This window comes from Amycolatopsis sp. NPDC043889 (assembly GCF_056435645.1).
Genome location: NZ_JBWKEC010000027.1, coordinates 1 through 56,389, shown reverse-complemented (window position 1 = coordinate 56,389; position 56,389 = coordinate 1). Strand labels below are relative to the sequence as shown.

Here is a 56,389-nt window from a genome sequence, read left to right as displayed (position 1 = left end):
CGGACCCGGCAGTGGATCAAACGGGCGCTGTGGCACACCCAAGAGGTCGTGATCGGCGGCTGGCGCCCCGGCGACGGACGGCGCTCGGGAACACTCGGCGCGCTGCTGCTGGGCGCGCACGACGACTCCGGCGGCCTTCGGTACATCGGCGACGTCGGGACCGGATTCAGCGACAAGGTCCTCGAAGACCTGCACGCCCGGCTCACCCCGCTGGAACGGAAGAAGCCACCGTTCGCTTCGGAGGTCCCCCGCGACCGGGCACGGCGGGTGCACTGGGTGGAGCCCGAACTCGTCGGTGAGGTAGTGCACCGGAACTGGACCCCGGACGGCCGTCTGCGGCACACGACCTGGCGAGGACTGCGGGCGGACAAGACGCCCGAGGACGTCAAGCTTCCCTCCGCTGGATGAAGCGCAGCATGGTGCCGGAGGGATCGAGGAAGGCACAGTCGCGGACTCCGCCGGGGCGGTCGATCGGTTCCTGCATCACTTCCGCGCCCGCGGCCTCGATGCGCTCGAAAGTGCCGTCGCAGTCGTCGGTCGCGAAGACGAGACGGCTCAGCAAGGCTTTGGACATCAGGTCTTCGATCGCGGACCGGTCCGCCGGTGAGACACCACGGTCGGCGCCGGGTGGTTCGAGGATGATCCGCACGTCCGGCTGCGAAGGCGGACCGACACTCACCGGCCCGTCGTTCCACACGGTGAAGCCGAGCACGTCACGGTAGAAGCCGAGCGCGCTGCCGAGATCGTGGACGACGAGTGTGCAGGAGGAGAACCGGAGGTCCATGCCGTCAGACTTCGCTGACTTTGGCGCTGAGAAAGGCGATGTCGAGGCCTCGGAGGCGCTCAGGGTCGGTGTCGATGTCGATCCGGGTGATCTTCCCGTTGCCGAAGCCGAACGTGAAGACGGCCTTCGCCTCGCCGCGATGTGACCAAACGGCCGACGGAACGCCGTCGACCAGGGCGAGCCGGGCCGCCTCGGCGCGTCCGGAGAAGAAGGCCGCCACCGCCTGGCCGCCGCGGACCTCGCCGACCACGGCGTCCGGGTCGAGCAGTTCGAGCAGGGCTTCGAAATCCCCGTTCCGGGCGGCGGCCAGGAATGCGGCGATGACCTCCCGCTTCGGGGATCGCGCGGCGTCGGTCTCGTCGGAGGCGGTCTGCACCCGGCGCCGCGCCCGGCTCGCGAGCTGCCGGGACGCGGCCGGGGAACGGCCCAGGACGGTGCCGATCTCGCCGAACGACACGGCGAACACGTCGTGCAGGACGAACGCGAGCCGCTCGGCGGGGGTCAGCTTGTCCAGCACCACCATCAGCGCGACACCGACCGAGTCGGCCAGCAACGCCTCGTCCTCCGGGTCTTCCTGGCCGGTGTCCGGCACAGCGGGCTCGGGCGGCAGCGCCCCGGCGGACTCCTCCCGCCTGGCGCGGCGGGATTCCAGCATGTTCAGACACACCCTGGCGACGACCGTGGTCAGCCAGCCCGCCGGATTCTCGATCTCGTCGGTGTCCGCGCGGCTGACCCGCAGCCACGCCTCCTGCACCGCGTCCTCGGCCTCCCCGGGTGAGCCGAGGATCCGGTAGGCCACCGCCCGCAAGCGGCTTTGGTGCTCGGCGAACCGCTCGCTCACCCAATCGTGCTCGGCCATCTGTCACATTCCTCCGTCCGGGTCTGTCACATCGAATGACCGGTGAACCCGTCTCGATGTGACATCGCCGGTCCGACCCCCTTTCGAGTCCACAGGAGAACATCATGAAAGCGCACGTCAGCTCGATCCTCCTCGGTGTCCAGGACCTGGCCAGGTCCAAGGCGTTCTACACGGAGGGACTCGGCTGGAAGATCAAGGACGACTACGGCGTCTCGGTGTTCTTCGAACCGGACGGCGGCTCGCGGGTCGGCTTCTACGGCCGCGAAGGACTGGCCGGTCAGGTGGGCACGAGCCCCGAAGGCAGCGGGTTCAGCGGGCTGGTCCTCACCTACGTCGTCCGCAGCGAAACCCGCGTCGACGAGGTCGTCGCGGAGGCGGAGAAGGCCGGCGCCACGATCCTGAAACCCGCGGGCGCCCTGCCGTGGGGCGGGTACGGCGGCACCTTCGCGGACCTGGACGGCTATATCTGGAGCATCGGCTACAGCGCGAAGGGCACGGATCAGCCGTACGCGGAGTGAACACCGCGTGAGCCTGGCCCCTCGTCCCGCGCGAGGGGCCAGGCTCACAGCGGCCGGATGGCGCCTGCCTGCTCGAGTCTGTCGCGGCGATCGAGGATCGCCTTGGTGACGGCCTCCGGGGTCAGCGCGCCCGGACCGTACTCGTGCGCGAGATCGATACCCAGTTGCACGGACGCCTGGTCGGCGGGATCGGTGGGATGGCCGTCCTTCCAATCGGCGGCGTTGGCGCCGGCGTGCAGGGTCCATTCGTCGATTCCGCCGACGGTGCCGACGTATCCGTAGTGAATGTTGGACCAGACGTCGTACCGGATCTGTCCCTGCAGCCCCGGCAGCGGGGTGAACGTGTTGTCCCCCGTGGTCATGTCCAGGATCCTGCCCTTGTGGTCCCACTGGGCGCCGGTGTTCACGAGGTCGTACCACTCCTTGAGTGCCTCGACCTTGTCACCGATCGAGGTGAAGGGATTCACCTTGTCCTGCAGGAGATCCCGGATGTTCCGGATATCCGTCGACTGCCCGTTGCGCACCATCTCGTCGGTGATGAACGCGAGAATGGCGTCGTATTCGGCGACCGGGTTCTCCGAAGGGTTCTGAGTGGTGACGCCCGAATCGAGACCGGTGACCGACGCGACGCCCACGGTGAGCAGGTCCCGGACCGCGTTGGCCACGACGAGGACGAAATCGCGCCGTTCCCCTTCGTCCCGCATGTTCGCGTAGGGCTGCTCCCGGTCGTCAACCGTCGCGCGGATGGCCTGCTTCACTTGCGCGACCAGCGACGCGAAACGGCTGACGTGGTCGAACAGCTGCTGACAGCTCGTCCTGACGTTGGTGGTCGTGCGTATCGTGCCCTCGACGCGCTGTGCGAACATCTCGCCGGCCATGTCCCGCCACGCGTCCCGAATGTCGTTCGGCTCGACCTGTACCGGCGTGAACGCCAGTGAGGCGTCACGCCAGGCGACCGCGAGCGCCTGGACCTTGTCCTCGTCGGTGTCGGGCCAGGCCATCGCGGGCTCCCGGCTCCCCCGGACCGCTTCGATCTCGGCTCTGACGGCCGCCCACAATCCGTGGGCGTTGTTCGGCGGCGGCACGACCATCCGGCCCTAATTCCCGAACCCGGAGGCGGCGTCCCGATCCGCCTGGGCGTAGGTCGCAGCGGAGATCTTCGCCCCGTAGCCGTCGGACTGCCACAGCGCCGGGAGCGGATCGGCGTGACTCAGCACCGAGATCTCCGACGGCCGGTATTCGTCGAGGAAAGCCGTGCCGAGCGGGTCGACGCCGATCCCGGCCCGCTCGGTTTCGACGGTCCGCCGGAACTTGCCCCACTCGCGTTCCATGTCGTCGCCGATCGCGACGAGTTGTGCCCCGATCCGGTTCACCGTGGTGATATCCATGTCGACGGACATCGGCCCTCCCTTCCCTTCGGGTGATTCTCCGGCCGCTCGACGAGGACCGGGCCGTCGTGACCGGTACCGGCCAGACCGTGTCCCCGGCGTGTCAGCGCCGTGGCGGTCCGGTGTCAGGCCGGTCGGTGATCGTTGCTTTCACCAAGAGAGATCACCACCACCGAGGAGTTCGAGATGTCTGTTTTCCCCACGCCGGAGCCGATCACCGCCACGCTGACCATCGCCGGTGCCCGGGTGCGCGTCGCCGCGAGCGAGCGCCCGGACACGGTGGTGCTGGTCGAGCCGATCGACGCCGCGAGCAAGTCGGACGTGAAGGTCGCCGCGAACACCAAGGTCGGCTTCGACGACGGGAAGCTGTCGATCGAGACGAAGAAGGCGGGCGGCAAGGAAGGCTCGGTCGCGATCACCGTCGAGGTGCCCACCGGTTCGCGGCTGGTGCTGAACACGGCTTGGTCGGACGTCAGCGCCGAAGGGCAGTTCGGCGACTGCTCGCTGGAAATGTCGTCGGGCCGGGTCCACATCGACCACGTCACGGCGGTGCGCGGCGACCTCGCGGCCGGCGAGGTCACGATCGGGCACGTCGCCGGGACCGCGGACGTCGAAGGCGGCTCGGCCGGGGTGCGGATCGGCGAGGCAGGCGGCGTCGTCAAGTACTCGGGTGCGACCGGCAAGGTCTGGATCGGGCACGCCCGGTCCGACGTCGACCTCTCCGGTTCGAGCGGGAGTTTCGACATCGACCGCGCCGACGGCGACGTCGTCGCACAGGCCGCCAGCTGCCCCATCCGCGTCGGACGGCTGTCGCGCGGTTCCGCCGAGCTGGCGAACGCGTCCGGCGGTATCGAGGTCGGCGTCGACGGGGACACCGCGTCGGTGGATGCCAAGAGCACCAAGGGTTCCGTGCGCAACTCCGTCGCCGAGGGCGGCGGCGTCAAGGTCCACGCGCGCACGCGACTCGACGACATCGTCATCCACCGCGCCGCGTGAGCCCGGTCCGAGGTGGTCGCAATTAGTCGGCTGATTGCGACCACCTTCCGCTTTGCGTTCGTTTAATGCACTTCTTCGCGTCTTCGCGCTTCTTCGCGACTTAAGCGTGCTTCGCTGCTTTAAGGTTGCTTCGCAGCTGTCGTCACCGGTCCATTCGGAACACTTTTCTCCGCTGGGCCGTTTGATCTAGCGCAGGTGTTCGATTCGGAGTAATGTCGGTGTCGTGGCCAGCAACGATGCACCTCCAGGGACGTCCACCGAGTGGTGGCGCGTCGACACCGCGACGCTGCATGCCCGCAAACAAGAACTGGAAGTTCTGAAGCGTCGGGCGGATGCGGAGCAGAACGCTATTTTGGCGGAAATCAATTCCCGTGGGGTGCGTGGGTGCAGTGGTCATTCGACGTTGGCGGCGTTGATTTTCGAGGACTTCCTGGTGACGGACAAGGAAGCCAGCGCCCGGGCCGACCGGGTCCTGGCGCTGCATCCCGGCCCGGCCATCGGCGGTGAGGCTGAGCCTCCGCTGGCGCCGTTGACCGCCCAGGCCGCCGCTGAGGGTGCGATCGGCGGTAGCCAGATCGACGCGATCATCCGGACCCTGGCCCGGATTCCGTCCAGCGTGCTGGAGGAGGATGTGCGGGCCGGAGAGGCGATCTTGGTGGAGTTGGCGCGGCGGGCGGGGCCGCGGCAGATCGCCCGCGCCGGACGGCGCCTGCTGGACAAACTGGATCCGGACGGGAAAGAGCCTCGCAGCGAGGACCCGAAGGACGCCCGGCCGGAGTTGCGGTTCGTCAAGCACCGCGACGGCACCCTCGGCTTGAAAGGAATCCTCGACCTGGAAACCTATGCGCGGTTGAAGTCCGATCTGGATCCGATGGCCAAGCCTCATAAGGCGATCGACGGGGTGCGGGATTCCCGCAGCCAGGACGAACGCTACGGAGATGCTTTCACCGACTATGTGCGGTTGAAGACCACCAGCCGCAACCTCCCCGGCCAAGCGGGCGAGACCACGCACATCCTCATCACCATGTCCTACGAGGACCTGATCAACGATCTCGGTGAGGCGCATTTGGATTTGGTCGGCCCGATCAGCGCCACCGACGCGAGGATCCTCGCGTGTGATGCGCGGGTGCGACCGGGTGTTCTCGGCACCGCCGGAGAACCCCTGGACATCGGCCGATCGAAACGCACCGTATCCCTCGCCCAGAAGTACGCGTTGACCCTCCGCGATGGTGGCTGCGCCTTCCCGGGCTGCGATATGCCGGTGCCGCGCTGTACTGCCCATCACATCGTCTTCTGGCGACACCACGGCGAAACGAAAATCGACAACCTCGTGCTCCTGTGCACCAAACACCACCGATTGATCCACCACAGCGAGTGGAAAGTCCAGATCGCCCAAGACGGCCTACCGGAGTTCACCCCACCCACCTACCTCGACCCCACCGGGACCCCGAGACGCAACATCATGCACCTCAGGACATAGGCCGACCCCAGCGAGAAACCGTCTAAGCTCGACGACAACTCACCTTGGAGTCGCGTGATGAAGCTGGCTTGGGATGGCTGCCTCAACGGCCGCGACGTAGGCGGACTGCCCTCGGCCGATGGCCGGCGGATCCGGTTCGGCGCGTTTTTCCGATCGGACAGCCACGACCGGTTGACGACCGACGGAATCGCCGCGGTCCGCGGCGCGGGAATCGGTCGCATACTGGACCTCCGGTGGGCACGGGAGACCGTGTCGGGCCCCAGCCCGTTCGCCGGCGATCCCGTGTACCGCAACACTCCCCTGATCGCCGAATTGGTCGAACAAGGCACCACCATGCCGGACGCCTACCGGACCATGCTCAACGAGAACCGGCGCCGGATCACCGGCGTCTTCGTTCAGCTGGGTGACGCACCGCCCGGCCCGCTCGCGGTGCATTGCAGCGCGGGTCGCGACCGGACGGGTGTGCTCGTGGCACTCGCGTTGAGCGTCGCAGACGTTCCACCCGCTTCGATCGCCGAGGATTACGCACGCACGGATGGTTGCAGCGGTGACACGATCCTCCGGATGCTGGCTCATCTGAACGACCGTCACGGAGGCGTGCACGCGTACTTGCTGAAGGGCGGAGCGACCCATGTCCAGCTCGCGCAGGTGCGGAACCGCCTGCTTTCCTCTTGAGAGGTAAGGCGAACGCGTCCCAGTACCCTCAGACCGCGAACCGCTCCAGCGCCGCCAGCTTCCACGCTCGTTTCACGTCGCTCGAGTGATGTCCCGAGTCGTCGTCGATCAGCAACTCCGCTCCTGGCCAGGCGCGGGCGAGTTCCCAGGCCGTGTCCACCGGGCAGCTCAGGTCCCGGCGGCCGTGGATCAGCACGCCGGGAATGTCCCGCAACAGACCGGCGTCGCGGATCAGCGCGCCGGGCTCCAGCCAGCCCGCGTGGGAGTAGTAGTGCGTGACGAGGCGCGCGAACGCGAGTTCCCACTCGCCGATCGGGCCATTGTGGACGGTCGCGCCGGGTTCCAGTGACAGCACGGTGTCCTCCCAGACGCACCAGGAGCGGGCGGCCTCGGTCCGCACCCGGGCGTCGGGATCTTCCATGAGCCGGGCATAGGCGGCGACCAGATCGCCGGTGAGATCACCGCGGAAGCGGGCCCATTCTTCGGGGAAGAACCGGCCGACGCCGTGATACAGCCAGTCGATCTCGGACGGCCGTGTCGTGCTGATCGAGCTGACGACGATCTCGGTGACCCGCTCCGGGAACCGTTCGGCGTAGGCGAGCGCGAGCGTCGTGCCCCACGAACCTCCGGTGACGAGCCAGCGTTCGATACCCAGATGCTTCCGCAGCCGTTCCATGTCGGCGACGAGATGATCCGTCGTGTTGTGCCGCAGGTCGGTCGCCAGGTCGCTCGCGTGCGGGGTGCTGCGGCCGCAACCGCGTTGATCGAACAGCACCGCGCGGTAGCGGGCCGGGTCGAACATCCGCCGCATGCTCGGCGTACAGCCCTGCCCAGGGCCGCCGTGCAGCATCACCGCCGGCTTCCCGGCCGGATTCCCGCAGGTCTCCCAATAGACGAGGTTGCCGTCACCTACATCGAGCAGTCCTTTGTCATACGGCTCGGCTGGGGGATACAGATCGATCATGAACCAAGGCTAGACCGTCAGTGAGACCCCGAAACACTTTCGCCGCAACGAAGTTCAGCACACCGGCCCTTTCCTCGCCGCGCCAGAGGAGGCAGATTCAGTGACACCGGCGAAACCACGGAACGGGGGACCATGTTCACCCTTGGTATGGAAGAAGAGTTCGTCCTGCTCGACCCGGTGGACGGCTCGGTCGCGTTGCGAGCCCCCGAACTACTCGCCGGCCTCGTCCCCGGGCCGGATGTCACCGGTGAGCTGATGCGGTTCCAGATCGAGACCGCGACCGGCGTCTGCCGCGGCCTGGACGAGGTGCGCTCGGAACTGACGCGGCTGCGGCAGATCGTCGCGACGGCGGCGCGGGCCGACGGTTGCCTGATGGTGGCGACGGGCATCCCGCCCTGCGGCCTGCGGGGAGACACGCTCACGCCCGAGCCCCGGTACCTGCGGATGGCACAGGCGTTCCCGGACCTGATCCGCGAGGCGGGGACCTGCGCCTGCCATGTGCACGTCGGTCTGCCGTCGCGGAATCTCGGCGCACGGGTTCTCGCCGGGCTGCGGCCGTGGCTCGCGCCGTTGCTGGCGCTCAGTGTCAACTCCCCGGTCGAAAACGGCATCGACTCCGGATGGTCGAGCAGGCGCTTCCCGCTCTGGGACCGGTGGCCGACGGCGCGACCACCCGACGAATGGTCCGGCGCGGCCGCGTACGACCGGAGCATCGGGGAGGCCGTGCGCCACGGCGCCGCCCTCGACGCGGCGGGGGTGTACTTCTACGCCCGCCTTTCCCCTCGGTATCCCACGGTCGAGGTGCGGATCGCCGACGTCTGCCTGTCCGTCGACGACGCGGTGCTGCTCGCCGCGCTGGTGCGCGGGCTGGTCGCGACCTGCGCGGCGACGACGAGACCGCCTCGCGCCCGCGATGCCCGGATCGGCGCGGCCTTGACGGCGGCCGCGCGCCGGGGACTGGACGGGCCCGGCGTCGACGTCTTCACCGGCGGGGAGGCCGATCAGCGCGATCTGCTCGGCGAACTCGTCGAATTCGTCCGGCCGGCGCTCAGGGCGGCGGGTGACGAGGAGGACGTCGAACGTGGGTTGGAGGCGCTGTCCGACCACGGCACCGGCGCGGCCCGGCAACGCCGGCTGCTCGCGGAAGCGGCCTCCACCGGCGAGTTCGCCGCGGAGCTCGCGCACGCCACGATGACCGTCCCGGCCAGGTGAGACGCCTCCGCGTCACAGCCAGCCGGACTCCCTGGCGATCCGCACCGCGTCGACCCGGTTGCGGGCGCTGAGCTTCGAAACGATCGTCGTCAGGTAGTTCCGCACGGTACCGGCGGACAGGAACAGCTCGGCGGCGATCTCGGTCGGGTCGGAGCCGACCGACGCCAGCCGGAGCACCTCGATCTCGCGGGTGGTGAGCGGGCATTCCTCGCTGTCCCAGGCGGCGAGCGCCAGGTCGCCGTCGACGACGCGCCGCCCGGCGGCGACCCCGCGGACCGCGTTGGCGAGCCGGTCGGCGGGCGCGTCCTTGCGCAGGAAGCCGTTGACCTTCGCGGCCAGCGCCCGCCGCAGGGTGCCGGGGCTGCCGAGCGAGGTGAGGATCAGCGTGCGGACCCCGGGAAGCTGCTCATGCAGCTCGGCGGCCGCGGTGAGGCCGTCCTTGCCCGGCAGGTCGATGTCGATGAGCGCGACGTCGGGGCGCGTGGACTGGGCGAGCGGGAGGATCTCGTCGCCGCTCGCGCATTCGGCGACGACCTCGATGTCGGCTTCCAAGCCGAGCAGCGCGACCAGTGCCCCCCGGACAATGTGCATGTCCTCGGCCACCAGGACCTTGATCATCGACCCCATCTGCCTTTCCGCCCGCGTCGCTCCCCCGAGCCGACGATACTATCCTCACACACCGTTCCGCGAAATGGAAACCGGCCCTTGACCACCGAGGGGTGCGTGGTCAAGAGCCGGTTCTGTGTTGTCGCGGGAATACGTTCTTCGCACCACGCCAACACGGTCGGGGTGGTTCCGACGTGAATGCGCTACCAGGAATTCTGCGGCCGCTCGGCGCCGGGATCCAGTGCGCGCACCATTGCCGGACCGTGGTTTTCGCATGGTCGAGCCGCGCGCCGGGCGACCGTGAAATTTTCACGTCGCCGCGCACATGAATTCATATCTGGCGATGAATCAAGCACTTCAGGAGTAGCGGCGGCGAACAGTAGTGTCGGAAACCGCAAACATCCCAGAAATCCTCGAGCGAAAGGACGGCACAATGGATGAGACTGTCCGGCGAGCCGTGGAGCGAGCCATTGGGGCCATGCACGAGAAACTGGGCGAAGAGCTCACTATCGACGACATCGCCCGCGCCGCGACCTTCAGCAAATTCCATTTCAGCAGGGTGTTCCAGCAGGCCACCGGCGTCTCTCCCGGTCGGTTCCTGTCCGCGCTGCGGCTCGACGAGGCCAAACGCCTGCTGCTGACGACCTCGATCTCGGTCGCCGACATCAGCCACCGCGTCGGCTACAACGGTGTCGGCACCTTCAGCACGCGGTTCAGCAACCGCGTGGGCCTCTCTCCCTCCGCGTACCGCCGGCAGGGTGGTTTCCAGCACCGACTGGCGGGCGAGCCCCTGCCCGGCGCGAAGCCGGCGATCGTCCGCGGTTTCGTGTCCGCGCCGCCGGAGATCTCACCTGGTCTCGTGTTCGTCGGCCTCTTCCCGACCCGTATCCCCGAGGGCGCGCCCGTGCGGCACACGGTCATCGACGTCCCCGGCCCCTATCAGCTGACCGACGTCCCCGAAGGCACCTGGCACCTCGTCGTGCACTGCGTGACCGGGCCGCTCACGCGCCGCGGCACCGGGTTCACCGGGCACCACGGGCCGATCACCGTCGAACCGGGCGTCACCGCGCGGCTGGCGGACCTGCGGGTGCGCCCCAAGCGCCTGTTCGACCCGCCGGTCCTGCTCGCGCTCCCCGATCTGCGGCACCGGCCGCAGCCGGTCAGTCAGGCGGCCTGAGCCTCACCCGCGCGCCGCGAAAGGGTCGTTCAAGACGCCGGACGTCTTGAACGACCCTTTCGTGACATCCAGGGGCCCTCAGGCGGCCAGGCGGCCCGCCGACGGGGCCAGACCGTCCCGGATGTTCTGCCGCCACAGCTCGTACGCGGGCGTCCCGTCCGCGGCGTCCTCGGTGACCTCGGTCGAGTCGGCCAGGTCGACGGCCTCCTCGATGCTCAGCCCGACGAGCGTGCGCACGGCGAGGCGGGTGTGCGGGGGGACGAACGACGAGAACGTCCTCGCCTTCACCGCGAAGACGACGCCGAGACCGAGTTCGTCCTGGTGTTCACCCGCCGCCTCGCGCAGCCTCTCCAGCCCGGCCTGGTCACAGCCGCCCGCGAAGGTCGAGGCCAGCCCGACACCGCTCCACAGGTCCGGGCGGCGTCCGGCGGGGAAGCGGTCCACCGCCTCGGCGACCTTCACCGGATCACCGCCGTTGATGAACCACAACGCCCGCCCGATGCCCTGGTCGCAGGCGCGGGGGAAGTACGCGGGGGCGCCCGCCCACGGGTACGGCTTGGGGACGAACTGCTCACCGACCCACTTGTCCGTGTCGAAGTAGGCACGGTCGAAGGCGTAGCCGTCGACGGCCAGCCAGCTCATCGTCGGGTGGAACGGGACGCCGTCGAGCTCCGGCAGCACCTTCTTCCACAGCGGCCGGGGCAGGCGGGCCATCGCGAACCCGATGCCGATGTAGGTCAGGAAGACGTGCGGGAGGCCGGGGCCGCTCATCAGTTCGGCCGTGCGGTCCTTCCGGCCGCCGGGCATCACGTCGAGGATGGTGAACGCCATCGCCGCGCCCTCGTAGGCGAACCCGCGCATCTCGGGCTCGACCATGTCCAGCCGCCGTTCGGCCTCCCACAGCGCCGGCGCGTCGATCCCCCATTCGAACCCGCACACCACCGACTGCGGGATCGACTCCAGGCGTGCGGTCGCCGGCGTCGGCGGTACTCCGAACCCGCGCCCCTCGAAGCCGACCGAAGCCAGCGAAGGCGCGAACATCAGCTTACGCAGAGCACCCAGCAATGAGCTCATCACATACGTCCTTTGTGGATAGTGGCGAATTCGCGCGCGAACCGGCTCGTGCCGAGGACACCACGACGCGGTCTCCCCCCACTCGACGACCGATCGAGATCGGCGCCGGTACCGCCGAACAGACCATCCCGGGCTCCCGGAAAGGGCGGGTTCACCCGTTCGCCGGACTAATTCACCGGAATACAAGTACTCAACAGAAAATGAAAACCACTCGGGACGCCATTTTTTGCCAACCTCTTACATGACGGTGAGTAATCGATCGGTCGCAGTTTCACCACCTTCGAAGCCACGCCATCGTCGCAGCTCACCAGGGAATCGATCTTGCCGATCTGCCACCGGAAAATGCGTAACCTTGTATCGTGCGAATCAGATTCACTCTTGCGGGTTTGCTGGGTACACTGAGAGTTACCGTGTTTCTGGGGAAGAGGAGGTCGGAGTGATCCGAGTCCTGTTGGCCGAGGACATGCACCTGGTCCGCGGCGCCTTGGTCGCCCTGCTGAACCTCGAACAAGACATCGAGGTCGTCGCGGAGGTGGGTTCCGGCGACAAGATCCTCCCGATGGCGGCGGAGTACCTGCCGGACGTCGCGATCATCGACATCGATCTGCCCGCCAAAGACGGGCTCACCGCCGCTTCCGAACTCTGCCAGCAACTTCCGGACGTCCGCACGCTGATCCTCACGTCGCTCGGCCGCCCAGGCACCGTACGCCGCGCGCTCGACGCGAAGGTCAACGGCTTCCTGCTCAAGGACGCGCCCGCCGACAAACTCGCCAACGCCGTCCGCTTGGTCGCCACCGGCCGCCGGGTCATCGACAGCGAACTCGCCTTGTCCGCGTGGGGAACCGAGGACTGCCCGCTGACCCCGCGGGAGGTCGAGATCCTCCGCCTCGCCGCGAACGGGCACACGGTCGCCGACATCGCGGCGGAACTGTTCCTGTCACCGGGAACCGTCCGGAACTACCTCGCCACCGTGGTGACGAAACTCAACGCCCGCAACCGGGTGGACGCCATCCGCATCGCCCGCGATTCGGACTGGCTCTGACCCGGTTCGCGTCTTCTCTTTTGCCACAACCGGTTCAGCGCTCCAATACGTGACGATCGCATACGGGGCAAAGAAAAAATCACGGTCCGTCGTGTGTTTCCGGCACTGTTCCGAAGGTTCCGCCTCTGTCACCGTCATTGAGGGGAGTCCGGAGGGCAGGGGATGTACGCGATGACGATCGAACCGGGTGACACGGTCGCCTCGACCGATGCGCCGCACGGCGTGCGCGCGCGGCTCCTCGGCCCGCTCGAACTGCACATCGATGCCACCGATCGCGCGCCGAGCACGCCGAAACTCCTGCAACTGCTGGCGATGCTGCTCATCCGACCCGGCAGGACGGTCCACGTCGACTCCCTCGTGCACGAACTGTGGAACGAAGCCCCGCCCCGCAGTGCCCGCCGGGCCCTGCACACCTACGTCCACCACCTCCGCCGTCACCTCGACCCCGGTGGTACCGGCGATCTGCTGGTCACCAGCCCGCCCGGCTACCGGCTCGAGATCGACGCGGATGTGGTCGACGTGGCGGAATTCCAGCGGCTCCACCGGGTCGGCCGTGAACTGCTCGAAGCAGGCGACGACGCGGCGGCCGCGCACGCCTTCCGTACCGCACTGGACCTGTGGTCCGGTCCCCCGCTGGCGAACATCCACTGTGGACCGACCCTCGCCGCCTACACCGTCTATCTGCTGGAGGAGCGGCGCGATGCCCGCGACCTGTGGATCGAGGCCGAGATCCGCGCCGGCAGGCACCGGGAGATGCTCGGCGTCCTGCGGTCGCTGACCACCGCGGACCCGTTCGACGAAACCCTGCACGCCCACCTGATCCGCGCACTGGGGCTCAGCGGACGACGCAGCGACGCACTGGCGTCCTACGAGTGGCTGCGCTCCAGGCTCGAGGACGAACTGGGGGTGAAACCCAGCGCCGAACTGCGAGAGCTGCACCGCGAACTGCTTTCCGAGGGACACCCGGTCCGCTGACCGAGCACCACCGCCACCACCAGATCCAGGAATATGAGGAGTCAAGCATGACCGCTCGCACCTATGGCCAGTTCTGCGGCCTCGCCCGCGCCCTCGAGATCATCGGGGAACGCTGGTCCCTGCTCGTGATCCGTGACCTGGTACTCGGCCCGAAACGGTTCGACGAGCTGCAACAGGGCTTGCCGAAGATCCCGATGAGCATCCTGTCGACCCGGCTCAACGAGCTGGAGCAGCACGGTGTCGTCCAGCGCCGGGTGCTCTCGCAGCTCGACGCCGGGGTGGTCTACGAGCTGACCGAGTACGGCAACGACCTCGACCAGATCCTGCTGCAGCTGGGCCTGTGGGGTGCCCGTTCGCTCGGCGACCAGACGGCGGACGACCTGTTCACCCTCGACTCGGCCGTCCTGTCGCTGTACACCACGTTCCAGCCGGACGCGGCCCGTGGCGTCCACTGCACGTTCGAAATGCACTACGGCGGCGAGATGGTCATCCACGCGGTGATCGAGGACGGCGCCCTGACCGCGGGCGAGGGCACGCACCCGGACCCGGACCTCGTCATCGAGCCGCGCGGCCCGTACATGCTGAAGCTGCTGAACGGCGAGATGGACGCGGCGAGCGCGCTCACCAGCGGCGCCGTGGCCGTCAAGGGCGATCCGGACAAGCTGGAGCTGTTCACCCGGATGTTCCACATCCCCTCCGCGCCGACGAAGACCGAAGGGCTCGTCACGCACTGAGGACCGTTCCAGCGGCGGGGCCGGGACGCCGGTCCCGCCGTTCCTATTCGAACCGTGCGGTGTCGCCGGCGCCCCGCCGCACGATCTCCGGTTCCCCCGACGAGAAATCGATGACGGTGGTGGGTTCGACCCCGCAGTCACCGGAGTCGATCACCGCGTCCACCACGTGCTCCAGATGTTCCTTGATGTCCCAGCCCTGGGTCATCGGCTCCTCCTGGCCGGGTAGCAGCAGCGTGCTCGACAGCAGCGGCTCGCCGAGTTCGCCCAGCAGTGCCTGGGTGACCACGTGGTCCGGGATGCGCACGCCGACGGTCTTCTTCTTGGCGTGCAGCAGCCGTCGCGGAACCTCCTTGGTGGCCGGAAGGATGAACGTGTAACTGCCGGGCGTGGACGCCTTGACCGCGCGGAAGACCGCGTTGTCCACGTGCACGAACTGGCCCAGCTGAGCGAAATCCTGGCACACCAGGGTGAAATGGTGGCGGTCGTCGAGTTTGCGGATGCTCCGGATACGGTCGATGCCCTGCTTGTTCCCCAGCTGGCAGCCGAGGGCGAAGCAGGAGTCCGTCGGATACGCGATGAGCCCGTCTTCGCGCAGGAAGTCGACGACCTGTCCGATCGCGCGCCGTTGCGGATTTTCCGGGTGTACGTCGAAATACCTGGCCATGCGCAGAGCTTAAGGCCACCGGCCCGCGCCCGCCGCGAGAGGCTGTCGCGGGCCGCGTACACAGTGGATCTCCGCGCCCGTTCCCGGCCGCCGCGTCTTCCATCGTGGTATGTTCCGCGATGAACGCGGTGGTGCGAACAGCCCACACCCGTGCGGGTGAACACCGGAGTTTTCCCGTCCCCAGCGGGGAAAGCGTCTCCCTGTTCGCCGTTCTTCCGTTATCCGGAGGGACCGACCCGGGTAACGAACATGGGCTATGATCCGAACCATAGCGATGGAGGGCCGTGTCACGGCCCGGGCCGTCGCGAGGGGGGACGCGACCAGATCGAGCCGTCTTTCTGTTACCACTGGGGTGCCTGTGCCGGACCAGCTCGCTGTGACCGCCGAACCTCTCGGAACCGCCGGCATCGACCGGCGTCCTCGCCGGGCGCTGTTCCTCGCCGGGCTGGTCATCACCGTCGTCTTCGTCAACGCCTGCCTCTTCGGTCTGCTCGGCGTCCTGCTTCAGCCTGGGATGGACCTTCAGCACGGCTTGCTGGCCGTGCTGTACGTCGGGCCCGTGCTCGCGATCCAGCTGCTGTACTTCAGCCGCCCGGCGATCCGCCTGGACACCCGGCGGGCGAAGGCGACTCTGGGGGTCCAGACCGGTCTCGCCTATCTGCCGGTACTGCACTTCGACGAGGCGCTGACCTCGCTGACCACCATCGCAGCCGGCAGTTCGCTGCTGATCCTCCGCCCGCGGGTCGGCTGGCCGGTGTTCACCACCCTCATCGCGGCCACGTCGTGGATCCTGTGGATCCATGCCGACTCCGCGCTCGGAGCGACGATCGACACGGTCAGCGCGGTGGTCTACGGGCTGGTCACGTATCTGCTGACCTGGCTCGCGAGGCTGGTGAACGAACTGCATCAGGCCCGCACCGAACTGGCGAGGCGAGCCGTGGCGGAGCAGAGGCTGGCCTTCGCCAAGGACCTGCACGACCTGCTCGGGCTCGGTCTGTCCGCGATCTCGCTCAAGGGTGAACTGGTGCACCGGCTCCTGCGCAAGTCACCGCAGCGGGCGCGCGAGGAACTGGCCGAGATCACCGGGATCGCGCAGCGCACGCTGTCCGACGTGCGGTCGGTGGCCAGGGGGTACCGTGAGCTGTCGCTGGACAAGGAATCGCGCACCGCGGTGTCGTTGCTTTCAGCCTCGAACGTCGCGGTGCGGGTCGATCTCGAACAGGTCGAGCTGCCGGTGAAGCTGCGCACCTTGCTGGCGAAGGTGCTGCGAGAGGGCGTCACGAACGTGCTCCGCTACACCGGCGTCCAACACTGCGAGATCGCCGTGCGCACCAGCGAGGGCCGCGTCGCGCTGGAGATCGTCCATGACGGCACGGCGCACGAGGACGTCCCGGCGGAGACGGCCGAGAGCCTCCGCGAGGTGACAGACGAGATCATCGGACACGGCGGGACGCTCAGCGCGGGTCCCGACTCGACCGGACGATGGCGCCTCCATGCCGAACTGCCGGTGCCCGAGCAGGCCGACCCCGCCGAGGCCGCACTGGCGCGGGGTCCCAGTCACTGGTCCCGGATCGACGCCAGGAACGTCCAGTGGATGCTGACGGCGGTCTTCATCGTCTTCGGTCTCTCGGCCATGTCCCGGGTCTTCAACCTGACCGGGGACGGCTGGCGCATCGCGCTCGTCGCCGGCCCCCTCACCGCACTCGTCACCCTGCAACTGGCCTATTTCGCCCGGCCGAACGTCCGGCTGCGTTCACGGCGGAGCTACGCGCTGCTGTTCGTCCAGGCCTGTCTGGTCTTTCTGCCGCTGATCCCGCTCGGGAACGCCTGGGTGAGCCTGCCCAGCCTGTTCGCCGGCACCGCCCTGCTGGTGCTGCCGCCGATCGCGGGATGGTCCGCGTTCGCCGCGACGGTCGCCGGGCCCGTGCTCATCCGGATCGAGTCCGGCGCCGGCTTCCTCGACGCGTTCAACACCTTCGCGTCCCAACTGAACACCGGCCTGATGGTCTTCGGGCTCATCTGGCTGACCCGGCTGGTGACCGAACTGGGTGAGACCAGGAAACGGCTGGCCGAGGTCGCGGTCGCCGAGGAACGGCTGCGCTTCGCCCGCGACCTGCACGACCTGCTCGGCATGAGCCTCTCGGCGATCGCGCTGAAGAGCGAGCTGACCAGCCGGATCATGGACATCGACACCACGCGGGCCTCCGACGAGCTGCTGGAGATCCTCGGTCTGACCCGGCAGGCACTGACCGACGTCCGCTCGGTGGCAAGCGGCTACCGCGAACTGTCGCTGGACAAGGAGTCGCGGTCCGCACAGGCGGTACTGACGGCCGCTGACGTCCAGGTGCGGCTGGAGATGGAACACGGGGATCTGCCTGCCCCGGTGCGCACGGTGCTGGCCGTGGTGCTGCGCGAGAGCGTGACGAACGTGTTGCGGCACAGCAAGGTCGAACGATGCGAGATCGCGGTGCGGCGGGTCGGCAACGGGGTCGCGCTGGACATCGTCAACGACGGCGTCGTGAACGGGCAACCTCGGAATCCGGACAAGCCGGCGCGGGTCGAGGTCGCGGGCAGTGGCATCACGAACATGTCGGATCGCGTCGCCGGGCTGGGCGGCGAGTTGACCGCCGGTGTCGAGGCCGACGGACGGTTCCGGTTGCGTGCCGTGGTGCCGGTCTAGACCACGGTCCAGCACCGCTCAGAGCCAGCCGGATTCCTTCGCGATCCGGATCGCGTCGACCCGGTTGCGTGCGTTGAGCTTTGCCACGATCGTGGTCAGGTAGTTGCGCACCGTTCCGGTGGAGAGGAACGCCTTCGCCGCGACCTCCAGGGTGTCGCGGCCCTCCGCGGTCAACCGCAGGACGTCGATCTCGCGCGGGGTCAGCGGGCAGTCCACGGTGTCCCAGGCGGCCAGCGCCAGCTCGCCGTCGACCATCCTCCGTCCGGCGGCCACCCCGCGCACCGCGTTGGCGAGCTTCTCCGCGGGGGCGTCTTTCAACAGGAAACCGTTGACCTTGGCCGCCAGCGCCCGGCGAAGAGTGCCTGGTCTGCCGAGGCTGGTCAGGATCAGCGTCCTGACCTCGGGAAGCTGCTCGTGGATTTCGGTGGCCGCGGTGAGCCCGTCCTTGCCGGGAAGGTCGATGTCGATGATCGCGACCTGAATCCGCGAACTCCGCGCGGCGGCCAGGATCTCGTCTCCGGACGCCACTTCGGACACCACTTCGATATCCGGCTCCAGCCGCAGGAGCGCTACCAGGGCCCCTCTGACGATATGCATGTCCTCGGCTATGAGAACTCTGATCACCATCGGCGCCGCCCCCTCCGCGCACGCTGCCCCCGTCACCCAACTTAAACACGGCCAACCGGAATGCGTTCCACCATTCGAGTGATGAGTCGGCTCTGCCAAGGGATGTCCGACTTGGTGGATTACGCGGCGAACGAGTTACCCGGATACGAGTGCCGCACTCATTGGCGACTTTCCGTAAGCTCACGAAGCCGACCGCCTCTCACGTTCGCGATGTGAGAGGCGGTCGGCGGAGCGGGTGGCCGGTTTCAGCTCGCCTCGGCCAGAGGCGGAGGGACCTCACAGGTGGTGAAACAGCCGAAGACCTGCCCACCCTGCCGGTTGGACCAGTTGTCGAACCGGTCGATCACCAGCTCGACCTGGTGCCCGGCCGAAGTGGTGTCGATTCCCCGGACGGCGAAGAGCGAACGGACGTTGTCGGTCGCAGCGTTCTGCATCGAAATGACTCCCAGGCTGGTCGGGGCTTTCTTTCAATGAGACGATCGTGCCCGCATGTCCGTTTCCCAACCAGTGCCGTGCATCATCGCGGGAATATGCTTTTTGCCTACTCCGGAAGGTTCTCGCGATTGCTCCGTTCCCTCGATCAACGCCATCGAATGGAGTAACGCGCACCGTCATCGGTGACGGTGCGCGCCGAAGCGATCTCTTTATGCCACGATCACCGATAGTCACGGGACTACCCCGAACAGACCAATCTATACGTCCACTATGGACAGAGGTTTCAGGAGCCGAGCAGGGTCGCCAGGCCGGCGTATCCGCCCTCTTTCAGGCGCACGCCGGACGTCTTCGCGTACGCGGCGTCGGCGCGGATCCCGAGCCCCTCGACCATCCGGTTCATGAAGTTGAACAGGGCGCACACGAGCACCGCGTCGTGCAGCGCGGCTTCGTCCCAGCCCGCCGCGAAGACGGCCTCAGCGTCCTCTTCGGTCACCTGGGACGGCGTACGCGTCAGCTTGCCCACATAGGCCAGCACGGGCTTCATGCGCTCGTCCACGGGCGCGGAACCGAGGTCGTCCAGTGCGGCGGTCAGAAGTCCTTCCGGGACACCGAAAGCCTCCGCGGTGACGGTGTGGACCCCGTGGCAGTACCCGCAGTCGTTGACGCCGGAGACGTAGGCCGCGATCAGCTCCCGCTCCCCCGCGCCGAACGCCGACGGCGCCCGCATGATCAGCTCGTGCAAGTCCAGCAGCTTCGCCGCCGGGGCGGGAAACCGCTGGAACACCTGCAGCAGAGTGGCGTCAGTCGGCAAAGACCCGAGATAGGACATCTTGTGCGCTCCCCTGTTCCGGCGACCGCATGGTCGAGGCGGACCGGACCGCGTCGTCGATGTCGTCGCGCCGCAGCCAGCAGGCCGCGAGGCAGGACACCGATGCCGGTCCCAGCCCGGTCACCGTGGCGGTGACGCGCGCGGTCGCGTGTTCCCATTCTCGGCGCAGGGAACCCGCCGACGCCATCTCCGGACCTGCTTCGATCAGCGGGCGGACCGCGCGCCAGCGGAGGATGCCGGCCTCGACCAGCGCTTCGGTACGGAGGTCGAGCGCGTCGTGCCGGGCCTGGTCCACGGCGAGGGCGACCAGCGCGGGCTCGTCGGCGATCCGGGCGAGCCCGACGCCGGCGAGCAGGCGTTCGGCGTCCAGCCCCAGCAGGATCACCCCGGCCTCGGTCGAGGGAGCGTCGTCGATCGACGGCAGGGTGAAGCGGGAGTCGTAAGGCTCAGACACGGGCGACGTCCTTCGTGGCCGTCCGCAGCGGGAGGTCGCGCCGCAGGTTTTCGGCGACGGTGGCCGCGACCCGTGCGGTGGCGACGCGGTGACCGTCGATGTTGCGGGCGGCGGGCCCCAGCGCCATCCCCGCGGCCGCGCCGACGGCGAAGACCCGGGGCGCGCCGAGGTAGGCGAAGGTGCGTTCGTCCAGCCGCGGCCAGCCGCCGCGGTCGAGGACGGCCTCGGCGGGCATCAGGCCGTCCCCGATCGACGGCGTGGTGCCGAGCGCCAGTACGGCGTGGTCCACGGACACCCGCGAACCGTCTTCGAGGTGGAGGCCGACACCGGGCGTCACCTTCGTGATCGCCCTGCCGCGATGCACGATCAGCCTGCCTTCGGCTTCGGCCGCTTGGAGCATCGGTCGGAACTCGAACATGATCGACGCGCGCCGGAACCGGCCCATCAGTTCGAGCCGCTCGGACCAGCCCACGCCGTCGAAACGAGCGCGGCCTTCGGGCCGGAAGAACGACGAGTTGACGTCGGCGCACTGGTAGCGTTCGCCCGCTTCGCGGACCACCCAGTGCACCTCGCGGCCCTGGGCGAGACCGTTGGAGATCAGGTGCGCGGCAGTGAGGCCGGCACCGACGACGGCGAGCCGCTTCCCGCCATCGGGAACGGGTTCGTCCCAGTAGCTCACCCCGCGCGGTGGACGGCCGCCGCCCCACCAGGTGCCCGGGGCGGACCGGCGCTCCTCTCCGAGGCACAGCACGACGTGCCGCGCGGTGACGGAGAACCGGTCGGCGCGGACGGTGACGGCGTCCGCGGTCGGCAGCACCTCGCGGACCGAACCGCGCCAGGTCCGCTCGGTGACGTGATGACTCGCCGCGAGATGACGGCAGTAGGCCTCGAAGACGTCGACGGGCACGACCGAGCGATGCCCGGCCTGCGCCATGCGGATCTCCCGGCGTTCCACCGGGGTGAGCACCGACCAGTGCAGCCGGGCGAAGTCCAGGAGTTCGCAGTCGCGGTACCCCTCGACGCCGGGGTGGTGCTCGTACGGCGACCGCAGCACGCGCTGGCCGAGCAGATCGACGCGGTCGAAGAAGCGGCCGCAGGGACGGCCGTCGCGGTCGACGACGACGATGTCGGTCACGCCGTGGTGCCACAGCGCGGAAGCGACCGCGAGCCCGGCCGGGCCCGCCCCGACGACGACCACGTCGGCGGCGGACGGCGGTTCGGCGGTGACCGCCGCGCGGGTGCCGGGGAGTACCGGCCACTCACGCCCGCGCGGCGATTCGAGGAGATGGGGTTCCGGGACGAAGGTGATCACCGGTGTGCTCAGCCGATCACGGTCACCGGGACGATCAGCTCGATCACGGGCCGCTGCTTCATCCCGTTGCTGATCATTTCGTCCAGGGTCTGCTGGGACTGCTCGGCGGTGTCGGTCGCGATCGGGCTGTAGCGGGAGTAGGAGTAGGTCGGCTTCCGGCCGCCCGCGTCGAGCGAGTACACCTTGAGCACCGCCTCGCCAGGCCGGACTTCACCGTCGTAGAAGGTGAGGCGGCGCTGATCCGGCGTCATGAAGGACTTCGAGAACTGGCGGGAAAGGACGAGCGTGTCGGCGTCGTTGACGAAGGTCGAGTCCTCGTCGGTGACGACCTGCATCGCGACCCAGGTCTTGTCGGTCAGGTTGGTCTCGGACTTGATGACCTGCCAGCGGCCCGGTTCCGGGAGATTGACACTCACCGAGATGTCGTGATCAGTGGTGTCGATCGCCCCGGAGATCATCAGCACCCGCCGCCGGACGTCGGCGACCCCGGCCATCTGAATGTCACGTGCGCGTACCCGAGTGGAAACATCCAATCCCGGGAATTCAGGTGATGACATCTTTCACGCCTCCCAGACCTCGATATCGCAATTCAATCCCCGGCATGATCCCCCCAGCCGCAAACACCGGAAGAATTTCACGCTGAACTGGGCGATGTCAAGATGAGGAACACATGATCCACTCCCCGTCCGGACTGGGCCGTTCGGCGGTACCCGGGTCAGGATTCGTCGGATTCCTCAGCCCAGGCCGCCGCGGGTGTGCCCTGCTCCAGCGCCCCGATGTAGACGATCTCGAACGAGGAATCGGCGCGATCGATCCCGATACGGAGGACGAGGTCGTGTTTCACCAGAAAAAGAAACTGATGCGGTTCCCTGCTGTCGCCGAAAATGTCGTAGATGAGGAAGGCGGAGCCGTCCGCCACCGCGAAAAGCGCTTCGTAGACGACATTCCGGTCGGCCTGCGGAGCATTGATCGCCCATTCTTCCAACACCTGCAAACCCGACGTGAGCTGGAGGCGCATAGCCATCCGGAGGCCTCCTCGAGGTCTGGTCGGTTCGCGGGCGATCTTCATCGTCGCGCGCGCGATACCTGATGGTCTTCTTCGTCCGTGCGCCGTGCCTAGTTGTAACCGAGGACGATGTGGTCGGCCGGGAAATCGTTTTCGGTGGCCTGCCTCGGCTCCGGGACGACCACCGCCGCGCCGGCCTCCGCGCCCCCGCGCGGGTCGAAATCATCGGTCACGACCCAAATTCGCACCTGTGCCGTCATGACGTTCCTCCCGGCCTTCGATGAACGACTCACTTGACAACCAAGGATGGACCCGTCCGATCGTGACCCGCTCGAGGACGGGCGGAGGCCTCGGTGAGCAAAGGAAAAGTCGCCGCCGGAGGGCCGCCGGTAGTGCCCTTGAGGTAACTCGGAACCCAGGGAGCCACCATGACCGAACGCCTCGACCCGTACGAGATCTACGCCGACGACGAAGTCGACGTCGACTTGCTGGGCCTGTCGTGGCCCGACCCCGCGGTCCCCGAGCAGCGGGGCCGGCAATGAGCGCCGCGGAGCGGCAGCGGACCTGTGCGGCCTGCGGGGGCCCGTTCCGGCCCGGGGAGCGAACGGGTCTGGAGGCCGTGCTCGACGGAGAGATCCTCTACGTCGCGGTGCACGCCCGCCACAGTACGTATCCGCCGCGGCGGGAAATCGAGGCGGCGCGACGTCTCGCGTGAGTCAGTGAAGGCCTCCTTGAGGGACTCTGGGTCCCCAAGGAGGCCTGGGCACGCGTGATCGAAGACCGCACACGCGTGATTGAACGCGTAACTCGCGTGATTGAACGCGTAACTCGCAGATGCGCCCGGAAACACGCGTGTTACGGCTCCAGACACGCGTGTTACGACCAAACGCCCGCGTGTGTTCTAGCGCAGCGTCGAGGTACGCCAGGTCGGCGCGGCGAGCGGCGACCAGGTGGAGCGGGCCGGCGCCGCGGGCGGGGGCGCGACGGAGGCCAACGCGGTGAAGACGGCCACGAGGGCCGCCAGTTCGGCGTCTTCCGGGTCCCCGCGCAGGACCCGGAAGACGGGCGCACTGTCCATTCCGGACGGTGACATGGTTCCCCCGTTCAGATCGGGTGGTTGCCGTGCTTGCGCTGGGGCGCCGCCTTTCGCTTGTCCTGCAGCATGTCCAGCGCCCTGGCGACGGCGGACCGGGTGTCCGCGGGGTCGATGATGTCGTCGACCAGCCCGCGTTCGGCCGAGTACTGCGGGTTCATGAACTCCTCGGTGTATTCGGCGACCAGATGCGCGCGCAGCGCGTCCGGATCGGGCGCGGCGGCGAGATCCTTGCGGAACAGCACGTTGACCGCGCCCTCGGCGCCCATCACGGCGATCTGGTTGGTCGGCCACGCCAGCGAGAGATCGGTCCCGATGGACCGCGAGTCCATCACGATGTACGCGCCGCCGTACGCCTTGCGCAGGATCACCTGGACGCGTGGCACGGTCGCCTCGCAGTAGGCGTGCAGCAGCTGGGCCCCGTGCCGGATGATCCCCGAGTGCTCCTGCTCGACCCCCGGCAGGAAGCCGGGGACGTCCACGAGCGTCACCAGCGGGATGCTGAAGGCGTCGCAGAACCGCACGAACCGCGCCGCCTTCTGCGACGCCGGGCCGTCGAGCACGCCGGCGAACACCACCGGCTGGTTGCCGACCAGGCCGACCACCCGCCCGTCGATCCGCGCGAGCGCGCACAGCACGTTGCCTGCCCATCGCTCGTGCAGTTCGAAGAACTCGCCGTCGTCGGCCAGTTCCGCGAACACCTCGCGCATGTCGTACGGCTTGTTCGGCTCCACCGGGACGAGTTCGGCGAACCTGGGCCGCCGGTCCTTGCCCGCGTCCTGCGACGGCTCGCGGGGCGCGGGCTCCAGGTAGTTCGACGGCAGCAGCGACACCAGGTAGCGGACGTCGGCGAGGCAGCTCTCCTCGTCGTCGTGCACCACGGTCGCCACGCCGGACGACGCGCCGTGTACGTCCGCGCCCCCCAGTTCGTCGTGGCTGACCCGTTCCCCGGTCACGGTCTCGACGACGTCCGGCCCGGTCAGGTACATGCGGGCGGTGTCGCGCACCATGAACACGAAATCCGCGAGCGCGGGCGAATACGCCGCCCCGCCCGCGCACGGCCCCAGCACCACGCTGATCTGCGGGATGACGCCGGACGCCTCGACCTGGCGGCGGAAGATTCCGCCGTAGCCGTCGAGCGCCATGACGCCTTCCTGGATCCGCGCTCCCCCGCTGTCGTTGAGCCCGATCAGCGGCGAACCGGTGGCGATCGCCAGATCCAGCACCTTGTGGATCTTCGCCGCGTGCGCCTCGCCGAGCGAACCGCCGAAGACGGTGAAGTCCTGCGCGTAGACGAACACCCGCCGTCCGTCGATGGTGCCCGACCCGGCGACGACGCCGTCGGTGTACGGCCGGTTCTCCGCCAGCCCGAGCCCGCTCGCCTGATGCCGCCGGTACAGCTCGATCTCGGTGAAGGAATCCTCGTCCAGCAACAGTTCCAGCCGCTCGCGCGCGGTGTGCTTGCCGAGCGAGTGCTGCCGCCGGACGCCGTCGAGCCGCCCGTCGACGATGTGCTCGCGCAGCTCGTCGCGCTGGGCGCGCAGCAACGGCATCGTCGGCTGCGGCGGGTGCACCGGTTCGGCGCCGCGGGCGAGGGGGATCACCCGCCCGTCGGTCGCCCTCGGGACCCGGGAGCGCCGCAGCCGGTCCTCCGGCAGCGGCACCACCTCGGAGTCCTCCGCGCGTTGTGCTCCCGGGTCACCTTGCAGGGTCACGCCGCGTCCCGTAGCCGTGCATCACGCTCGAGTTCGTCAAGCTCGATCTCGCGCATGATGTCGCGCCAGCACACCCCCCGTCCGAGACGGGGCATGGTGGTCACCACTGGCGGCCGCTCGACCGTGGGCGCCGGGGCGGACGGGGTGGATTCGTTGATGGTCATGACTTTCCTCTCCTGTCAGGCCGATGCCCGGATCCGGCCGTCGATCTGGTGGTAGCCGCCGCTGTAGAAGACCAGCGAGTCCTGCGCGGTGCCGCGGCTGGAGGCGACCACCTTGCCGAGGAAGATCGAGTGGTCACCGCCTTCGTAGACTTCGGCCAGCTCGCATTCCAGCCACGCCAGCGCGCCGTCGAGCAGCGGGGCGCCGGTCTGCGGACCGGCCGTCCAGTCCACCGAGTCGAACTGGGCGAGCCCGGCAGGGCGGCGCCAGTCGGCGAAGTACTTCGCCAGTTCCTTCTGGTCCGACGCCAGCACCGTGACCGCGTACGAACCCGCCGTCACGATCGCCTCGTGCATCCGCGCCGCGCGGGAAACGCAGCACAGCACCATCGGCGGCTCCAGCGACACGGAGGTGACGGCGTTGGCGGTCATCCCGTGGGCCCGTTCGCCGCCGGCGGTCAGCACGGTGACCCCGGTGGCGAACTGGCCCATCACCTCCCGCAGCCCGGCCTGAGCGGACAACCGGCGGCGGGCCACGGGCGACGGCAGGCGTTTCAGCACGGGCCGCGAAGGCTCGTCCAGCGTGCCCACGTCATTCCCCCTTGCCGTCGACCGCGTACGGGGCCAGCGCCTCACGCAGCTGCTCGGGCACCCGGCTGGGCACCGTGGCCGTGTTCGGGCCGCGCATGCACGCGATCCGCTGCCTTCCGCGGGCCACCAGCCGCTCACCCTCGTCGGTGAGGTGGACGTAGTCGAAGGTGAACTGGACCTGGGTCTGCGTCAGCTCTTCCAGCCGCAGCCGGATGGACAGCTCGTCGAACGCGGTGATCTCCGCGTAGAACTCGCAATCCACCTTGAGCGTGAAGAGCTTGAGGTCGTCACGGACCTCTTCGAGCACCGCGGGCGCCTTCTCCTTCAGGAACATTTCGCGGCACCGGCCCTGCCAGCGCACGTAGTTCACGTAGTAGACGTTGCCCACCAGGTTGGTCTCTTCGAACCCGACGGTATGCAGGATCTCGTAGTAGTCGGCCATGTCAGTTCTCCTCTCCCTGGAGCACCGCGAAGACGACGGGATCGGGCCGGTCGTTGACGGTCGTCACCCAGGTGGCGATGCGGGCACCGCCGTGGGAAAGCACCGCCCAGCCGTCCGGGTCGACCCGGTGCACGGTGAGCGCCTGTGTCATGTCCCCGGTCTTGCGCACGCATTCCAGCGCGCTCCAGACCCTGGTGTGCGCGACCGAAAGCGGCTCGCGGGCGTCCGCGGCGAGCAGTTCGCCCACCGCCAGCAGATCCTCACCGAGCAGCCCCGCCCAGTCCTCGGGCGTCCGCTCGATCGCGGTTTCGACGTCGCACGCGACCCGGCCGCCGCCCGCGATCGCCAGGGTGAGGTCGGCGCTGTGCGACGCGCTCACCTCGACCCCGTCGGCCTCCGGTTTGCCGTCCGGGCGGTAGCGGATCTCGAGCGGGGCGTCGACGGCGCGGCCGGCGGCCAGTGCCGTCTGCGCCCGCCGTTCCGGCGTGGTCTCCACGGAAGCGCCCACCGGGTCCGGTTCGACGACGATCGCGCGGGACGAGCCGAGCAGCCGTTCCACGGAACGCTCCAAATAGGACCCGAGCATCGACGGAACCCACGGTCCTTCGCCGTCACGCTTGCGCACCGCGCGCAGCTTCAGCCCTTCCCAGCGCTCGACCAGCTTCCCGTCGGGGTTGCGGACGTCGAGGTCGTAGAGGTAGCTGTCGCCGTCCTGCGAACGCTCGCGGGCGTCGAGGAGCACGTACTCCGGGTCCTGCTCGCCGGGTTCAGCGAGGTACAGCCGCTCGATCCCTTGCGGCAGCAGGGTCGCGTCCGGGACACAGCACTGGATCGCGTGCATCATCGCGTCGCGGGTGCCCGGGTCGGCCAGCAGCTTCTCCTGCGGGAGGAACGGCGCGAACCAGTCGACCTCGGCGCCGGTCGCGATCTCCGCGACCGCGTGCCGCGCGCTGGCCCGCCGGTAGCCGGTGACCCGCTGGAATCGCTTGCCCTGGAACAGGACCGTGCCGTACAGCTCGGTCGTCGGGTCGACCGGGACGGGCGGCAGCGCGACGTCGCGGACGACGGTCTCGCCGAGCGGATCCGGCCGGGAGAACCGCAGCCGGGCCCGGAAGTGGTCGGCGCTGAACCCGGTCTCCCCGCTGCGCAGCACCACGTCCACCGTTTCGGCGTCCCTGGCCAGCGCGGCGAGCCGGATCGTGGTCGACCCGCCCGGCGAGACGATGATCGGGCGCAGGAACTCGACGTCGGAGAGCACCGGCGCCGGCAGCGTTTCCGCGCCGAGGGCGGCCTTCGCGACCTGGGTCATCGCCTCCATCCCGATCACCGCCGGGAACAGCAGCTGACCGTCGAGCAGGTGGTCGGCCAGATACGGGTCGCTGCCCGCGGACAGGTCGGCCTCGGTGATCAGCTCGACACCCGGGTAGTGCACGACCGCCCGGTCGACGAAGCGGGTCAGCGGCAGTTCGCGCTTCTCCACCGGCAGGGTGGCCAGCCCCCCGGTCCGGCCGCAGACGACCAGCACCGACGGGGCGGTCGGATCGCCGACGACCTGGCGGAGGATCTCGATACCCTCCTCGGTCGGGATCGGGGTGATCCCGTCGCGCATCAAAGCGCTGACGACGCCGAGCTTTTCGCCCATGCCCGTCCCCGACCAGACCGACCATTCGAGGGCGATCGCCCTGGCCTGGGGGTGTTCCTGGCCGAAGCGGACGGTCAGTTCGGTCATCCAGTCGTTGGCCGTGGCGTAGTGCGCCTCGCCGCGCAGGCCCGCCCGTCCGATGATGCTGCCGAAGGTCACCAGCAGCTTGATCTTGTCCTGGTCGACGGCGTCGAGGACGGCGTTGAGGCCACCGATCTTCGGGGCCAGCGTCTTGCGGAAGCTCTCCTCGGTCAAGGAGAACAGCGCGGCGGGCTCGTTGCGGCCCGCGCCGTGCAGGACCGCGGTGACCGGGCCGAACTCGGCCTGCACGCGGCCGATCGCGTCGGCCACCTGACGGGCGTCGGTGACGTCGGCGCGTTCGTAGCGGTAGGTGATGCCCGCCGCCGCCATCCGGCCGAGGTTCTCCGACAGTTCGGCGTCGTCGGCCGGGTCGCTCCGGCCGAGCAGCGCCAGTTTCGCGCCGGAGTCCTTGGCCAGCGCCAACGCGCTCTCGGCGGTGATGCCCTTGCCGCCACCCGTGACGAGCAGGACGTCGCCGGAGTCCAACGGGGTCCCCTCGGCCTCGGCCGGGGTCATGGCCGCGAGCTTCGGCACCGTGCGGACCCCGGCGGCGTCGTAGCGGACCTCGCTGAAGTCGTTGGTCGCCGCCACTTCGGCGACCACGGTGGACACCGCGGCGCTGACGGCCTCGGGATCGACCGGGCCGACGTCGGCGAGATCGACGATCGTGGTGCGGGCCGACGGGTCCTCCAGGCGCAGCGTCTTCGCCAGACCGGAGGCACCGAGACCGTGCTGCACCACGACGAACCGCGTGCCGTTGGGCGCGGCCAGCACGGCGCGGCCCGCGTCGAGGAACAGGCCGACGTCGCCGGAACCGCTGTCGGAGTTCAGGCAGAGGAGGACACCGTCGCCGACGCCCGCGGTGGCCAGTGCCGCGCGCAGCGGCTCCGCCAGCGGATGGCCGTCCGGCGCGAACGCCGTCCACTCGGCGGTGGACAGCCCCGGCGTGAGATCTGGCGACGGTTTCGGCGCGACGACGTACTCGACCCCGAACGGCCGGACCCAGGGTCCGACGCCGGTGACCTCGGCCTGGTTGCTGTCGGCGGGTTTGGCGGTCTGGGCGAGTTCGTCGATCATCTCGGCGAGTTCGCCGAGACAGACGGTCGCGAAGTTCGGCATGCCCTCCAGCGCCGGGCGGCCGAGCGCCCGGGTCACGTCGTTGACGAGCTGGCCGACCGTGATCGACGAAAGGTGCAGGTCGTCGAGCGGATGCGTGTCGGCGGTGACCGCTTCGAGGGGCAGTTCCACCCGCTCGGAAGCGAGCTTGCGCAGCAGGTCGAGAGTGCTGCTGCCACCGCTCTCCGAGGCCGTTCCGGCCGGGGCCTCGGCAGGCGCGGCGGGGTCGGCGACCCGGTCGCGGGTCAGGTCGGCACCGATGGACGGCGCGGCCTCACACGGGCTGGTGAGGAACGAGAACTCCCCGTCCACCGGCAGCGTCCGCACGATCCGGCCGTCGAACAGCGCGGAGGTGTCCAGCGGGGCGCCGAACGTGAACGCGGCGCCCGCGACCTTCAGCAGCGCAGCCAGCTTCGGGCTGTCGGTGTCGATCGCGAGCACCGGCGTACCGGGCGCGATCTCGCCGAACAGTCCGGTGAGCACGTGGCCCGGGCCGACCTCGATCACCAGGTCGCTGCGCTCGGCGACCTTCGCGGCCGCCTCGCGGAAACGGACCGGCAGGACCACCTGGTCCCGGAGCAGATCGCGCAGGTCCTCGGCGGCGTGCAGGACGTCACCGGTCACCGTCGAGACGACGGGCCGGTCGAGCCTGGCGAAGTCGAACGCGGCCAGCTCCTCGGTCATCGCCTCGGCGGCCGGGACGACCGCCGGCGAGTGGAACGCGTGCGAGACGTTGATGCGGGTGGCGGTGACGCCCTCCGCACGGGCACGGGCGACCACCCGGTCGATCGCCTCCGACGGTCCGGAAAGGACGGTCTGCTCGGGCGCGTTGTAGCCCGCGATGACGACGTCCTCACCCTCGGCGAAGCGCTCGGCGACCCCCGGGCCGGCGGCGATCCCCGCCATGGCGCCGTTGCCGTCGCTCGCGGTCGCCATCACCTTGCCGCGGATCTTGGCCAGCTTGAGGACTTCGCGTTCGGTGAGCGCGCCACCCCAGTGCAGGGCGGTGAGCTCACCGAGACTGTGGCCGGCGACCGCCTGCGCTTCGATGCCGAGGCTCTTCAGGACGCGGAGCCCGGCGAGCGAACCGGTGACGATGCGCGGTTGCGCGACCTCGGTGGCGACCTGGTCGGCGCCGGTCGAAAGGCCCGCCGCGCGATAGATGTCGTCGGCGTGGGCGAAGCGCTTGCGCAGCGCGCCGACCGTACCGCGCCCGGAACCCTGGCCGGGGAACAGGAACCCGATCTTCGGGTCCTTGACGCGGGAGCCCGCGAAGATGCCGTCGCCGGTGGAGAAGACTTCCGGCTCTCCCTCGCCGAGGAGGTCGAGCAGCTTGGCCAGCTTGCGCTCGGCGTCCTCGGGATTGGTCGCGACGATCGCGGCGCGGACCGGTTTCCCGGACAGTTCCGCGGAAAGCGTGGCCGCGAGGTCCCCGAGCTCCGCCAGCGAGAGCTTCGGCACGACTTCCAGCAGACCGGTCAGCCTGCCGCGCAGCGACGCGGCGTCGTCGGCGTCGAGGAGCAGCAGTTCGCTGTCCTGCCGTCCGGCGACCAGCGAGCGGGTCCGCTCGTCGAGGTCCTTGCGCCGGGCCGCGCCCGGCGCCTCGGTGACGGTGACGTGCGAGTTGATGCCGCCGAAGCCCATCGCGGAGACACCCGCGCGGACCGGGTGGTCCGCGGGCCACAGCCCGGCCTCGGTCGGGACGTACATCCGCGCGGAGTCGCCGACCAGCGACTCGTGCGGCTCGTAGTGGCCGGTCGCGGGCGGGATGACCTGGTGGTACACCGCCAGCGTCGCCTTGATCAGCCCGGCGACACCGGCCGCGGCCTTGGTGTGGCCGATGTTGCCCTTGATCGTGCTCAGCGCGGCGCGATCGGCGAGCGGGTCGGCGTCGCGGCGGGCGGTTGAGAGCGCCTCGATCTCGGTGGCGTCGCCCAGCGCGGTCCCGGTGCCGTGGCCCTCGAAGTAGGAAACGGTTTCGACGCCGTAGCCCGCCTTCTCGTACGCCCGCTGAAGCGCGAGACGGTGACCCGAGGCCTCCGGACGGGTGATGCCGCCCTTGCCGTCGGAAGAGACACCCCAGCCGCCGATGCTGGCGTAGATCCGCTTGCCCTGCGCGATCGCGTCGTCCTCGCGCATCAGCACGAGCATGCCGGAACCTTCGCCGGGCCAGAAACCGTTGGAATCGGCGTCGTAGACCTTCATCTCCCGCTTGGCGAGCGCGCCGGTCTTGGCGAAACCGATCACCTCGAACGGGTCGATCGACAAGTCGACACCGCCCGCGATGGCGACGTCGAGGTCGCCCTCGGAAAGCGCGTTCGCCGCCGTGACCACCGAAAGCAGCGAAGACGAGCAGGCGCCGTCCACGGTGAACCCGCCACCGCCGAAGTCGAAGAAGTTGCAGACGCGGCCGGCGATCGTGTTCGCCAGCCCGCCCGCGAGCGTGTCCTCGTCGATCGCGGGGAACGGGGCCTTGTACTGCGCCTCGAGGTCGTGAAGGAACTCGGCGGTGTCACTTTCGGCCCAGCCGCGCTCGGCGAGGGCCGCCGCGACCGTGCGGCGCACGTACGGCCAGCGCAGCCGCATGATGTTGGCGCGCGAGAACTCGCCGGTGAGGCTGTTGCCGATGACCACGCCGGTGGCGGACCGCGGCAGCCCCTCGCCCTCGGGGAACCCCGCGTCCGCCAGCGCCTGCGCGGCGACGTCGAGCGCCAGCCAGTGCGTGGTGTCGGTCGACCGGAACGTGCTGCCCGCGACCTTGTACTTGATCCGGTCGAATTCCCAGTCGCGGAGCACCGCGGCCTTCTGGGCGTAGAAACGGTCCGGCGCCTTGGGGTCGGGCGAGTAGTAGTCCTCGCGGTTCATCCGCTCGTCGGGCAATCTCCGGAACGCCCTGCGGCCGGCGAGGACGTTCTCCCACAGTTCTTCCGGGGAACCGGCGTCCGGGTATCGGAGACCGATACCGACAATCGAAATCCGCTCAACGCTCATGCCACCGCACTCCCCTAGCTCTCAAGACTCAAGTCACGGAATCCGGTCCCGGCGCCGGGCTCTGTTCCCAGAAACGCGGCCGCCGTCCGTTCGCGCAGTCCGGTCAAGCATGAACCGGCGGCGGGTGCGAAGTCTTCTCTCTGGTTGTTGAAGGTGATCCGGCCTCTGGCCGAGCGATCAGGGCCAGGCACGTTCGGATGTCGGCATCAGTGCCTCCGTCGTGAACCGGGTGAGCCGGGAGTGGAATCGCCCAAAGCGGCCCGACGCGACCTCGACTGTCCACTAGGGACAGTGTCGAGACCGAAGCGCCCGATTCGAACGCTTCTCGACCGGGTCTTGAGTGACAAAGAGCGCTCTATCGAGGGGCAAGGCAAAGGTGTCGCCGGTTGGGGGTGCGTGGAAACAGGGACGTTGAGTATCCCTATTTCCACCCACCCGTCCTGCACTGGTCGCGACAGGGACGGTCTCGCCGGACTGTGTGGATTTCGGGTCATCCAACGCACCAAAATCCACACAGCGAGGGACGCGGTCCGATGGAGGGAGGCGGTCCGGCGCCGCGCCTGAACACGACACCTTTGATTTACCTGTCAACAACCCTCATTACCACTTACGACCCCGCTCGAAACCGCACATATCGCCCCAGATCAGGCACTCAGGAGCCGACCACTGTCCTCAGTGGACGGTCGGGACCCCGCCGGCGCCCAGAATCACGTCCCGAGGGCGGGCCGACGACGTCGCGAAAGCCACTTTCGCAACGTTGAACGTTGGGAAAGTGGCTTTCGCGACACAACACCGACCGCGCGGCCTCACCGACCACGAAACGAAGCGACCGAAACAGCACGAGCGGCGGCCGTGAAACTCGCCCACCCCACCAGCTCGACCAGCTCTCGATCAGCCAGCCCCGCGGCCGCGACCAGAGCGTCGTCGACCTGGTAAGGCGCCTTCGCGACCACCAAGGCCAACCGGACCCCGGGATCGTCGAACGCGTCCACCCAAGACCGGCTCAGCCCAGGTGGCATACCGTCCCAAGTGGACAGATCGCGCTCCACGGCCTCCCGAACGGCCGAAGGCACCGCCAATGCGCCAAACACCGACGAAGCACGGGAGAAGGCGTCCGCGACCACAGGATTGCCCGCGGCCCAGCCGAAATCTCCCGAACCCGGGGGAAGCAGCTCCAGCGACTCCCCCGGCGAAGCATCCTCCACCGGACGAAGGAACCGCCCCAGGACCGCCTTGGCCTTGGCACGCGCCGAATCCGGCACGGACGAAGGTAACGGCGACGGCCCGAGGAACACGCTCACCACCCGGTTCAGGTAGTGGAACGCGAACGCGACGGCGGTCAGCTCCGCACGGGCACCCGCCGTCAAGGACCCCGCACGAGGGTCGGCCTCCGAAGAGCGCCCGAGCGAGTCCAGTGCCATCCCGTGGACTTCGACACAGTACGGACACGAGTTCTCCCGCGACACCAGGGTCGCGACGACCTCCCGGTCCGCCCGGCTCGTCTCTCCGGCCGCCACCAGCGACTCTCGCAGCATCACCCAGCTCGCCGCGAGCACGTCCGGCGACGGCGAATGCAGCGCCACCGGCGGGGCCAGCATGCCGAAGTCGCGTTCAAGCCGGCCGTAGACGTCGCGCACGAGTCCGGTCGCCCGGCCGAAGGACACCGGCCGGACGTACCGGACTTCGCGCAACGCCCGTCGCAGCGCGAGCCTCACCAGCGCAGGCGCCATGATCAGTTCCCGGCCACCAGCGACAGCTTGCTGACAGCACGCCGCCCGGTGATGGAGCCGTCCGGGGCGGGAGCGCCGTAGGTGACGTCGACGCCGCGTGCCTGAAGCGCCCGCACGATACCCGGCACCGACCGCTCGGCCAGCGCCGCGATCGTCATCGCCGGGTTCACCGTCAGCGCGCCCGGCACGGAAGCGCTGTCGGTCACGAAGATCCCGGGGTGATCGCGGAGTTCGTGGTTCGGGTGCAGCGCCGAGGTCGCCGGGTCGTCACCGATCCGGCACGACGCCAGCGGGTGCACGGTGTACGCGCCGACGACGTCGTTGGTCCACGGCGCCACCTTCGCCAGGCCGTCCTTTTCGAGGATCTCCTTGCACTCCGCGTCGGCCAGCGCCCAGCCGTGCCGGGTGTTCGGCGTCGGGTCGTACTTCAGCGGACCGCGGCCGAGCATCTGCTGCGAGATGCGGTAGGCGTTGCCGGTGGGCGGCGGCGCGCCGAAGACACCCTCGTTGTCGTCCTCGGTCATCAGGAAGATGGTCAGCCAGGAGGCCCACTTCTTGAGGATCTCCTTCTTCTGCGCCCCGAACCAGCGAGGTTCGTCGCCGTCGGGCACCTGCGCCAGGATCGTGCCGAGCCCCGGCGGGAAGTACAGCTGCTCCAGCGAGTACCGCTCGTACTCCGGCAGCGAACCGTCGAGCTTGTCCCAGTTCGCCACGGTCGGGCCCTTGCCGATGTGGTTGGCCTCGTAGACCTTCCCGTCCTCACGGGACAGTCCGAGCACCTCGCGGACCCGTTCCTCGTTGATGATCGCGGTGTTGAGCCGCTCACCGTTGCCCGAGAAGTACCGGCCGACCCCGTGCGGCATGGTGCCCAGCGCCGCCTCGGAACGCTGCAGGATCACCGGGGTCGCGCCGGCACCCGCGGCGATGATCACGATCTTCGCGTCGATCGTCCCACTGCCGGACTGGAGGCGGTAGTCCTCGTCGTCGACGACGTTGAAGTGCACGCGGTAGTCACCGCCGTCGACCCGCTCGATCCGCTGGACCTCGTGCAGCGGCCGGATCTTCGCGCCGTGCGCGAGCGCGGCGGGCAGGTAGTTGGTCAGCAGCGAGCGTTTCGCGTCGAACCGGCAGCCCGCCATCATGAAGTTGCAGTTCACGCACCGGTCGTTGTCCACCGCGACCGGCGCCGGGTTGGCGGTCCGGCCGGAGTGGTCGCAGAACGCCGCCCACAGGCCACCGGCGTACGAGACGTCGTTCCAGTCCTGTTTGGACACCGGAAGCGATTCCGAAACGCGGTCGTACCAAGGCTCCAGCGAGTCCCGCGTGATCTCCGAAGGCCACATGCGGCGGCCGATGCTGCCGTGGCGCTCGAACACGAACTTCGGCGCACGCGGCATCGCGGCGAAGTACACCACGCTGCCACCGCCGACGCAGTTCCCGCCGAGCACACTCATCCCGTCGCCGACGACGAAGTCGAAAGCCCGGGTGTAGGACGAGCCGAGCAGATAGTCGTGCTCGAAGTCCTTCGTCTCCAGCCACGGCCCGCGTTCCAGCACGGTGACCTTCGCCCCGCCCGCGGCCAAGTGGTAGGCGGGGATGGAGCCACCGAACCCGCTGCCGACGATGACGACGTCGGTCTTGTCGTAGGCAGTCATGCGGGGCTCCCGGAAGGTGTCGTGTCGGGGTGGAGCCGCGCCAGCTCGCGGCGATAGGAGAACTTCGGGAACCGCCACAGCCCGTCTTCGTCCGGCGCGGTGTACCCCATCGCCAGCAGGCCGGGGTGCCCCTCGGCGATGGCTTCGGCGGTGTGTTTGTGCGCCGCGCTGTCGAAGGACATGTTGCAGAACAGGGCGAGGCTCACCCAGCCGTCCTTCTCCGGATGCCCGGGCGCGGTCAGCGACCGCACGAGCGCCGTCCTGTCGGCGAAGGACAACGCGACGAACGGTGGCAGCGACTCGTCGAGCGCGAGGTCGTGCTCCTTGGCGTAGCCCTTCGCGTGTTCGTTGAGGGACTGCGCCAGATACGGCAGCCCGACGGTCACCCCGGTCGCGTCGGTGTGCAGCAGTTCGAGCGCACCCGCCACGACCGCGCCCGGCCCCTCCGCCGCGCCGGCGATCGCGTGGTCGCCGGGGAATCGCTTCTCCCCCGGCAGGATCGTGTCCGCGTAGGCCTCCAAAGTGGACACCTTGACCTGTTCGTCCGAATCCACGGAACCTACCTCCTGTTCCTGGTGTGCACGGTCATCGGCAGCCCGCCCCGCACCCGGAGCGACAACATCGCTTCGGGCACCACTTCGTAGCCGGGGAGCTTCCTGAGTTCGAGGTCGCGCAGGACCATCGTCAGTACGAAGACGGCCTCCATCACGCCGAGGCTGTTGCCGATGCAGAACCGCGGCCCGGCGCCGAACGGGATGTAGGCGTACCGGGGCCGTCCGCTCGGCCGGTCCGGATCGAACCGGTCCGGGTCGAACCGCTCCGGCTCCGGCCAGAACTCCGGGTGCCGGTGCAGCGTGTAGGGCACGACGACGACGTCGGATCCGGCGGGGACGTGATAGCCGCCGATCTCGTCGTCGGCCTGCGCCACCCGCGGCAGCAGCCACACCGGCGGATACAGCCGCATGACCTCTTCCACGACCCTCGCCGTGTACGGCAACCGGTGCAGGTCGTCGTGTGTCGGCAACTGGTCGCCCAGTACCGCGTCGGCCTCGGCACGCAGTTTCGCCGCGATCTCGGGATGTTCGTCGAGCAGGTGGAACGCCCAGCCCAGCGTGCTCGCCGTCGTCTCGTGCCCGGCCAGCAGCAGCGTGATCAGCTCGTCCCGCATCTGCTCGCGGGTCCCGTCGGTCGCGATGAGGCGGGAGAGCACGTCCTCGCCGTTCTCGACCGGGTTGGCCAGCCGCTGCTCGACGAGTTCGTCGGCGATACGGCGGAGGTCGGCCCGCGATTCCCGGAACCGCAGTTGTTTCTTCAGCGGGGCCCACTGCGGGACCATGCTCAGCGTCACCGCTTCGAACATCGCCTGGTCCTGCACGGCTTCGAAGGAGTGCCCCAGCGAGGCGAATCCGCCGAGGTCCGCGTCGAGCAAGGTCTTGCCGAGCACACCGAGGGTCAGCCCGGTCATCTCGTGCAGGATCTCCACCGGTCCTTCGGTGTCCCGCAAGCGTTTCACGAGTCCTTCGACCTCGTTCGCGACGACCGAGGCCTGCCGCGCGATCCGCTTGGGCTGGAACACCGGCTGGATGGTCCGGCGCTGCTTCTTCCAGACGTCGCCGTCGCTGGTGAGCAGCCCGTCGCCGAGCGCCCGCCTCGCCTCCTGGAGGCCGATTCCCTTGTGGTAGTTGGCCGCGTTGTCCGCGAGCACGTGTTTCGCCAGGTCGGGGTGGTTCACCAGGTACATCGTCTTGGGACCGATCGCGATCCGGACGACGTCCCCGTGCGCCTCCGCCGAATCCGACATGAGCGCCAGCCGGTCGGTGAAGAGCTTCTTCAGCAGACCGAAGGTCGCCCGGCGCGGCGGGCCGGGCGGCGCGAGACGCGCCGCCCGGCTGGTTTCCGCACCGTGGGTCATGCCGCCACGGCCCCGGTTTCCGTCTCCGGCTTCTCGGCCGGTTTGGGCAGGGAGGTGACTTCGGCCGCCTTCGCCTGCTCGGCCTCCCACTTCTCGGTGGCCTTCTTGGAGAAGTGCAGCCCCCACAGGAAGCCGCCGCGGATGAGGCAGACCAGCGCGGTGGCGAGGAACAGGCCGTAGGCCACGTGCACGACCATGAAGAACCCGTACGCCAGCGCCACGCCCGAACCGAACAGGACCTGCGACGCGGGCTTCGACGGGGTCGTGCCCGGGTCGGTGACCATGTAGTTCGTGTAGAGCACGAACGCCACCCCGGTCATCATCCCGAGCGCGCCGGGGATCGCGGTGTCGAACATCCACCCGCGGATGATCGCCTGGAGGGCGAAGGTGATCAGCCAGGCGCCGATCAGCCACATCCGCTGCGTCAGCATCGCGTTGAGGACGGTGCCCGAGACGATGATGATGCCGACGATCAGCCAGCCGACCCAGGAGTCGACCTGCTCGGTGAAGTGATACGGCGGCGCGATGCTCGCCCAGGGGAACACCAGCAGGATGATCGTGATACCGAAGTTCGACGGGTTCATGTAGTGCCGCAGCCGGCCGCGCACCGGGGCCTGCAGGACCCATTTGGCGCCGACGGCGACCACCACGCCGAACATCATGACCAGCACCTGGTCGTTGACGTAGGTGAGCATGTTCAGCGCGAGACCGGTGATGTGCGCCGGGAAGAGGAACTCCACAAGTCCCTTGAAACCGTTGCCGCGGAAGCGGACCTCCCGGCCCTGTGTCCGGGCGCCGATGATCTCCAGCAGGATTTCCGTGGCGTAGGCCGTGGCCAGCGCGATGAACGGATAGGTGTAGGGCTGCTCGAAACCGAGCACGGTGTAGCCGATGATGTTGAAGACGGTGATCGAGATCGCGAACCGGCGAAGGGCCGTGATCGTCTTGTTGCTCTTCGGTGCGGTGAGTGTCTGCTCAGCCATGACGGTCATTTCTCCTTAGCCTGAGCGCCGAGCTGGAAGGTGTGGCTGCCCGGGGTCAGCTGGACTTCCTGCGTGCGGATCTGCCCGGTCAGGTCGCGCCACTGCAGGCAGACCTTCACCGGCCCGGTGACCTTGCCGAGTCCGATCTGGATCTCGTGGCTGCGCTTGCCGGAGTGGCCGCTGCCACCGTCGACGCGGTCCATGTACTTCTTGCCGTCGGGGGTGATGACGGTGACCTGCGCGCCGATCGCCGCGGTGCCCGCGGCCTGGAGCGGACCGTCCGCCGAAGCCTTGTCGTGCACCAGCTTCAGGTTCAGGTACGCCCCGGAGTCGGGGCTGACATTGCGGTAGAAGATCGGCTGCTCCCACTGGCGGGCCACGGCGAAGTCGAGCTTGCCGTCGCCGTCGGCGTCGCCGGTGGCGATACCGCGCGTGGGCACCGGGACCGCGAGCCCGAGGCGCGGGGCCAGGTCGGTGTAGCGGCCGTCGGCGCTCTTGGCCCAGAAGTGCAGGGTGTGGTCGCCACCGACGTCGTCACCGGCCACCATGTTCGGCCAGAAGGACGGGTGCTTCAGCAGTTCGTCGTTCGAGGTCGCCAGTTCCTGCAGCTGCGGCCAGCGGTTGACGTCACCCTTGACGAACCCGGTCGCCTGCGTGATCACCGATTCGCCGCTGTTGTTGTAGTCGGCGATCTTGACGTCCCAGCCCCAGCCGGACCACGCGGTGCCCGCCTGTGCGCTGCGGTCGACCCACGGCGCCTCGCCGCCCTGCAGACGGCCGCGCAGATCCGCGGTGTCCTTGGCGGTGTTCATGAACTGGAAGTGGCTTTCCTCGATCCCCCAGGACGTCGTGATGTTGCTGACGTACAGGTCGTAGAGACCGTCGTGGTCGAGGTCGGCGAAGTCGACGCCCATGCCCTTGAAGGAGTCGTTGCCGAGCACCTTGGACTTCGGGTCGTTGGGCCCGCGGACGCCCTTCACCTCGGCGAACTCGACGTGACCGGGGCGGGATTTGTTGTACAGCAGGCGGTCGTGGCCGAAGTCGTTGCCGATGTAGAGCTCCGGCAGGTTGTCGCCGTCGACGTCGGTCGCGCTGGCCGCGAGCGACCAGCCGCCCTGGGCGTCGGCCGGGATGGCCTTGTCGTCGAGGGCGAACGACGCGGTCGGCTTCGCGCCCTGGGTGGCGCCGGTGAACCGCAGGATGTACTTGCCGCCGGCGTTGTCCGCGTGCGACATCGACTTGTTCATCTCGACCCCGCCGGAGACGCGGTCGTCCAGCACCGCGCTGTCGGGGAAATAGTTGCCGATGAAGATGTCCTGGTGGCCGTCGCCGTCGAAGTCACCGACCGAGGCGGCGTTGGTGTTCCACAGTGGACCGGAGTATTCGCCGTTCTTGGAGTTGTTGCCCGGCACCAGTTCCACCGGCTCGTAGGCCTTCGGCTCCAGCTTCGTGGCGCCCGGCTTCGAGAGGAACAGGATCGGGGTGCGGCCCCAGTAGTAGGCCAGCAGGTCGACCCGGCCGTCCTCGTTGTAGTCCGCGGGCACACAACCCATGGGCGCGATGTACTTGCCCATCGGCAGCGGCGCCGCGTCGAGCGCGAACGGCGCGTAGCGGTCACCGCCCTTGCCCGGCGTCGGGGTGATGACGACCTGGTCGCTGCGCGGGTCGACGAAGCACAGGTCGTTCGCGAGCCGGTCGCCGTCGAGGTCGTTGACCGCGATCGCGGCGCCGACCGACGAGATCCAGGCCCGGATGTGCTCGTAGTCCTTGTTCACCGTCCGGATCGACTGGCTCTTCGCCGCTTCCGGCAAGGCGATCGTGAGTGGTTCGAACGCGTACTTCGAGGCCATCGTGTCGGCCTCGGCGGTCGAGACCGTGGGCAGCTGGGCCACCACGAACAAACCCGCCATCAGCACCAACGCCACGATGCCCGCAAGCTGCTTGCGGAGCCAGCCCAAGGTCGCGGTCATTTCCCTGCACCTCCAGATTTGAGAACCTCGACGGCGATGCGCTGTCGCCAGGTTTCGAATGCCGGGAGTTCGCCGTCGACCACGGTCGCCGGGCGCACCTCCTGGGTGATGGCTGCGGCCCGCTCGGCCGGCAGCCCGCAGATCGCCTGCGTGGCGATCTCGGTCTCGGGGATCAGCAGCCCGGCGCGGACGCGGGCTTCGGCGGCGAAAGCGCTGCCCTGGGCGAGGTTTCCGCGGTGCTCACCGGCGAACTCGGCCAGCTTCAGCAGTTCGTCGGAAGTGACCCCGCAGGCATAGGTCGAGGCGAGCCCGACCCCGGCGTAGAGGTCTCCGTGGCGCCGCTCCGGGAAACGCGCGATCGCGTCGGCGACCAGATCGACGTCGGTACCGCAGATGAACCACAACGCCCGCCCGATGCCCTGGTCGATCGCCCGCAGCGAGTACCCGTCGTTGCCGGGCGGCCAGGAGAAGTCCGGGTCCTGGAACTGCCCATCGATGTACTTCGCCGTCTTGAAGTACGCCTGGTGGAAGCCGTACCCGTCGAGCACCAGCCAGCGCAGCAACGGGTCGAAGTCCTCGGCGGAGGGCCAGCGGAAGCGCGGCAGCCGCGCCATCGCCCAGCCGACGCCGACGTAGATGATGTAGTCGTGCTTCTCACCGGGCCCGTCGAGGAACCCCGCGATATGCCGTTGTCCACCGCCCGGCAGCCCGTCCAGCATTCCGTAACCCATTCCCGCGCCTTCGTAGGCGAAGCCGCGGTATTTCACCGGAATACGTTCGAGCCATTCTTCCGCCTGCTCGACGGAACGCGCCTCGACCGCGTGCGCGTAACCGAGCAGGAATTTCTCACCGACGGTCTCCAGCAATTCTTGAGCGGCCGGGCTCTTCTTGTGGAAACCGCGCTTGTCCAGTGACGTCTCGGAGACGTCCGGCGTGATCATGCGGCGTCTGATCGTGCGCCAACCATTGCCCAACGCACTCTCCCCCTAACGGGTGGATTCGAATTCCGGATCGCTTAAAGCGTCACATGCGTGGTGATAGCCCAGCTACTCCACGGTTGCGTCCGCGTTCTCCCGGTTTGCGAGACCGGGAGAACGCGGGAACGACTTTCGGTCAGGCAACCGCGCGCAGGTACCCGGGCGCCGGCGCGACCATCCGGTTCCCCGCCGGCGTCGAGCCACCGGCGAGGGTGATCGCCATCGGCGCGTCGATCGGCAGTGGGGCGCGCATCGGCATCCGGAGGTGGACCATGCCGTACCGGGTGATGTCGACGCGGCCGGGCAGCGTGCCCACGGAGAACGAGGACGCCGCGGTCCCGGCGGCGTGTTCGGCCACCCCGATGACGGTCCACCGGCCCTCGGGGACGTTCTGGATCTCGATGTCCGCGGACAGGACGTTCGCCCTGCCACCGAAGGCGACCGGGCCGCACTGCGGGATCGACTCGGCGAACAGTCCGATGAGGACGGTCGCCGGGCCCGCCCCGCGCGGGGTCTCGACCCGCACGCTGATCGTGCCGGTACCGGTTCGCATCGTGGGGCTGCCCATTCCGGCGCTGTGCAACGCTTCCAGGGTCGGAAGCCGCTGGAAGTGCGGGGCCATCGCCACGAGCAGCTCGCCGACCTCTGGATCGCGGTACCGGGTCGGGGTCATCCCGACCGCACGGGTGAAGCGGCTCGTGAACGTGCCGACACTGCTGTAGCCGACGCTGCACACGATGTCCGACACCGTCAGCGATGTCGTCAGCAGCAGTCGTTTCGCTTCGAAGAGCCGGATCGCGGTGAGGTAGCGGCCGGGGGTGACACCGGTCGCCTTCGCGAAGATCCGCGAGAAATGGAACGGGCTGACGAAGACTTCCTGTGCCAGGTCGCTCAAGGTGATCGGGTCGAAATACCTCGCGTGCATCGCGGAGATGGCCTGCAGCACCGCGGGTTGCAAGGGGGACGCCGGCTCAGGGTGCCGACCGGGTTCGGTGACGCCTTTCTCGTTCGCCGCCATGGCGACTGTTCGTAGCTGCATCAGACCAACCTCGGATTCGCTGTCGCTTTTCTCTGTACGCCAGCTAACGCGTCGGTGATTTCAGCGGGCTCGATGAGCGATCGAGATGGGTCCTGTGGTCTTGTCCGAACTTGCGCGACCGTCTCGCCAAGAACCCGCTCACTCCCCCACGGCGTCCACCGGGAAATCGAGCACGCATTCACCGACGCCGACCTCGGCGGGCCAGTCGAGTTTGAGGGCGCGGTCGACGCGGTCGCCGGCGTCCACCGGGACGGCGTGCGCGGCCAGTCCCATGGCGCGGGCGACGAGGTAGAGCGTCTGCTGCAACGCGCCGACATGCGCCAGCGTCGTGGCGTACGCGCCACCGCCGAGCACGGACGCCATCCGCGGCATCCGCGCGGTGACGGTGATCAGCGCCGAGGGCCGCCGGTGGTTGCCGCCGCCGATCATCGCGATGTCGAGCATCTCGTCGAGATCGGCCACGTCGTCGTTGACCAGGCTGAGCTGGTGGTCGAACGGATCGTAGTGGTAGATCCCGCGGTCCAGCCCCGAACAGCGGTTCACCGACAAGTACAGCTCGAGTTCGTACAGGCAGGCGACGCTGAAATACGGGCGCTGCGAGGCGCTGTGCGCGGGCCCGTTCGGAAGATGCGCGGGCCCGATCGACCGGATTCTCGCGCCACGGAACAGGAACTCGCCGATCTGCTCGGCCGACAGCACGCTTTCGGTGAACTCCGGGCAGCTGTGGTCGTTCTCCAGCAACGCCGTCAGCGTCGGATCGGTTTCCGCGCGCTCGGCCAGATCCGGCCGGAACAGCGAGTAGCTCGGGCCTTCGCCGGTGGGGGCCTTGACCACCGGCGGATTCCCGAGCCCGGCGAGGTCGGCCGGTCCGCCGGGCTGCCAGGTGCGGCTCGTGGTGTGGAACGACAACTCGTCCGGAGACCACACGCCCAGTTCGGGATCGTCGTCTTCGGCGAACCTGCCGTTCTCCCCGGCGGCCTGGACGACCCCCGCGGCGACCAGATAGGACCCGATCGCGCCGACCACGCCGCGATCGATCCCGGTCGTGGTCACGATCTCCCCGACCGACTTCGCCGTCGCGAGGGTCGCCGCGACGTGCACCGCCCACGGCTGGGACAGCACCACGCGATAACGCGCGGACGGCGACTCCAGCCCCATCCCGTCGGCGTCGGAACGCAGGGAACTGAAGCGGGACAACCGGATCGGGCGCGTGGCGGGGATCTCCACCGGTGCGAACACCGGGGCGAGCACGACCGGGATCACCGACAGCAGCGGGCCGCGGCCGTCGGCGAGCCCGAGCGAGCGCACCACGGAACCGCCGAGTTCCTTGAGCACCTGCCGCAGCGCGTCGGCGCCCTCGGCCGTCCAGCTCAGTTCGCCTTCGAGATCGGGTTCCTGTTCGACGGGCTCCCATGACGACGTCACGTTCGCCAGCGACACCGGCCCCAAGGCCATCCGCCGCAACGATTCCACCACCAGCGGTTCCGCCTGCGGGAATTCGTGCTCACCCCAGCGCGTGACGACCACCAGTGAGCCGTCCTCACTGATTTCGACGAGGCTGTCGTCGGTGAGCGACCACAGGGGGATCGTTTCGGCCACACCGCCGGGGGGATCTGTCGTCAACTGTTGCTCCAGCTTGATCTACAAGAACATGGGGAACGGATTCAACCGCTCGTAGGGAGTCGGTTCGGCGAGCCTGCCCAGGCGCACCGGTACGTCGAACAGCCGTCCGGGGGCGAAGCGGCTCCAGAACGGACGCAGCCCCGGAACGACCACCCGGACCACCGGGAGGTCGATGTCGGGCCTTGTCTGGTCCAGCACCAGCGTCTCCATTCCCAGTACGGAAAGCCTGCGTACCAAGCACTCCACGTCGTCACGGACGTCGGGACGCCGGACGAACTTGAAGTCCGCGGCCCGTTTCGCCGACCGGCCGGGTGCCGGCAGCAGATACGGCTGGTTCGCGACCGTGGCGTACCGGAGCCACCGCGCCGCGTCGGGATCGTCGAGTTCGACGTCGTTCGCGAGCACCGCCGGGATCATCTGGTTGAGCTCGCTGACCGCCCGCCGCAACGCCGTCCTGGGATCCAGGTGGGCGCCGAAGCCCATCATGACGTTTTCGCGCGGCCCGAGGATACTCCTGGAAAGCGCGACCATCACCGGAACACCGAGATCCGCCGTCAGGTCGAGGACCCACAGTTCCCGGCCGGCCCGCGCGTATTGGCCGACCATCTCCTCGGCCCACGGGTCGTCGAACGACGCGATGTCCACGCCGGGAACGGGAAGCCGGTTGTACCACCACAGCGCGACGGCGTCGCGTTCGACGAGTTCGAGCAGTCCCTGCAGGATCGCGTCCTCGATGCTGCTCCCGGCCGCGCAACCGTTGGAGTCCGCGCGCATCCCGGTGAGCCCGCACTCCCACGGCACCCCGTAGTAGAGGTACGCGGTCGGCATCAGCATCCGGCGCTGCTGCGAAAGCGACCACAGCGGCGTCCAGTCGATGGCGGCTTCGGCGTCGAACCGCTCCGGGACGTACTGGAAGGTGGCGTGCGCGGAGTTCCACTCGGCGCGGTCTTCGTATTGGCGCTCGTCGAAGAGCATGCACGAGTTCGGGTGGACGGCGTCCTCGCCGAGCGCGCTGAAGGTGTCGCGGATCCGCAGTTCGTCGCCCTGGTAGTTCGCCGAGAACCGCTCGATCGCCTCGCACAGCGCGCCGACCTCGGCATCGATCGGGCTCGCGCCCTTGCCGCCGTTCTCCCCGCGCAGCCCGGCCTGCAACCCCGCCTCACCGCGCACGCGGCGCGCGACGTTCTTGCCGGAGTGGTACGCGTTCACGAACGCCGGCGCCCGCGGGTCGCGGGAGATCTCCTTGACGATCCCGGTGACCGGGCTGACCAGGTGGCCGTAGCGGTCGAGCACCTCGACCGGGGTGAGGGTCCGATGCCCGCCACCGCCCGAGGTCGCCTTCTTGGCCTCCCGCAGCACCACCGGCTCGGCCGTCCGCGCGGCGACGATCCCCTCGTCACCGCATTCGGGGCACTGGGGGCGGCGGCGCAGTTCGTGCAGGCGGCCCTGGAGGTCGAGCGTGTCCAGGATCCACACGGCCTGCTGCCCCGGATAGCGGTGTCCCGCCAGCCATTTGGACGCTTCGAGGGAGATCAGGTGCGACGCGGCCGCGGTCAGCGGCGGCACGGCGGGCATCGGGAACGACGCGGGGCCGTCGTGCCCGAGGACCTCCTGCACGCAGGCCTCGGCGTGCCGGTGCCCCCACAGCCGGTTCGTCAGGCAGTGCCAGCAGCCGGACCGGCCGGGCTGCGTGATCGGGCCGATCCACACCTGCGCACCCGACGGCCTGGCCAGCAGCCAGGGCCGCCCGGTACGCCGGTGCTCGGCGTCGATCTCCGCCAGCCGCGGGTCGAGGTAGTCGTCGCACAGCACGATGGCCAGTTCGGACGCCGTGCCGACCACTTCGATCCCGCTCGCGGCCAGCCCGTTCGCCACCTGCGAGGTGTCGACGCCCCGGCCGACCGCGGTCAGGCTCGCCGTCGCCGGCTTCTGGCGGCCGGCCACCGCGGAGGCGTCGAGACCGCACGCGTCCCAGTACGCGAGCGCGCGTTCGTCGCCGCTGATCTCGTCCGGGACGTGGACGGTGACCAGACCGGCCTCGACCAGCCTGGCCAGCACGCCGGTGACCTGTTCGGCGCTCATCCCGTCCGGGCGGGCGGCCAGGAGCCCGTCGAGGTCGCGGGTGCCGTCGAGCAGGGCCGCCACCGACGCGACCTGCGCGCCGCGCATCGCGATGACCCCTTGTTCGGAAAACAGGTAGGCACCGCTCCCCTCGCGGATCTCCGCGCGTAGATGCCGTTTGAACCCCAGGGCACCGTTGATCGAGCCGGTCGTGGAAGATGCCTCGCGCATGAAGACCCCCAGTAGGTCGGTTCGATTCTCGAATCCTGCTCGGCGGGCTCCGCCCCGGCCAGTGCGCGATTCACGCCTCGGATGTGAAAAACCCACGTTCTTCCGGGACGCACGCACGCGACAGCTGGTGGACGGCTCACTGGCCCGCGCCGGGCCGCTCTGCCACTGTCGAAGTACTGGGATTCAGGTCTCGACGCGTATCGAGCTGGAGGGCGCTTGCGATGTACACCGGATCACGAGTAGCGGACACGCACCACGGCTCGGCACCTAACCCGATTCCGGTCACGCCCGCAAGCCCCGTCCGTTTCACCCTCCTCGGCCCGCTCGAACTCGTGCGGGACGGGATCGACTACGCGCCGACGACACCGAAGCTGCTGCAGGTGCTGGCCTTGCTGGTGATGAGCCCGGGGAAGATCGTCACCATCGACACGATCGTGCGGGAACTGTGGGCCGACGACCCGCCGCGCAGCGTCCGCACCACCATGCACACCTACCTCTACCAGCTGCGCAAGTGCATCGAGGAGAACGAGCTCGCCCCGTACGGGGAGACCATGCTGGCGACGAAACCGCCGGGATACGTGTTCCGGATCGCCCCCGAGCAGGTGGACGTGTTCGAGTTTCAGGAGCTGCAGCGGCGGGCCCGGGAGCTGCAGCAGCGGGGCGAGCACCCCGAAGCGGCGAAAGCCTTCCGTTCCGCGCTCGCCCTGTGGTCGGGCCCGCCGCTCGCGAACGTCCACTGTGGACCGGTGCTGTCGGCGTACTCGGTCGATCTGGTCGAGCAGCGGCGCAGCACGCTGCACCTGCGGATCGAGGCGGATATCGCGGCCGGGATGCGGCACGAGCTGATCGGCGAACTGCGGTCCCTGGTCGCCGCGAACCCGCTGGACGAGGCCTTGCACGGGCAGCTGATCCGCGTGCTCGGCCGCAGCGGGCGGCGTTCCGACGCGCTCGCCACGTACCGTCAGGTGCGGACCCGGCTCAACTACGAACTCGGCGTCGAACCCTGTGACGAACTGCAGGTACTGCACCATGGCCTGCTGTCCGAGGGTGAACCCGCGTGAACACCACTCCCGGCAACGGAAACGAAAGTGAGGATCGACGGATGAGCATTCGTACCTATGGGCAGTTCTGCGGTCTGGCCAGGGCGCTGGAGATCATCGGCGAACGCTGGTCGCTGCTGATCGTCCGCGACCTCGTCCTCGGCCCGAAGCGGTTCACCGAGCTGCAGGCCGGCCTGCCCAAGATCCCGCCGAGCACGCTGTCCGCGCGGCTCAACGAACTCGAGCAGTCCGGGGTGCTCCGCCGCCGCCTGCTCCCCCAGCTCGACGCCGCGGTCGTCTACGAACTCACCGAGTACGGCAGCGAACTCGACCAGATCGTGCTGGACCTCGGCCTCTGGGGCGCGCGGTCGCTCGGGCAGCCGTCCCCCGAGGACGTCTTCACGATGGACTCGGCGATCCTCTCGCTGTACACGACCTTCCGGAGCGAAAAGGCCAAGGGCGTCCAGGTCACCTACGAACTGCGCTACCCGGGCGAGATGCTCCTGCACGCGATCGTCGAGGACGGCGCGCTCAAGGTCGCGGAGGGCGCGCACCCCGGCGCCGACGCGGTCATCGAACCGCTGGGCCCGTTCATCAAGGACCTGCTGACCGGGGACCTCACCGCCGCCGACGCGACCCGAACCGGCAAGATCCGCCTCGAAGGCGCCTTCGAATACCTCGAACTTTTCGCGGAACTGTTCCATATTCCCGCGGCTCCGAAAGTGACGGAAGGAATCGTCGTCCGTTGAGCCATCCGGCGTAATACCGCAGGTCGGATCAGCAATCCGGAGTAACGGAAAACTACGGATCGCGAGCTATCGTCAAGGTCCGTCACCGGTCGGTCTTTCGTCATAGGAGCCCTTCATGGCCACACTGGATTCGCGTCGTCCGGGTCTGCTCGCCTCGCTCAACGGGAAATACCACCGCGCGGCGCTCCTCGCCTTCGCGGTGGTCGTGGTGGCCCACTGGGCGGAACACCTGGTGCAGGCGTTCCAGATCTACGCGCTCGGCTGGAAGACCGCGGACGCCCGGGGCGTGCTGGGGATCCCCTTCCCGGCACTGATCAGCTCCGAATGGCTGCACTACGGGTACGCCATCGTGATGCTGGTCGCGCTGTTCGCCCTGCGCAAAGGTTTCGCCGGCCGTTCGCGGCAGTGGTGGAACCTGGCGCTCGGGTTGCAGTTCTGGCACCACATCGAGCACCTGCTCCTGCTGATCCAGGCGCAGACCGGCTGGCGGCTCGGCGGCGGCACCGCGCCGAGCAGCATCATCCAGCTGTTCATCCCGCGCGTGGAACTGCACCTGTTCTACAACACGATCGTCACCATCCCGATGATCATCGCGATGATCGTGCACCGGAAGGCCCCCGCCGCCGAGTGGGAGCTGACCGGGTGCACGTGCTCGCCCGAAAGCCGGCGCGAGCTGGCGACCGCGGCGTCGTGACCAGGAGGCTCTTCGCGCTACTGGCGTTGCTGGCGGCGTGTTTCGGGGTCGCGGTGCTCACCGCGGCCCCGGCCTCGGCCCACGTCGAACTCCTGTCCTCGAACCCCGCCGACGGCGCCCGGCTCACCTCGGCCCCCGCCCGGGTCTCGCTCACCCTGTCGGAGAACATCGGCATCCAGCCGAACTCGATCAAGGTCGTCGACCAGCAAGGCACCGACGTGGTGTCCGGTCCGGTGTTCCAGCCGGGCGACGTCGCCGAAGAGGTCGCCGTCGAAATCGAACCCGACCTTCCGGACGGCAGCTATCTCGTCGAGTACGCCTTCGTCTCGACCGATTCGCATCCCGTGCGCGGCACGATCGCCTTCGTGATCGGCACCGGCCCCCTGATCACGTCGGCGGGCGCGGTGTCCGCCTCCACCGGGACCGATCCGGTGACCGACGCGCTGTTCACCACCTTCCGCTGGGGCTCCTTCGGCGGTGTCGCGTTGCTCGGCGGGCTGGTGTTCATCCTGGTCTGCCGCCCGGAGGGCCGCACCGATCCGTCGGCGCGGAAGCTGATCACCGCGGGTCTGTGGCTCTCGGGGGTCACGGCCGTGGCCGGGTTCCTGCTGCAAGGTCCGTACGTCGCGGGCCGCGGGGTGGGCGCGATCTTCGATCCGGCGCTGATCGAGGCGACCCTGCGGGTGGCGTACGGGAAACTCCTGCTCCTGCGCCTGGCCGCGATCGTCGCGCTCGCCGTGATCGTGCGACGGCTGCTCGCGGGTGACCTGCCGGATCGGCTGCGCTCGCGTTACGAAAACCTCGGCATCGCCGCCGGATTCATCGTGATGCTGAGCTTCTCCGCGACCGGGCACGCGGTGGCCGACAAGATCATGTTCCTCTCGGTCAGCGCCGACCTGGCGCATTTCGGCGCGATGGCCGTCTGGGTCGGCGGGCTGATCCAGCTGGCCGTGCTCCTGCGCGGCAGGTACCCGGCGTCCGAGGCCGAGCCGGCGCTGGCGCGGTTCCACCCGATCGCCACCCGGTCGATCGTGATCATGGTGGTCAGCGGCGCCTACCTGGGCTTCCGGCTCGTGCCGTCGGTGGAGGCGCTCTGGACGTCCGCGTACGGCATCGTCTTCCTGCTGAAGCTGACCGGGTTCGCCGCGTTGCTGCTGGTGGCGAACCTGAGCCGCAACGCCGTGCGGCGCGGGCTCTCCGGACGCGGCGGTACCGGCGTGGTGACCGCCGACCTGCGGAAACTGCGGATCAGCGTCGGGATCGAGGTACTGATCGTGGCCGTGGTGCTCGCGCTGGCCGCGGCGCTGTCCTCGATGTCCCCGACCGGCTGATCACCGCTCGATCTCCGCGTCCGGCGGGGTGAACGGCCCCCAGGTGAAGGCCCGGAGCCACGGCTCGGGATCGCCCAGCCAGTCCATGGCGGCGATCTGGGCCGGGCTCCGGCGCCCGGCGAGCGACCGGTACAGGTCCACGGGCGCGCCCGTGAGCACCGCGGCGACCGGCTCGGTGCCGGCGATCCAGGTCGCGCCCTCGGTCTCGATCCGCATCCCGGGCAGTCCGTGCCTGCCCAGCGAGTCGCCGAGGCCGCGGACGAGCACTTCGAATCCCCGCAGCCAAGCGGCGTGCGCCCCAGGCGGCGGAACGCCGAGCGCGTACCGGAGATCGAGTTCGTGAGTGAAGGCGTCCATCACCATGATGTCGCCGCGGCCCTTCCCATCGCCGTCGGCGGCGAGGAGGGTGTCGGCTTCGGGACCGCGTTCGAGCCAGAGCTTCAGCACTTCGGCGGCCGACGCCGTCTCCGGCACCGGGCAGGACTCGCCACCGAACCGGGTGATCACCCGATCGCAGATCTCGGCCAGATGCGCGATCAGCTCGCGCACGGTCCACTGTGGACAAGCCGGGACGGCCCGCTCGGCGGCGCCGGCGTGGTCGGCGACCAAGATCGCGAAGTTCTCTCTGACCTGCCGATACCCTTCGGCCGCTGTCGCCGTATTCCAGCCAGGGACCCGAATTCGGCTGCTCGTCACGCGGCCACCTCCAGTAGGGGTAAGCGATGGTCGTCCATTCTCCCACCGCTTCGGAGCTTCACCCTTCTTCCCGATTGCGCGTACCGTTCAAAGCAAAGACCACCCACCCGTGGCGCGTGTCGCCGAGGCTTCAGGCACACTGGTCGGTGAAAGCCCCGTGTGGCAAGAGAAAGCGCCCAATGGCGACACATCGACCACTGTGGAGGTGACCAATGGAGATGCCCGGCTTCGATCTGGCGTGGCGTGGTTTCAATCGCGCTCAGGTCCGGGAATTCGTTCGCGAGGTGGAAGCCGAACTACGACGGGTGGAAGCGGAACGCGATGAAGCCCTCCGCCGCGGAGACACGCTCGCCGCCGAGCTCACCGCCGCGCGAGAGGACAATCGCGAATTGAGGGCGACGGTCGACCGGATCAGCCGGGTGCCGATCGCGCCGGACGCGTTGCAGGAGCGCTCGCGCCGGATGCTCGAACTCACCCGCGAAGAAGCCGAAGACATCACCGCGCGCGCCGCCGAAGAGGCCACCAAGGCCGAGGCGGAACGGAAGCGGATCGCCGAAGACTTCGAGCGCGCCATGACGCTGCGCCGCGCGGAGGCGATGCGCGCGCTCGCCGCACAGGACGAAGCCGCGCAGGCCCGGGCGCGAAAACTGCTCGACGACGCCACCCAAGAGAGCGAGCGCCTGGTCGCCGAAGCGCGACAGAAGGCCGACGTGGCCCTCCGCCTGCGCGATGACGTGATGAAACAGCTGGTCGGCTGCCGCGAACTGCTCACCGAGGCCGGCTCGGCACTGGCCGTGCCCGACTCACCGGAACCGGAAGTGCCCGTTCAGCGCCGGAGCAGGCCCGAAGCCCGCACCGGCACCGAAGCGGCCGCGACCTAGCCCGGACCCCGCCCCACCGCCACCCTCGACGGACAGGCTCCGCCTGACTGGTCGAATCACACACCCGACGAAAACACGACCGGCCGGATCTCCATCGCGTTGATGTGCGCGTCCGGGATCTGGCCCGCGATCTCGATCGCGCGCTCCTTGCTGTCGCATTCGACCAGGTAGAAGCCGGCCAGGTACTCCTTCGACTCCGCGAACGGGCCGTCGGTGACCACCGGGACACCGTCACGCACCCGCACCACCGTGCTCTCCGTCGGCTCCCCCAGCGCCTGCGTCCCCAGCAGCTCGCCACTCTCGGTGAGCTTCTTCATGAAAGGGTCGATGCGGGCGACCACCTCGTTGCGCTCCTCCTCGGGGAGGGCGTCCCAGGCGGTGGGGTTCATCGTGATCATGATCATGTACTTCATCGGTGTTCCTCCTGGTCGTCCGGCCGGTGCCCGGCCACTCACGCAGGAGTCGGAGCCACCGGATCGTCCTCGACATCCTGGCACCCGGAAATTCCGCTTCCCCGGGCACATACGTGGGGAGGGTATAGTGGCCAGTGACAGGGAACGACGAGAGAACGGGTGCGGAATGACGGGCTACGGCACCGAGCGGGAGGCCTATCTCAAGCGCCTGCGCCGGATCGAAGGGCAGATCCGCGGCTTGCAGCGGATGGTCGAGGAGGACAAGTACTGCATCGACATCCTGACGCAGGTGTCCGCGGCCACGAAGGCGCTGCAGTCGTTCTCCCTCGAACTCCTGGACGAGCACCTCGCCACCTGCGTGGTCCACGCCGCCGCCGCGGGTGGTGAAGAGGCCGACCTCAAGGTCCGGGAGGCGTCCGACGCCATCGCCCGGCTGGTCCGGTCCTGATCAGGCGTTTCCGCGGAACCGGCGTAACCGCAGGCTGTTGGTGACGACGAACACCGAGGAGAACGCCATCGCGGCCCCCGCGATCATAGGGTTGAGCAGGCCGAGCGCGGCCAGCGGCAGCGCGGCGACGTTGTAGGCGAACGCCCAGAACAGGTTGCCCTTGATCGTGCCGAGCGTGCGGCGCGAAAGCCGGATGGCGTCCGCGGCGGCGCGCAGGTCTCCGCGGACCAGGGTCAGATCACCGGCCTCGATCGCGGCGTCCGTCCCGGTCCCCATCGAGAGACCGAGATCGGCCTGCGCGAGCGCGGCCGCGTCGTTGACGCCGTCGCCGACCATGGCGACCACGCGGCCTTCGGCTTGCAGCCGCTTGACGACGTCGACCTTGTCGGCGGGCAGGACCTCCGCGACCACCTCGTCGATCCCCACTTCGGCGGCGACGGCCTTCGCGGAACCGGTGTTGTCGCCGGTCAGCAGGACCGGGCGGAGTCCGAGCGCTTTCAGTTCCGCCACGGCCTTGGCCGAAGTCGGCTTGACCGTGTCGGCGACGACGACCACACCGCGTGTCTCGCCGCCCCAGGCGACGACGACCGCGGTGGCGCCACGGTCCTCAGCGGCCGTCTTGACCTGGGAATACTCGTCGCCGACAGCGATGCCGTGCTGTTCGAGGAGAGCGGGCCGCCCGGCCAGTACGGTCTTGCCTTCGACCTCGCCGAGCACGCCCAGGCCCTCGACGCTGCGGAACCCGTCGACCGGCGGCAGCTCGCCCAGCCGCTCTTCGGCGGCCGCGACGATCGCGCGGGCGATCGGATGCTCGGAAGCGTGCTCGACCGCCGCGGCCAGGCGCAGGACTTCGGTCTCGGCTGCCTTGTTTTCATCAGGACCGATTTTGGCGGCATCCTCGTAAGTGGCACCGAAGAGATCGGTGAGGCTCATCTTCCCCGCGGTCACCGTGCCGGTCTTGTCCAGCACGACGGTGTCGACGGCGCGAGTGGACTCGAGCACCTCCGGCCCCTTGATGAGGATGCCCAACTGCGCGCCGCGGCCAGTGCCGACCAGCAGCGCCGTCGGCGTGGCCAGCCCGAGCGCGCACGGGCAGGCGATGATGAGGACCGCGACGGCGGCGGTGAAGGCGGCATCGGCTCCGCTGCCGGCTCCGAGCCAGAAGCCGAGCGTGCCGACCGCGAGCGCGATCACCACCGGGACGAATACGGCCGACACCCGGTCGGCGAGCCGCTGGACCCGGGCCTTGCCGTTCTGCGCGTCCTCGACCAGCCGCGCCATCTGCGCGAGCTGGGTGTCGGCGCCGATCCGGGTGGCGCGGACGACGAGCCGTCCACCGGCGTTGACCGTCCCGCCGACGACGGTGTCCCCGGCGCCGACCTCCACCGGGACCGCTTCCCCCGTCAGCATGCTCAGGTCGACGGCCGATGCCCCGTCGGTCACGACACCGTCGGTGGCGATCTTCTCCCCTGGCCGCACGACGAACTCGTCGCCCGTCTTCAGCGCGCCGATCGGGACCCGGCTCTCTGTGCCGTCTTTGAGGACCGCGACATCCTTCGCGCCGAGTTCGAGCAGCGCCCGCAGCGCGGCGCCGGAGCGGCGCTTGGACCTGGCTTCGAAGTACCGGCCCGCGAGGAGGAAGGTGGTCACCCCGGCGGCGACTTCGAGGTAGAGGTTGCCCGCGCCGGACCCGCGCTGCATCGTCAGCTCGAAGCCGTGCCGCATACCGGGCACCCCGGCGGTGCCGAACAGCAGGCCGTACAGCGACCAGAGCGTGGCTGCGACGACGCCGAGTGAGATCAGGGTGTCCATGGTGGCGGCGCCATGGCGGAGGTTCGTCCAGGCCGGTCGGTGGAACGGCCACGCGCCCCAGGTGACGACCGGCGCGGCCAGTGCCAGCGAGACCCACTGCCAGTAGGTGAACTGCCAGGCCGGGACCATCGCCAGCACGATCACCGGCACGGCGAGCACGGCCGAAACGACGAGACGCGTACGAAGCGCGCCAGGCTGGTCTTCGTCTTCGTCGGGTTCGGGCGGCTGGGCCGTGTAGCCGGCGGACTCGACGACACCGACGAGGTCTTCGACCGAGAGCGCGGCGGGGAAGTCGACCTGCGCCTTCTCGGTGGCGTAGTTGACCGTGGCGGAGACGCCGTCGACCTTGTTCAGTTTGCGTTCGACCCGCGCGGCGCAGGACGCGCAGGTCATCCCGCCGATGGCCAGCTCGACCCGCTGGGATGTCGGGGCGCTCACGGCGTACCTCCCGGGCGGCCCTCGTGATGGCCTTCGTGCACGCTGGTCGGCGCCGGTGCCGGCGTCTCCTCCAGCGGCCCGACGGCGGAACCGATCGCCCAGGCGACGGCGAACACCGCGACCAGGGCCGCGGCGAACGCCGACACCTTGACGGCGGTGCTCACGAGACGAGCTGGTAACCGGCCTCGGTGACGGCCGCGTCGACGGCTTGGACGTCCAGTGGCGCGTCGCTGGTGACGGTGACCTTGCCGCTGGCGACGTCCACGTTCACGGCGCTGACGCCCGCGATCCCGCTGATTTCCTCGGTGACGGAGGAGGCGCAGTGCCCGCAGGACATGCCCTTGACGGTGTAGGTGGCTTCGGCCATCGGTACGAACTCCTCTACAGGACAGGTGGAGCGATCACTTCCTTTATACCCCGTGGGGGTAGGGGTTTGCACAGAGGGTGCGGGCACACTGCGGAAATGAGGAAGATCTCCGCCATCGGCATCGGCGCCGGCGACCCGGAACACCTGACCGTCCAGGCCGTCCGGCGGCTGAACGAGACCGATGTGTTCTTCGTCCTCGACAAGGGTTCGGAGAAGCAGGACCTGACGGCGCTGCGCCAGGAGATCCTCGACCGGTTCGTCGAACGGCCCGGCTACCGCGTCGTCCGGGCGCCGGACCCAGAACGCGACCGTGCTCCGGACGACTACCGGAAGGCCATCGCCGACTGGCACCGGCTCCGGACCGACGTCTACGAAAGCATGATCGCTTCCCTGGGTCCCGACGAGCGGGGCGCGTTCCTCGTATGGGGAGACCCCGCGCTCTACGACTCGACCCTGACGTTGCTGGACGCCGTACTGGCCAGGGGGAACGTCGAGTTCGAGTACGACGTCATCCCAGGCGTCAGCAGTGTGGCCGCCCTGACGTCCCGGCACCGGACCACGATGAACCAGATCGGCCGCCCGGTCCTGGTCACGACCGGCCGCCGTCTCGAGGCCGGCTGGCCCGCGGACGTCGACGACGTCTTCGTGATGCTGGACGCGAACTGTACCTTCTCGCAGTTCGTCGACACGGGCCTGGAGATCTACTGGGGCGCATACCTCGGAACCCCCGATGAACTCCTGCTGTCCGGTCCCCTGTCCGCCGACCTGGCCGCGGAAATCCGCACCGTCCGCGCCTCCGCCCGGTCCCGAAAGGGCTGGATCATGGACATCTACCACCTACGCCGCCCCGCCCCCTCCCGCATTTAGTCCTCTGAATGCGGGAGCCCCGCCCCACCCTCACGTGCCCAAACCCGTATCTCACGTGCCTGAATCCGGAACTCGCGTGCCTGAACCCGGAACTCGTGTGTTCCGGGTTCAGGCACGGGTGTGACGGGTTTCGGGTATGAAAAAAGGGT

General features: G+C 68.9%; 56 protein-coding genes (1 of these 56 cut by a window edge). 19 read left to right on the top strand and 37 right to left on the bottom strand.

Annotated features, from left to right (window positions below; genetic code table 11):
* Positions 1 to 408: the 3' end of a non-homologous end-joining DNA ligase gene (gene ligD, locus AC0685_RS33700; RefSeq protein WP_478229197.1), read on the top strand. 558 nt of this gene lie to the left of the window's left edge; only the last 408 of its 966 coding nucleotides appear in the window; the start codon falls outside the window, past its left edge; its stop codon occupies positions 406 to 408.
* Here ligD and AC0685_RS33695 read toward each other — a convergent pair.
* Positions 386 to 784, bottom strand: a complete 399-nt coding sequence (locus AC0685_RS33695) for a VOC family protein (RefSeq protein ID WP_478229196.1) — start codon at positions 782 to 784, stop codon at positions 386 to 388. The genes ligD and AC0685_RS33695 overlap by 23 nt on opposite strands.
* Positions 785 to 788: 4 nt before the next feature.
* A complete protein-coding gene (locus AC0685_RS33690; protein WP_478229195.1) occupies positions 789 to 1,643 on the bottom strand; it encodes a sigma-70 family RNA polymerase sigma factor in 855 nt (284 codons plus the stop codon).
* A 104-nt stretch (positions 1,644 to 1,747) separates the two neighbouring features.
* On the opposite strand from AC0685_RS33690, the gene AC0685_RS33685 reads away from it, so the two are divergent.
* Positions 1,748 to 2,161: a VOC family protein gene (locus AC0685_RS33685; protein WP_340687592.1), complete on the top strand. Its 414-nt coding sequence runs from the start codon at positions 1,748 to 1,750 to the stop codon at positions 2,159 to 2,161.
* Between the two features lie 44 nt (positions 2,162 to 2,205).
* On the opposite strand, the gene AC0685_RS33680 is transcribed toward AC0685_RS33685, so the two are convergent.
* Both AC0685_RS33680 and AC0685_RS33675 read right to left on the bottom strand, forming a co-directional pair.
* Positions 2,206 to 3,252 (bottom strand): WXG100-like domain-containing protein, encoded by a 1,047-nt coding sequence (locus AC0685_RS33680; RefSeq protein WP_478229194.1) that lies wholly within the window; start codon positions 3,250 to 3,252, stop codon positions 2,206 to 2,208.
* Positions 3,253 to 3,258: 6 nt separating this feature from the next.
* Positions 3,259 to 3,561 (bottom strand): hypothetical protein, encoded by a 303-nt coding sequence (locus AC0685_RS33675; RefSeq protein WP_478229193.1) that lies wholly within the window; start codon positions 3,559 to 3,561, stop codon positions 3,259 to 3,261.
* Positions 3,562 to 3,735: 174 nt separating this feature from the next.
* On the opposite strand from AC0685_RS33675, the gene AC0685_RS33670 reads away from it, so the two are divergent.
* The 3 genes from AC0685_RS33670 (at position 3,736) to AC0685_RS33660 (ending at position 6,700) form a co-directional block, all read left to right on the top strand.
* Complete coding sequence (locus AC0685_RS33670; protein ID WP_478229192.1) at positions 3,736 to 4,545, top strand: DUF4097 family beta strand repeat-containing protein; 810 nt, start codon at positions 3,736 to 3,738, stop codon at positions 4,543 to 4,545.
* A gap of 223 nt (positions 4,546 to 4,768) precedes the next feature.
* Positions 4,769 to 6,025 (top strand): HNH endonuclease signature motif containing protein, encoded by a 1,257-nt coding sequence (locus tag AC0685_RS33665; RefSeq protein WP_478229191.1) that lies wholly within the window; start codon positions 4,769 to 4,771, stop codon positions 6,023 to 6,025.
* A gap of 57 nt (positions 6,026 to 6,082) precedes the next feature.
* Entirely contained in the window at positions 6,083 to 6,700 is a 618-nt protein-coding gene (locus tag AC0685_RS33660) for a tyrosine-protein phosphatase (protein WP_478229190.1), read from the top strand.
* Positions 6,701 to 6,728: 28 nt separating this feature from the next.
* Here the strand turns inward: AC0685_RS33660 and pip are convergent, their stop codons facing one another.
* On the bottom strand, positions 6,729 to 7,664 hold the full coding sequence (pip, locus tag AC0685_RS33655; protein WP_478229189.1) for a prolyl aminopeptidase: 936 nt from the start codon (positions 7,662 to 7,664) through the stop codon (positions 6,729 to 6,731).
* Between the two features lie 132 nt (positions 7,665 to 7,796).
* On the opposite strand from pip, the gene AC0685_RS33650 reads away from it, so the two are divergent.
* Positions 7,797 to 8,876: a carboxylate-amine ligase gene (locus AC0685_RS33650; protein ID WP_478229188.1), complete on the top strand. Its 1,080-nt coding sequence runs from the start codon at positions 7,797 to 7,799 to the stop codon at positions 8,874 to 8,876.
* Positions 8,877 to 8,888: 12 nt separating this feature from the next.
* On the opposite strand, the gene AC0685_RS33645 is transcribed toward AC0685_RS33650, so the two are convergent.
* Positions 8,889 to 9,494, bottom strand: a complete 606-nt coding sequence (locus AC0685_RS33645; RefSeq protein ID WP_478229242.1) for a response regulator transcription factor — start codon at positions 9,492 to 9,494, stop codon at positions 8,889 to 8,891.
* Positions 9,495 to 9,960: 466 nt separating this feature from the next.
* Between AC0685_RS33645 and AC0685_RS33640 the strand changes: the two genes are divergently transcribed.
* Positions 9,961 to 10,659 (top strand): AraC family transcriptional regulator, encoded by a 699-nt coding sequence (locus tag AC0685_RS33640; RefSeq protein WP_478229241.1) that lies wholly within the window; start codon positions 9,961 to 9,963, stop codon positions 10,657 to 10,659.
* Between the two features lie 78 nt (positions 10,660 to 10,737).
* Here AC0685_RS33640 and AC0685_RS33635 read toward each other — a convergent pair whose 3' ends face one another.
* Positions 10,738 to 11,733 (bottom strand): DUF1702 family protein, encoded by a 996-nt coding sequence (locus AC0685_RS33635; RefSeq protein ID WP_478229187.1) that lies wholly within the window; start codon positions 11,731 to 11,733, stop codon positions 10,738 to 10,740.
* Between the two features lie 436 nt (positions 11,734 to 12,169).
* On the opposite strand from AC0685_RS33635, the gene AC0685_RS33630 reads away from it, so the two are divergent.
* From AC0685_RS33630 to AC0685_RS33620, 3 genes are all read left to right on the top strand, one after another.
* A complete protein-coding gene (locus AC0685_RS33630; RefSeq protein ID WP_478229186.1) occupies positions 12,170 to 12,775 on the top strand; it encodes a response regulator transcription factor in 606 nt (201 codons plus the stop codon).
* Positions 12,776 to 12,937: 162 nt separating this feature from the next.
* Positions 12,938 to 13,750, top strand: a complete 813-nt coding sequence (locus tag AC0685_RS33625; protein WP_340687587.1) for an AfsR/SARP family transcriptional regulator — start codon at positions 12,938 to 12,940, stop codon at positions 13,748 to 13,750.
* A gap of 47 nt (positions 13,751 to 13,797) precedes the next feature.
* Positions 13,798 to 14,484 carry a winged helix-turn-helix transcriptional regulator gene (locus AC0685_RS33620; RefSeq protein WP_478229185.1) on the top strand — a complete coding sequence of 229 codons (687 nt, stop codon included), beginning with the start codon at positions 13,798 to 13,800 and terminating at the stop codon, positions 14,482 to 14,484.
* A gap of 43 nt (positions 14,485 to 14,527) precedes the next feature.
* Here AC0685_RS33620 and AC0685_RS33615 read toward each other — a convergent pair whose 3' ends face one another.
* A complete protein-coding gene (locus tag AC0685_RS33615; protein ID WP_478229184.1) occupies positions 14,528 to 15,148 on the bottom strand; it encodes an L-threonylcarbamoyladenylate synthase in 621 nt (206 codons plus the stop codon).
* Between the two features lie 358 nt (positions 15,149 to 15,506).
* Between AC0685_RS33615 and AC0685_RS33610 the strand changes: the two genes are divergently transcribed.
* Entirely contained in the window at positions 15,507 to 17,828 is a 2,322-nt protein-coding gene (locus AC0685_RS33610) for a sensor histidine kinase (RefSeq protein WP_340687584.1), read from the top strand.
* 18 nt (positions 17,829 to 17,846) lie between these two features.
* Here the strand turns inward: AC0685_RS33610 and AC0685_RS33605 are convergent, their stop codons facing one another.
* From AC0685_RS33605 to AC0685_RS33570, 8 genes are all read right to left on the bottom strand, one after another.
* The gene (locus AC0685_RS33605; protein ID WP_478229240.1) at positions 17,847 to 18,452 is read right to left on the bottom strand and encodes a response regulator transcription factor; all 606 of its coding nucleotides are present in this window, start codon (positions 18,450 to 18,452) and stop codon (positions 17,847 to 17,849) included.
* A 248-nt stretch (positions 18,453 to 18,700) separates the two neighbouring features.
* On the bottom strand, positions 18,701 to 18,889 hold the full coding sequence (locus AC0685_RS33600; RefSeq protein ID WP_457956829.1) for a hypothetical protein: 189 nt from the start codon (positions 18,887 to 18,889) through the stop codon (positions 18,701 to 18,703).
* Between the two features lie 284 nt (positions 18,890 to 19,173).
* Complete coding sequence (locus tag AC0685_RS33595; protein ID WP_340687581.1) at positions 19,174 to 19,719, bottom strand: carboxymuconolactone decarboxylase family protein; 546 nt, start codon at positions 19,717 to 19,719, stop codon at positions 19,174 to 19,176.
* On the bottom strand, positions 19,691 to 20,173 hold the full coding sequence (locus AC0685_RS33590; protein WP_340687580.1) for a DUF6187 family protein: 483 nt from the start codon (positions 20,171 to 20,173) through the stop codon (positions 19,691 to 19,693). The genes AC0685_RS33595 and AC0685_RS33590 overlap by 29 nt, the downstream gene beginning before the upstream one ends.
* Positions 20,166 to 21,485: an FAD-dependent oxidoreductase gene (locus AC0685_RS33585; RefSeq protein ID WP_478229183.1), complete on the bottom strand. Its 1,320-nt coding sequence runs from the start codon at positions 21,483 to 21,485 to the stop codon at positions 20,166 to 20,168. Before AC0685_RS33585 ends, AC0685_RS33590 begins: the two co-directional genes overlap by 8 nt.
* An 8-nt stretch (positions 21,486 to 21,493) precedes the next feature.
* Positions 21,494 to 21,979, bottom strand: coding sequence for a DUF6423 family protein (locus AC0685_RS33580; RefSeq protein ID WP_125792998.1), 486 nt, complete (start codon positions 21,977 to 21,979; stop codon positions 21,494 to 21,496).
* A gap of 221 nt (positions 21,980 to 22,200) precedes the next feature.
* Positions 22,201 to 22,509 carry a DUF6235 family protein gene (locus AC0685_RS33575; RefSeq protein ID WP_340687578.1) on the bottom strand — a complete coding sequence of 103 codons (309 nt, stop codon included), beginning with the start codon at positions 22,507 to 22,509 and terminating at the stop codon, positions 22,201 to 22,203.
* Positions 22,510 to 22,601: 92 nt separating this feature from the next.
* A complete protein-coding gene (locus tag AC0685_RS33570; RefSeq protein WP_478229182.1) occupies positions 22,602 to 22,724 on the bottom strand; it encodes a hypothetical protein in 123 nt (40 codons plus the stop codon).
* A gap of 305 nt (positions 22,725 to 23,029) precedes the next feature.
* Between AC0685_RS33570 and AC0685_RS33565 the strand changes: the two genes are divergently transcribed.
* Positions 23,030 to 23,206: a hypothetical protein gene (locus AC0685_RS33565; protein WP_340687576.1), complete on the top strand. Its 177-nt coding sequence runs from the start codon at positions 23,030 to 23,032 to the stop codon at positions 23,204 to 23,206.
* A 186-nt stretch (positions 23,207 to 23,392) separates the two neighbouring features.
* On the opposite strand, the gene AC0685_RS33560 is transcribed toward AC0685_RS33565, so the two are convergent.
* From AC0685_RS33560 to AC0685_RS33485, 16 genes are all read right to left on the bottom strand, one after another.
* Positions 23,393 to 23,569 (bottom strand): acyl-CoA carboxylase subunit epsilon, encoded by a 177-nt coding sequence (locus AC0685_RS33560; RefSeq protein ID WP_478229181.1) that lies wholly within the window; start codon positions 23,567 to 23,569, stop codon positions 23,393 to 23,395.
* 26 nt (positions 23,570 to 23,595) lie between these two features.
* Positions 23,596 to 25,299, bottom strand: a complete 1,704-nt coding sequence (locus AC0685_RS33555) for an acyl-CoA carboxylase subunit beta (protein ID WP_457956842.1) — start codon at positions 25,297 to 25,299, stop codon at positions 23,596 to 23,598.
* Complete coding sequence (locus tag AC0685_RS33550; protein WP_340687573.1) at positions 25,296 to 25,463, bottom strand: DUF6222 family protein; 168 nt, start codon at positions 25,461 to 25,463, stop codon at positions 25,296 to 25,298. The genes AC0685_RS33555 and AC0685_RS33550 overlap by 4 nt, the downstream gene beginning before the upstream one ends.
* A gap of 15 nt (positions 25,464 to 25,478) precedes the next feature.
* The gene (locus tag AC0685_RS33545; RefSeq protein WP_340687572.1) at positions 25,479 to 26,051 is read right to left on the bottom strand and encodes a flavin reductase family protein; all 573 of its coding nucleotides are present in this window, start codon (positions 26,049 to 26,051) and stop codon (positions 25,479 to 25,481) included.
* 1 nt (position 26,052) lies between these two features.
* Entirely contained in the window at positions 26,053 to 26,493 is a 441-nt protein-coding gene (locus AC0685_RS33540) for an acyl-CoA thioesterase (RefSeq protein ID WP_340687571.1), read from the bottom strand.
* A gap of 1 nt (position 26,494) precedes the next feature.
* Positions 26,495 to 32,323, bottom strand: a complete 5,829-nt coding sequence (locus AC0685_RS33535; RefSeq protein ID WP_478229180.1) for a type I polyketide synthase — start codon at positions 32,321 to 32,323, stop codon at positions 26,495 to 26,497.
* 806 nt (positions 32,324 to 33,129) lie between these two features.
* Positions 33,130 to 34,053, bottom strand: coding sequence for a carboxymuconolactone decarboxylase family protein (locus AC0685_RS33530; protein WP_478229179.1), 924 nt, complete (start codon positions 34,051 to 34,053; stop codon positions 33,130 to 33,132).
* Positions 34,054 to 34,055: 2 nt separating this feature from the next.
* Positions 34,056 to 35,708 (bottom strand): GMC family oxidoreductase N-terminal domain-containing protein, encoded by a 1,653-nt coding sequence (locus AC0685_RS33525; RefSeq protein WP_478229178.1) that lies wholly within the window; start codon positions 35,706 to 35,708, stop codon positions 34,056 to 34,058.
* Entirely contained in the window at positions 35,705 to 36,262 is a 558-nt protein-coding gene (locus AC0685_RS33520; protein WP_340687567.1) for a DUF5987 family protein, read from the bottom strand. Before AC0685_RS33520 ends, AC0685_RS33525 begins: the two co-directional genes overlap by 4 nt.
* Before the next feature lie 5 nt (positions 36,263 to 36,267).
* Positions 36,268 to 37,620 (bottom strand): cytochrome P450, encoded by a 1,353-nt coding sequence (locus tag AC0685_RS33515; RefSeq protein WP_478229177.1) that lies wholly within the window; start codon positions 37,618 to 37,620, stop codon positions 36,268 to 36,270.
* A complete protein-coding gene (locus AC0685_RS33510) occupies positions 37,617 to 38,612 on the bottom strand; it encodes an enediyne biosynthesis protein (RefSeq protein ID WP_478229176.1) in 996 nt (331 codons plus the stop codon). The genes AC0685_RS33515 and AC0685_RS33510 overlap by 4 nt, the downstream gene beginning before the upstream one ends.
* Positions 38,609 to 40,573, bottom strand: coding sequence for a CRTAC1 family protein (locus tag AC0685_RS33505; protein WP_478229175.1), 1,965 nt, complete (start codon positions 40,571 to 40,573; stop codon positions 38,609 to 38,611). The genes AC0685_RS33510 and AC0685_RS33505 overlap by 4 nt, the downstream gene beginning before the upstream one ends.
* A complete protein-coding gene (locus tag AC0685_RS33500) occupies positions 40,570 to 41,526 on the bottom strand; it encodes a DUF1702 family protein (RefSeq protein ID WP_478229239.1) in 957 nt (318 codons plus the stop codon). Before AC0685_RS33500 ends, AC0685_RS33505 begins: the two co-directional genes overlap by 4 nt.
* Before the next feature lie 160 nt (positions 41,527 to 41,686).
* A complete protein-coding gene (locus tag AC0685_RS33495; RefSeq protein ID WP_478229174.1) occupies positions 41,687 to 42,589 on the bottom strand; it encodes a helix-turn-helix domain-containing protein in 903 nt (300 codons plus the stop codon).
* A 138-nt stretch (positions 42,590 to 42,727) separates the two neighbouring features.
* Positions 42,728 to 44,188, bottom strand: a complete 1,461-nt coding sequence (locus AC0685_RS33490; protein ID WP_478229238.1) for a SagB/ThcOx family dehydrogenase — start codon at positions 44,186 to 44,188, stop codon at positions 42,728 to 42,730.
* Positions 44,189 to 44,230: 42 nt separating this feature from the next.
* Complete coding sequence (locus AC0685_RS33485) at positions 44,231 to 46,504, bottom strand: TOMM precursor leader peptide-binding protein (RefSeq protein WP_478229173.1); 2,274 nt, start codon at positions 46,502 to 46,504, stop codon at positions 44,231 to 44,233.
* Positions 46,505 to 46,725: 221 nt separating this feature from the next.
* On the opposite strand from AC0685_RS33485, the gene AC0685_RS33480 reads away from it, so the two are divergent.
* From AC0685_RS33480 to AC0685_RS33465, 4 genes are all read left to right on the top strand, one after another.
* A complete protein-coding gene (locus AC0685_RS33480; protein ID WP_478229172.1) occupies positions 46,726 to 47,565 on the top strand; it encodes an AfsR/SARP family transcriptional regulator in 840 nt (279 codons plus the stop codon).
* Between the two features lie 41 nt (positions 47,566 to 47,606).
* The gene (locus AC0685_RS33475) at positions 47,607 to 48,293 is read left to right on the top strand and encodes a winged helix-turn-helix transcriptional regulator (RefSeq protein ID WP_465422210.1); all 687 of its coding nucleotides are present in this window, start codon (positions 47,607 to 47,609) and stop codon (positions 48,291 to 48,293) included.
* A gap of 115 nt (positions 48,294 to 48,408) precedes the next feature.
* Entirely contained in the window at positions 48,409 to 48,987 is a 579-nt protein-coding gene (locus tag AC0685_RS33470; RefSeq protein ID WP_478229171.1) for a hypothetical protein, read from the top strand.
* A complete protein-coding gene (locus tag AC0685_RS33465; protein WP_478229170.1) occupies positions 48,984 to 50,318 on the top strand; it encodes a copper resistance CopC/CopD family protein in 1,335 nt (444 codons plus the stop codon). Before AC0685_RS33470 ends, AC0685_RS33465 begins: the two co-directional genes overlap by 4 nt.
* On the opposite strand, the gene AC0685_RS33460 is transcribed toward AC0685_RS33465, so the two are convergent.
* Positions 50,319 to 51,014, bottom strand: coding sequence for a maleylpyruvate isomerase family mycothiol-dependent enzyme (locus AC0685_RS33460; RefSeq protein ID WP_478229169.1), 696 nt, complete (start codon positions 51,012 to 51,014; stop codon positions 50,319 to 50,321).
* Between the two features lie 218 nt (positions 51,015 to 51,232).
* On the opposite strand from AC0685_RS33460, the gene AC0685_RS33455 reads away from it, so the two are divergent.
* Positions 51,233 to 51,895 carry a M protein gene (locus tag AC0685_RS33455; RefSeq protein WP_478229168.1) on the top strand — a complete coding sequence of 221 codons (663 nt, stop codon included), beginning with the start codon at positions 51,233 to 51,235 and terminating at the stop codon, positions 51,893 to 51,895.
* A 56-nt stretch (positions 51,896 to 51,951) separates the two neighbouring features.
* On the opposite strand, the gene AC0685_RS33450 is transcribed toward AC0685_RS33455, so the two are convergent.
* Positions 51,952 to 52,308, bottom strand: a complete 357-nt coding sequence (locus tag AC0685_RS33450) for a YciI family protein (protein ID WP_478229167.1) — start codon at positions 52,306 to 52,308, stop codon at positions 51,952 to 51,954.
* Positions 52,309 to 52,474: 166 nt separating this feature from the next.
* Between AC0685_RS33450 and AC0685_RS33445 the strand changes: the two genes are divergently transcribed.
* Positions 52,475 to 52,756, top strand: a complete 282-nt coding sequence (locus AC0685_RS33445) for a metal-sensitive transcriptional regulator (protein WP_007034631.1) — start codon at positions 52,475 to 52,477, stop codon at positions 52,754 to 52,756.
* Here AC0685_RS33445 and AC0685_RS33440 read toward each other — a convergent pair whose 3' ends face one another.
* The 3 genes from AC0685_RS33440 to AC0685_RS33430 are packed head-to-tail and all read right to left on the bottom strand — an operon-like array spanning position 52,757 to position 55,373.
* Positions 52,757 to 54,961, bottom strand: coding sequence for a heavy metal translocating P-type ATPase (locus AC0685_RS33440; protein WP_478229237.1), 2,205 nt, complete (start codon positions 54,959 to 54,961; stop codon positions 52,757 to 52,759).
* Between the two features lie 41 nt (positions 54,962 to 55,002).
* Positions 55,003 to 55,170, bottom strand: coding sequence for a hypothetical protein (locus tag AC0685_RS33435; protein ID WP_478229166.1), 168 nt, complete (start codon positions 55,168 to 55,170; stop codon positions 55,003 to 55,005).
* Positions 55,167 to 55,373: a heavy-metal-associated domain-containing protein gene (locus AC0685_RS33430; RefSeq protein WP_478229165.1), complete on the bottom strand. Its 207-nt coding sequence runs from the start codon at positions 55,371 to 55,373 to the stop codon at positions 55,167 to 55,169. The genes AC0685_RS33435 and AC0685_RS33430 overlap by 4 nt, the downstream gene beginning before the upstream one ends.
* A 96-nt stretch (positions 55,374 to 55,469) precedes the next feature.
* On the opposite strand from AC0685_RS33430, the gene cobF reads away from it, so the two are divergent.
* Positions 55,470 to 56,240, top strand: a complete 771-nt coding sequence (cobF, locus tag AC0685_RS33425) for a precorrin-6A synthase (deacetylating) (protein WP_478229164.1) — start codon at positions 55,470 to 55,472, stop codon at positions 56,238 to 56,240.
* Positions 56,241 to 56,389: the final 149 nt, after the last annotated feature.

Bases quoted from the DNA above. Each gene is read 5' to 3' on its own strand.
- AC0685_RS33695 (WP_478229196.1), bottom strand. From the start codon at position 784: ATGGACCTCCGGTTCTCCTCCTGCACACTCGTCGTCCACGATCTCGGC.
- AC0685_RS33690 (WP_478229195.1), bottom strand. From the start codon at position 1,643: ATGGCCGAGCACGATTGGGTGAGCGAGCGGTTCGCCGAGCACCAAAGC.
- AC0685_RS33685 (WP_340687592.1), top strand. From the start codon at position 1,748: ATGAAAGCGCACGTCAGCTCGATCCTCCTCGGTGTCCAGGACCTGGCC.
- AC0685_RS33680 (WP_478229194.1), bottom strand. From the start codon at position 3,252: ATGGTCGTGCCGCCGCCGAACAACGCCCACGGATTGTGGGCGGCCGTC.
- AC0685_RS33675 (WP_478229193.1), bottom strand. From the start codon at position 3,561: ATGTCCGTCGACATGGATATCACCACGGTGAACCGGATCGGGGCACAA.
- AC0685_RS33670 (WP_478229192.1), top strand. From the start codon at position 3,736: ATGTCTGTTTTCCCCACGCCGGAGCCGATCACCGCCACGCTGACCATC.
- AC0685_RS33660 (WP_478229190.1), top strand. From the start codon at position 6,083: ATGAAGCTGGCTTGGGATGGCTGCCTCAACGGCCGCGACGTAGGCGGA.
- pip (WP_478229189.1), bottom strand. From the start codon at position 7,664: ATGATCGATCTGTATCCCCCAGCCGAGCCGTATGACAAAGGACTGCTC.
- AC0685_RS33650 (WP_478229188.1), top strand. From the start codon at position 7,797: ATGTTCACCCTTGGTATGGAAGAAGAGTTCGTCCTGCTCGACCCGGTG.
- AC0685_RS33645 (WP_478229242.1), bottom strand. From the start codon at position 9,494: ATGATCAAGGTCCTGGTGGCCGAGGACATGCACATTGTCCGGGGGGCA.
- AC0685_RS33640 (WP_478229241.1), top strand. From the start codon at position 9,961: ATGCACGAGAAACTGGGCGAAGAGCTCACTATCGACGACATCGCCCGC.
- AC0685_RS33635 (WP_478229187.1), bottom strand. From the start codon at position 11,733: ATGAGCTCATTGCTGGGTGCTCTGCGTAAGCTGATGTTCGCGCCTTCG.
- AC0685_RS33625 (WP_340687587.1), top strand. From the start codon at position 12,938: ATGTACGCGATGACGATCGAACCGGGTGACACGGTCGCCTCGACCGAT.
- AC0685_RS33620 (WP_478229185.1), top strand. From the start codon at position 13,798: ATGACCGCTCGCACCTATGGCCAGTTCTGCGGCCTCGCCCGCGCCCTC.
- AC0685_RS33615 (WP_478229184.1), bottom strand. From the start codon at position 15,148: ATGGCCAGGTATTTCGACGTACACCCGGAAAATCCGCAACGGCGCGCG.
- AC0685_RS33600 (WP_457956829.1), bottom strand. From the start codon at position 18,889: ATGCAGAACGCTGCGACCGACAACGTCCGTTCGCTCTTCGCCGTCCGG.
- AC0685_RS33595 (WP_340687581.1), bottom strand. From the start codon at position 19,719: ATGTCCTATCTCGGGTCTTTGCCGACTGACGCCACTCTGCTGCAGGTG.
- AC0685_RS33580 (WP_125792998.1), bottom strand. From the start codon at position 21,979: ATGGCCGGGGTCGCCGACGTCCGGCGGCGGGTGCTGATGATCTCCGGG.
- AC0685_RS33575 (WP_340687578.1), bottom strand. From the start codon at position 22,509: ATGGCTATGCGCCTCCAGCTCACGTCGGGTTTGCAGGTGTTGGAAGAA.
- AC0685_RS33565 (WP_340687576.1), top strand. From the start codon at position 23,030: ATGAGCGCCGCGGAGCGGCAGCGGACCTGTGCGGCCTGCGGGGGCCCG.
- AC0685_RS33560 (WP_478229181.1), bottom strand. From the start codon at position 23,569: ATGGACAGTGCGCCCGTCTTCCGGGTCCTGCGCGGGGACCCGGAAGAC.
- AC0685_RS33550 (WP_340687573.1), bottom strand. From the start codon at position 25,463: ATGACCATCAACGAATCCACCCCGTCCGCCCCGGCGCCCACGGTCGAG.
- AC0685_RS33540 (WP_340687571.1), bottom strand. From the start codon at position 26,493: ATGGCCGACTACTACGAGATCCTGCATACCGTCGGGTTCGAAGAGACC.
- AC0685_RS33535 (WP_478229180.1), bottom strand. From the start codon at position 32,323: ATGAGCGTTGAGCGGATTTCGATTGTCGGTATCGGTCTCCGATACCCG.
- AC0685_RS33530 (WP_478229179.1), bottom strand. From the start codon at position 34,053: ATGGCGCCTGCGCTGGTGAGGCTCGCGCTGCGACGGGCGTTGCGCGAA.
- AC0685_RS33525 (WP_478229178.1), bottom strand. From the start codon at position 35,708: ATGACTGCCTACGACAAGACCGACGTCGTCATCGTCGGCAGCGGGTTC.
- AC0685_RS33515 (WP_478229177.1), bottom strand. From the start codon at position 37,620: ATGACCCACGGTGCGGAAACCAGCCGGGCGGCGCGTCTCGCGCCGCCC.
- AC0685_RS33510 (WP_478229176.1), bottom strand. From the start codon at position 38,612: ATGACCGTCATGGCTGAGCAGACACTCACCGCACCGAAGAGCAACAAG.
- AC0685_RS33505 (WP_478229175.1), bottom strand. From the start codon at position 40,573: ATGACCGCGACCTTGGGCTGGCTCCGCAAGCAGCTTGCGGGCATCGTG.
- AC0685_RS33495 (WP_478229174.1), bottom strand. From the start codon at position 42,589: ATGCAGCTACGAACAGTCGCCATGGCGGCGAACGAGAAAGGCGTCACC.
- AC0685_RS33485 (WP_478229173.1), bottom strand. From the start codon at position 46,504: ATGCGCGAGGCATCTTCCACGACCGGCTCGATCAACGGTGCCCTGGGG.
- AC0685_RS33480 (WP_478229172.1), top strand. From the start codon at position 46,726: ATGTACACCGGATCACGAGTAGCGGACACGCACCACGGCTCGGCACCT.
- AC0685_RS33475 (WP_465422210.1), top strand. From the start codon at position 47,607: ATGAGCATTCGTACCTATGGGCAGTTCTGCGGTCTGGCCAGGGCGCTG.
- AC0685_RS33470 (WP_478229171.1), top strand. From the start codon at position 48,409: ATGGCCACACTGGATTCGCGTCGTCCGGGTCTGCTCGCCTCGCTCAAC.
- AC0685_RS33455 (WP_478229168.1), top strand. From the start codon at position 51,233: ATGCCCGGCTTCGATCTGGCGTGGCGTGGTTTCAATCGCGCTCAGGTC.
- AC0685_RS33450 (WP_478229167.1), bottom strand. From the start codon at position 52,308: ATGAAGTACATGATCATGATCACGATGAACCCCACCGCCTGGGACGCC.
- AC0685_RS33445 (WP_007034631.1), top strand. From the start codon at position 52,475: ATGACGGGCTACGGCACCGAGCGGGAGGCCTATCTCAAGCGCCTGCGC.
- AC0685_RS33440 (WP_478229237.1), bottom strand. From the start codon at position 54,961: ATGACCTGCGCGTCCTGCGCCGCGCGGGTCGAACGCAAACTGAACAAG.
- AC0685_RS33430 (WP_478229165.1), bottom strand. From the start codon at position 55,373: ATGGCCGAAGCCACCTACACCGTCAAGGGCATGTCCTGCGGGCACTGC.
- cobF (WP_478229164.1), top strand. From the start codon at position 55,470: ATGAGGAAGATCTCCGCCATCGGCATCGGCGCCGGCGACCCGGAACAC.